Here is a 55,668-nt window from a genome sequence, read left to right as displayed (position 1 = left end):
GCCCAGCGCCACGCCGTGCAAGGCCGCGACCACGGGAAAGGGCGCCGCCTCGATACAGGCGATCATGTCCGGCAGTTCCGGCTGTTCCAGCGGACGGCCGAATTCGCGCAGGTCCGAGCCCGAGATGAACGTCCGGCCCGCGCCGATCAGGACCGCGCCCCGGGCGCCCGCCTCTTGCGCCGCCGCGATGCCGGCAACGACACCGAGGCGCACGCCCAGCGATCCAGCGTTTACCGGTGGATTGTCGATCGTCAGGACGGCAATCCCGTCCTGCATGACGAAAGCGACCCGGCCCCGCGCTGCCGCCGGGTGGTCGGATGTGACCATCGTATTCACGTCTTCTGCCCTTTCGTAGGTCTCAGTCAGGCGTCCCGGCGCGCAGGGCGAGAATCCAGGGCACCATGATTGCCGCCACTTCGGCGGGCTTTTCGTCGGGCAGCGCGTGGCTGGCCCCGTCCACGGTCACCAGTTCGACCCTAGGGGCGAACTCGTGCAGGTAGAATTCGCGCCCATCTGCCGGGCGAAACGGGTCCTGCAGGCCGACGACGTCCAGGATCGGCGCCCGGCCCGAGGGCCACCAGCTGTCGCGGTCGGTCGCCGCACGGGCGGCCCTCTGCGCGCGCACCAGCTCTCCGGACCATCCCGACAGCCAGGGGCGCGGGTCGTGCCCCTCGGCAAAAAAGCCCAGTTGCAGCGCGGCGAGCCTGTCGGCCTCTGGCGCCTCCGGGTCCATCGCAACCTCGATCGCGCGGGAGAGTTCCGGCGCCCATTTGCCGCCGCCCGCCGCCAGCAGCACGATCCCGTCAACCAGGTCCGGACGGTCCTGCGCCAAGGTCCGCGCGATCCAGCAACCGTAGGCATGACCGACGATCACCGCACCGCCCGGACCGGCCTCGGCCTGCAACGCGGCGCCGGCATCGGCGGCCAGGTCGTGAAAGTCGATGCCGGCCAGCGCACCCGTGCTGCCGCCCGTGCCACGCGGCCAGGGCAGGACAACGCGCAGACCGGCCTCGGCCAGATGCGCGGCCAGGTGGACAAAATCCTCTGGCCCGCGGCCCGTCGAGGCCACGAGGCAGAGCGTCACCGCCTCCGGGTCTTGCGACCCCGAGACCGCATAGGCGATACGCGCCTCTCCATTCGCAACCGTCTTGATCCGGCCCAGGACGTCCGTCGTCATCTCTGCCCTTTCCGTTCTGTCATTTCAGCGTCACGCGCAGGCGCGCGCTGTCGCCGCGATAGATCCCCTCGACCGCAAGGAACCGCTGTCCGGCCTCGTCGACCGCGACGCGCACGACCCGCGCCATAGGCTCTCCCAGTCGCACCGACAGTTCGTTTGCCACCGAGAGATCGGCTCCGGTCACGGTCAGTTCCTGTTCCGCCGCCGCAATCGCCCGCCCCGGCACCGCCGAGGCCATCTGCATCGCTGTCATGGACGCCAGAGCGCCTTCCGGCAGGGCAGCATAGGCGCCCGCCTCGACATAGAGATCCGCCACCAGGAAGGCCGCGCCCTGCCGCCAGTGGCGGCGACGGATGCGGCGATATCGCGGGGCACTGACACCGGGCCAGTCGCCCGCGCTCAGGAACGCGGGAGGCGGTGAGGGCACATCCTCCAGCACCTCGATCCGGCTGCTGTAGCGCGCGATCAGAAGGCCCGAGAAATCTGTGTTCACGGCGCACCAGGTGTCGCGTTCGGGGCGGCGTCGCACAAAGGTGCCCTTGGCGCGGAACCGCTCGATCAGCCCGTCCTCTTCGAGGATGTCCAGCGCCCGGCGCACCGTCACGGCGGCCACGCCGCAATCTGCGGCAAGTTCGGTGATCGTCGGGATGCGCTGATCCAGGGCCCATTCGCCCTGTTCGATCCGGCGGCGAAACATGCCCGCCAGTTGCAGATAGCGCGATACCGCGCTCTTGTTCAGGGCCTCGGCGGTCGGGGTGGCAAGGGGGCGCGGCGCGTTCATATCAGCGCGCGCAGCACCCTGCCCTCCAACCAGTTGGCCACGTTTTCCACCGCCTCGCGGTAGTAGACGCGATAATTCTCTTGCGTGACGTAGCCGATGTGCGGCGTGGCCAGCACGTTGGTCAGGCGTCGATAGGGGTGGTCGGCAGGCAGCGGCTCGTGGTCGAAGACATCCAGCACGGCCCCACCGATCCGCTGGCACTCCAGTGCCGCGATCAGCGCCGCCTCATCCACGATGGGGCCGCGCGAGGTGTTCACCAGAACCGCGTCGGGGCGCATCCGCCCCAACAGATCCGCGGACACCAGCCCCCGGGTGCCGTCCACCAGAGACAGCTGGATCGTGATGACATCGCTGGAGGCAAAGAGCCCGGGCAGGTCGACCGGCTCGATCCCCAGCGTTTCGGCCCGCGCCTCAAGGTCGCTGCGGGTCCAGCCGCAGACCTCCATCCCGAAGGCCTGGCCAAACCGCGCCATCTGGCGGCCCAGCTTGCCCAGCCCGACAATGCCCAGCCGCTTGTGCTGCAGCGACCGGCCCAGTCCGGTCTGCCAGGGGCCTCCGGCGCGGAAATTCGCGACTTCCTCGGGCAGTTGCCGCATGAAGGCCAACACCCCGCCCCAGGCCAGTTCCGCCGCAGGGTTCCCCGCGGCACCGGTACCGCAAACGGTGATGCCCAGGTCCGCCGCAGCCTGCAGGTCGATGCTGCGATTGCGCATGCCCGTCGTGACCAGCAGCTTGAGCCTCGGCAGCCGGCGCAGCAGGCTTGCCGGGAACGGCGTCCGTTCCCGCATCGCCACGATCACCGTGCAATCCGCCAATGCCCGCGCCACCGCGTCCTCGTCACCCAGGTGGGCATCGTAGCGGCGCAGGTTGATCCGTCCGTCCAGCGCGGACCAGTCGGCGCAGGCAAGGGCCGCGTCCTGATAGTCGTCGAGGATGGCACAGATGGGCAGGTCGGTCATGCTACACTCCGGGTTCTGGGTGGGCGGGCCGACCGGCAAGGGCCGGCCCGCGCGGGGTCACTTGCTGATGCCCTGGGAGACGGCCAGCGCCTTCCACTTGGTCAACTCCTCGTCGACCTGCTGGGCAAAGCCCTCGGGCGTGCTCTGGAACAGGGTCCAGTCCAGTGGGGTGACGGTGGCAACGAACTCGGGGGTCTGCAGGGCCTCGTTCACGTCGGCGTTGATCTTGGCAACGATGGCCGGATCGGTGCCGGCGGGGGCGAACATGCCCACCCACTGCTTGATCTCGAGATCGGGAAAGCCCAGTTCCGCCGTCGACGGCACGTCCGGCAATGCGTCGATGCGCTCGTTGCCGAGCACCGCCAGCGCCTTGACCTTGCCGGTCTTGAGGTTCTCACCGGCCGAGCTGATCGAGGAGCCGTAGATGTCGGTTTCCTTGGACAGGATCGACACGACTGCGGGGCCGCCGCCCTTGAAGTGCACCACGTCCACGTCGGCGCTACTGTCTGCGATGAACTTCTCGATGGCGAAATGCGTGGTCGTGCCCAGCCCCGCCGTGGCGGCGAATTTCGGCGCGTCCTTACTCTGGGCGATGAAGTCCTCAAGCGTGTCGAAGCTGGACTCCCCGTTGGTCACCAGGACGTAGGAGACGTGGCCAACGTTGGCGACAGGCGCAAATGCCTCACGGGAATCGAAGGGCAGAGAGGTCTGGATTGCAGGAGCAGTCACAAAGGCCGAGGTGGTCACCAGCAGCGTGTGACCGTCGGGCTCCGCCTGGGCGACGATCGCCGTGCCCACCATCGAGCCGCCGCCGGGGCGGTTGTCGATGACGATCGGCTGGCCCCATTTCTCTTCGAGATAGGGGGCAAGGTGGCGGGTGAACACGTCGGTGTTGCCCGAGGGCGAATAGGGAACGATGATCGTCACCGGTCCGGTGGGAAAGTCCTGTGCGGCCAGCGGCTGGGCCAGTCCCAGCGCCACGGCGGCTGCGGTCAGAATGGATTTCATGGGGTCTCCTCCTTGGTTGGATACGTTCGGGTCTTTGCGTCAAGTGCGCCTGTCTGTTGCCTCGGGGGTGTGATCCACCTCGCCCTCGGACAGCAGTTGACGCTTGCGGCTGCGTTCGGCGCTGACGACGCCCCAGATCAGCACGAGGCCGGTCAGCGCCATGATCGTCGCGCTGATGGGACGTTCGAAGAAGGTCATGAAGTCCCCCCGCGACAGTACCATCGCGCGGCGGAAATGCTCTTCCATCAGCGGCCCCAGGACAAAGCCCAGCAACAGCGGCGCACCCGGAAAGTGGAAGATCCGCATCAGGTAGCCCAGCACGCCGAAGGCAAAGACCATCCAGACGTTCAGCGGCGAAAAGCCCGAGGTGAAGGCGCCGATGCAGATGAAGGCCAGCACGGCGGGATAGAGGATGTGATAGGGGATCGTCAGCATCCGCACCCAGACCCCGATCAGCGGAATGTTGAGTAGAAGCAGGATCAGGTTGCCGACCCAGAAGCTCATGATGAGGCCCCAGAACAGCTCTGGCTGCGAGGAAATCAGGTTCGGCCCCGGCGCGACGCCGTGGATCATCAGCACCCCCAGCATCAGGGCCATCGTGGCACTGCCGGGCACGCCCAGGCTCAGCGTCGGGATGAAGGCGGTCTGGTCGGCGGCATTGTTTGCGGCCTCGGGCGCCATGATCCCCTCGATCGCGCCCTTGCCAAAGCGTTCCGGCGTGCGCGAAATCCGCTTTTCGATGGCATAGGACAGAAAGGCGGCAATCGACGGGCCGGTGCCCGGAAGCGTGCCAAAGAACGAGCCCATCGAGGACCCGCGCAGCATAGGGAACCAGGACCGGCGCATCTCGTCCCGGCTGGGCTTGATCGCCTTCAGCTTCAGGCTTTCGGGGTCGATGTCGGCGGTCTTGACCCGGCGCACCGACATGATGATCTCGGCCACACCGAAGACCCCCATCGCCAGCGCAATCAGGCTGACGCCCTCCAGCAGGCCCAGGATGCCAAAGCTGAAGCGGACCGTGGCGCTTTGCGTGTCCATGCCGACCAGGCCGATGATGATGCCCAAAACGACCATCGCCAGCCCCTTGATGGCCGAACCTTCGGAAATGGTCGAGGCTGCCACCAGCCCCATCAGCATCAGGGCGAAATATTCGGCCGATCCGAACTGTAGCGCGTATTCGGCGATGATCGGCGTGAACAGCGTCAGCAGGATGATCCCGAAGGACGCGCCAAAGAACGAGGCCACGGTGGTCATGAACAGGGCAACGCCGCCCCGCCCCTGTTTCGCCATCGGATAGCCGTCGAGGCAGGTCACGGCATTGGCGGGCGTGCCCGGCAGGTTCAGCAGGATCGAGGCGGTCGAACCGCCGTAGGTGGTGCCGTACCAGATACCGGCCAGCATGATCAGCGCCGTGGTCGGCTCGAGGTGGAAGGTCAGCGGGAACAGCATCGAGATCGCCGCCAGCACGCCCAGGCCCGGGATCACCCCCACCAGCGTGCCCAGGAGGGCACCGAGAAAGCAGTAGAAGATGTTGGTCAGGCTCAGTGCGACGCTGAAGCCCAGCCCGATATTGCTGAAGAAATCCATCAGAACGGCCACCGGATCAGAGGAATGGGCAGGCCGAGGCCGACGACGAAGACAAGCGGCGCCATCAGGCACAGCGCCAGGCAAAGCAGCGCAAGGCTGACAGGCCGGATGCGCAGTTCCGCCAGGGACGAGATCACCACGATCGAGACGATGGCCGGGATCAGGCCCGCTGGCGTGATCAGCAGCGCAAAGCTGGCGACGCCGGCCAGGACGAAGAGCGGCGAAAAGACCCTGATGTCCGGGCGTTTGCCGGTTCGGCGCAGCGCCTGCAGCGCCTGCAGGATGCCCAGCCCGCCCAGCACGACACCGAGGATCGCCGGGAACATGCCCGGCCCCATGCGCTGCAGGGTGCCCAGCGGGTAGTGCTGGATGGCGACCAGGCTGACGCCCACGCCCAGCGCAACCAGCAATAGCCCCCCGACCAGATCGGTGTAATCTATCCTGTACATCTGTCTCCCCTCCCGGCGACCGCCCCTCCGGCCGATCCATGCGGTTTGCCCCGGACTGCGCATGAGTAAGCGAATCCTGAACGCCCCAATAAAGATAGAAATATAGCTTTTTGTCAAATAGCGTTTTCAAGGAAGCTCTCGTCTGGGCGGCACTTCAGAAAAAATCCATCAATATCAATTTAATAACCCCACACTCAACAGCACATCGCCATCGGACGCCACTCATTCTCAACGCTTCCGACGTATCGCACTGACACCGCGTCTGCATGAAGGTTCGACACAAACACGGCCCCCATTGAATCATTTTTATAGCTCTTTATACTCCCAGCAAAGACAACACCCGTCACGCCCACCACCACGGGCGCCCCGTTCCATCTCTGGAGGAAAGCGATGCGCATCTCCCCGGCGCTGCCGGTGCTCTTTCTTGCCGCGACCGCCGCGGGCTACCTGATGTCCCTCCTCGGGGCACCGCTCCCCTGGATGATCGGCCCGCTTGTCCTGACGGCGGCTGCAACGGCATCGGGACTGTTCACCGAACGGGTGCCGACCCGGATCCGCCCCTTCGGACAGATCACCGTCGCCACTTTCGTCGGCGCGCATTTCACGCCCGAGGCGCTGCACGCGCTCCTGGCCACCGCGCCCCTGCTGATCGCCGTCAGCCTCTGGGTGCTGATGGCCGCGATGCTGGTCGCCCGGCTGCAACGGCGGCTCTTTGGCGGCAGCCTGGTGGCCAATTTCCTCGCCGTCGTGCCGACCTCGCCGGTCGAGGCCGTGGTCATGGCCGAACACCACGGGGTGCCGACTGCTCCGGTCATCCTGTCGCAAACCCTGCGCATCGCGCTGGTGGTCACGGTCATCCCGATCCTGCTGTACGCCGGGACGGACGGCCCTGCCCCGTCCCCGGAGGCATTGCGCCGGGACGGCCTGACCGGCACCGCGCTGACGCTGGCGGGCGCCCTGCTGGGACCAGTGCTCTTTCGCGCCATCCGCCTGGCCAACCCCTACTTCCTTGGCCCGCTCTTCATGGCGGCACTGATTTCCTCGCTGGACCTGCCCGCCTTCGACATGCCCGGACCGCTGCTGGCCGCCGCGCAGATCGTGCTGGGCACCTGGCTGGGCGGGGCCTTTCGGCGCGAGCTTCTGGGCGGCCCGCTTCTGGGGTCCGCGCTTTTGTCCTCGGGCCTGCTGCTGGCGACCTGCGGCCTGGGCGCCTGGGCGCTGTCGCGGGTCTTTGGCGCGCCCTTTGCCACGGTCATGCTGGGCATCGCGCCCGGGGGCGTGACCGAAATGGCCCTGACCGCCGGCATCCTGGCCCAGGACGTGGCGCTGGTCACGGCCATGCACCTCACCCGCATCTTCGTCATCATGCCCAACGCGGGCTGGATCGCGCGGCTTTCGAACCGCGCCGATGCCTCTGCCCACCGCGACGCCGGGCGCTGACCCGGAAAAGGAGACCCCAATGCCCCGAGCCTTTGACGGCCTGCGCGTCATCGACGCGACCCATGTGCTTGCCGGCCCCTTCGCCTCGTACCAACTGGCCGTGCTGGGCGCCGACGTCATCAAGATCGACCGTCCGGACGATCCCGACCAGGTGCGCATCCAGGGTCCCGACAGGGCGCTGAACGACGCGGGCATGGGCACAACCTACCTGGCACAAGGCGCCAACAAGCGATCCCTGGCGCTTGATCTCAAGTCAGAGGACGGGCGCGCAGCTCTGCGCGCCCTTCTGAAGACGGCGGATGTCTTCGTGCAGAACTACCGGCCCGGCGCGCTGGAGGCCCTGGGGCTGGGCTATGACGACATGGCGGCGCTGAATCCGCGGCTGGTCTACTGCTCTGTCTCGGCCTTCGGACACGATGGCCCACGGCGCGAGGAAACCGGCTATGACAACGTGTTCCAGGCGATTTCCGGCCTGATGGCCGCAACGGGCACACCCGAGGTCGCACCGCTCAAGACCGGGGCGCCGGTGGTGGACTATTCGACCGGCTACATGACCGCCTTTGCCATCTCCGCCGCCCTGTTCCAGCGCAGCCAGACCGGGGTTGGCCAGCATGTCGACCTGGCCATGTTCGACGCCACGCTGATGCTGATGAGCACCCATGTCACCGCCCTGACCGCCGCCGGCAAGGCGCCCCGCCCCGAGGGCAACCGCTATGCCGTGGCGGGCCTGGGCACCTATGATTGCGCCGAGGGCAAGCTGATGCTGGGCGCCGCCAACCTGCGACAGCAGAAACGCCTGTGGGAGGCATTGGGCCACCCCGAGATGGTCAAGCACTCGAACAACGAACGCTTTGACGACTACGACCGCGAAGAGGCGCTGCTGGCGCGCATCCTCGCCACGCGCAGCGCCGCCGAGTGGGAGGTATTCCTGCGCGACCATCGCGTTCCCGCAGGCCGCGTGCGCGGGCTGGACGAGGCCCTGGCCGATCCGCAGCTGGATCATCGCGGCGTTCTGCACGAGCTGGACGCCCCCGAGGGACGCGAGGGAACCTACAAAGTGCCGGTCGCGCCCTTCCTGATGTCTGCCGGAAATCCCGCCATCGACCGTGCCCCCCCGCGCATCGGAGAGCATTCCGCCGAAGTGCTGGCCGAGGCGGGCTTTGATGCCGCCGCGATCGCGCGGATGTTCGAAAGCGGAGCGGCGGCAAAACCCGGGTGACGGGAACAGCGCCCCCGGATTGCGCCCGGCCTGAACATGCTAAGGGGCGGCACCGGCCGCCCCGCTATTCTCATTTCTTCTTCATCGCCGCGAGCAGGGCATCGCCCAGAGCGCCCTGTCCCCCGGACTTGCCCCCGGATTGACCACCCGACTGGCCACCGCCTTGACGGCCGCCATGCTTGGGCGGGCGCCCCTTGCCACCGGCGCCGGCGGTCTTGCCCTTTGGCCCGGAGTCGCGACCGGAAGCCTGTCGATCCCCCCCGTCCTTGCGCATAGACAGGCCGATCCGCTTGCGCGGAATATCCACCTCCGTCACGCGTACGCGCACCACGTCCCCGGCCTTGACCACCTCGTGCGGGTCCTTGACGAAACGGTCTGCCAGTTGGCTGACATGCACCAGACCGTCCTGGTGCACGCCCACGTCGACAAAAGCGCCAAAGGCCGCGACGTTCGTCACCGTCCCTTCCAGCATCATGCCCGGCTTGAGGTCCTTGATGTCCTCGACCCCGTCGGCAAAGCTGGCGGTCTTGAACTCGGGGCGCGGGTCACGGCCCGGTTTTTCCAGTTCCGACAGGATGTCCCGCACGGTCGGCAGGCCAAAGGTGTCGTCGACGAAATCCTCGGCTCGCAAGCCACGCAGGGCGGTGGGTTGACCCATGATCGAACGGATGTCCCGCCCGCAGGCCGACACGATCCGGCGTGCCACGTCGTAGGCCTCGGGGTGGACCGAAGAGGCATCCAGCGGCTCTTCCCCTTCGCGGATGCGCAGGAAGCCCGCGCATTGTTCAAACGCCTTGGGGCCAAGGCCCGCGACCTTGAGCAGCGCTTTGCGCGAAGGGAATGCCCCTGTCGCGTCACGATGGGCCACGATGGCCTCTGCCAGGCGCGGACCCAGGCCGGCCACATGTGCCAGCAAGGGTGCCGAAGCGATGTTCAGATCGACCCCGACGGCGTTCACCGCGTCCTCGACCACCGCCTCCAGCGCCTGCGCCAGGCGGCGCTGGTCGACATCGTGCTGATACTGGCCCACGCCGATGCTTTCGGGCGTGATCTTGACCAGTTCGGCCAGCGGATCCTGCAGGCGCCGGGCGATGGACACCGCCCCGCGCAGGGAGACGTCCAGGTCGGGGAACTCTTTCGCGGCCAGTTCCGAGGCCGAGTAGACCGACGCGCCGGCCTCGGACACGACGACCTTTGTGGGCTTCGGCCCCTCGATCAGTTTCAGCGTGTCGGCCACCATGCGCTCGGTCTCGCGGCTGGCGGTGCCGTTGCCGATGGCGATCAGCTCGACCCCGTGCTTCTTGACCATGCGGGCAATCGCCTCCTGCGCGCCGCGCAGGTCCATCCGCGGCTGGAAAGGGTAGAGCGTCGCCGTCTCGACCAGCTTGCCGGTGGCATCGACCACGGCCGCCTTGACCCCCGTCCGGATGCCCGGGTCCAGGCCCAGCGTCGGGCGGTTGCCCGCGGGCGCGGCCAGCAGCAGGTCCTTGAGGTTGCGGGCAAAGACGCCAATCGCCTCTTCGTGCGCGCGGCGGCGCAGGTCGGTCAGCAGGTCGACATACATCGACAGCGACAGCTTGACCCGCCATGTCCAGCCCGCAGCCGCGCGCAGCCACTGGTCGCCCGGACCGTCGCCGGGAATGCCGATGGCGGTGCAGACGATGCCGACGGCGCGGGTCGCGCCCTCTTCGCCCTCGGGCGCGATCTCGATGGTCACCACTTCTTCCTTGGCCGCGCGCAGGATGGCCAGCGCCCGGTGACCGGGGATCTTGGCCCAGCTTTCGCGGTGGTCGAAGTAGTCGCTGAACTTGGCGCCGGCCTCTTCCTTGCCCGGCTGCACCCGCGCCGTGATGACCGCCTCGCGCATCATGTAGTCACGCAGCCGCCCCAGCAGGTCGGCATTCTCGGTCAGCTCTTCGGCCAGGATGTCGCGCACACCTTCCAGCGCGGCCTTGACCGTCTCGACCGCCTCGCCGGTATAGCCCTCGGCCAGCTCGGCCGGGTCCGCAGCGCGGTTTTCCTCGATCGCGCGCAACAGCGGCTCGAGCCCGTTTTCACGGGCGATCATCGCCTTGGTGCGCCGCTTGGGCTTGTAGGGCAGATAGATGTCTTCCAGCGTCGCCTTGGTGTCGGCCTGCGCAATGGCGCGGGCCAGGTCGTCGGTCAGCTTGCCCTGCCCCTTGATCGAATCGAGGATCGTTGCGCGCCGCGCCTCCATCTCGCGCAGATAGGTCAGGCGGTCGGCCAGGGTGCGCAGCTGGGTGTCGTCCAGGCCGCCGGTCACCTCCTTGCGGTAGCGGGCGACGAAGGGCACCGTCGCCCCTTCGTCCAGCAGCCCGACCGCTGCGGTGACCTGTGCCGCGCTGGCGGCGATCTCGGTGGCGATGGTGCGGGCGATGCGGTCGGCGGTGGTGCTCACGTGCGTCCTCCAGGTCTGCGGTACGCCGTCTTAGCCAAGCGCGCGGGCCTCGCCAAGGGTGATCGCCGCGCGCGGCCAAGATCGCGGATTTATGCCGGACCGGATCAGGGCGCCGTGAGGTAGTCGGCCGAGACATAGCCCGTGACCGCGGGCGCATCGGCAAGCGAGACCCGGCACCAAAGCTGCCCCAGTTCGGTCACGCAATCGCGGCGCACCAGCACGGTTCCGTCCGGCAGGCCCAGCTTGACCTTATAGCCCAACCCCGGCCCGTAGCGCAGTTTCAACAGCTCGTCCGGGCCTGCGCCTTTGACCACGGTGCGTCCGCCCGTCACGCCACTGCAACCGGCGGCCAGCAAAAGGGCGCCAAATATCGCGAGTTTCTGTCTGCTCATGTTCCGGCCTCTGTCGTTTCTTGTTGTTCCCTCCTTGCCGTGCCCGGCAGGGGGTCGCAACAGGATCACGCTTTTTCAGGCCGGGGTCGAGTCCCCCATGCCCTCGCCGGGCGGCGGCCTCAGGCGGCCGCCGCTTTTGCCTCCTTCCGGGCGCGCGCGTCAGCCTTTCGCGCGCGGGGGAAGAAGCTGTAGTAGAACACCGGCGCCGCGACCAGCGTCAGGACAGAGGCAAAGCCGAGGCCGCCCATGATCGTCACCGCCATCGAGGCAAAGAAGGCGTCCGACAGCAACGGAATCATGCCCAGGATCGTCGTCGCGGCGGCCAGGACCACCGGCCGCAGACGCGAGGTGGAGGCATCCAGGACCGCCTTGCGGAACGGCACGCCCTCGGCCCGGACCAGGTCGATCTCCTCGACCAGGACGATGCCGTTCTTGATCAGCATGCCCGACAAGCTGAGCAGGCCCAGAAGCGCGGTGAAGGAGAACGGCAGACCGGTGCCCAACAGGCCCAGCGCAACGCCGTTCACGCTCATCGGGACCAGCAGCCAGATGATGACCGGCTGGCGGATCGTTCCGAACAACAGGACGGAAATCAGCACCATGATGATCAGGGACAGCGGCAACTGCTTGCCCAGCGAGGACTGCGCCTCGGTCGAGCTTTCGTATTCCCCGCCCCACTCCAGGACATAGCCCTCTGGCAGTTCGATGGCCTCGACCGCACCACGGACCTGGGCAAAGACGCTGGAGGCGTTCACCCCCGCCGGCACACCCGCCTGGACAGAAATCGTCGGCACCCGGTCGCGCCGCACCAGGAAGGTGTTCTGCGCTTCCCAGGCGAAGCCATCGGTGATCTGCGCCACCGGGATATAGGTCCCTGCCGCCGCCGAATAGACCGGCAGGTCGACAAGGTGGCCCGCGCCTTCGCTCTGCGCCGTGTCGGTGCGCATGATGATGGGGATCAGGCGGTCCGCCTCGCGGTAATGGCCAACCTGCAGGCCGTCGGTGCCCAGCGTCAGCGCCTGTGCCAGGGCTTCGCGGGTGACGCCCGCCGCCTTGGCCCGTTCGTCGGCAAAGCGTGGCACGATCACCAGTTCCCGCTCACGCCAGTCCGTCCGCAGATCCTGCAACTGGTCGGATGCCCCAAGCAGCGCAGCCTCTGCCTGTTCCGCCAGTTGACGCAGCACCACCGGGTCCGGCCCCGAAAAGCGCGCCGCGATGGGCGCGCCGCCGCCGGGACCAAAGGCCAGCCGTTCGGTGCGGAACTCGCCCGAGGTCAGCGTGCTGCGGCCAAAGGTTTCCAGATCGGCCCGCAATTGCGGGATCTGCTCAAGGCTCTCGGCTCGGATGATCAAGTGGCCGTAGGTCGGCAGGGCCTCTTCGGGGGCATAAGTCAGCATGAAGCGCGTCGCGCCACCGCCGATGAAGGTCGCGACCGAGGTGACATCGTCACGTTCCGCCAGCCAGTTTTCCAGCAGGGTCATGTCGTCGGACACCTGGTGGATGCTCGATCCCTGCGGCAGCTTGTAATGGACGTAGAACAGCGGCGTGTTCGAGTCCGGGAAGAACTGTTGCTTTACTTGGCCAAAGCCGATGTAACACAGGACGGTCACACCGATCAGCGCCAGGATCACCAGGTGGCGCAGGGTCAGCGCCGCAGACAGAACCGCCCGGTAGGCCCGGAACAGCGGCCCGCCGTAGTGGTCCGCATCGTCCCCCGATCCGACCTTGAAGAAGTAATGCGCCAAGAGCGGCGTCGCCGTGATCGCCAGGATCCAGGACAGCAGCAGCGAAATCCCGATCACCGCAAACAGCGAGAACAGGAACTCCCCGGTCGCGTCCGGCGACAATCCGATCCCGGCAAAGGCCATGATGCCGATCACGGTCGCGCCCAGCAGAGGGGTCTGGGTCTTCTTGGCAACGTCCTCCGCGGCATCGCGGGCGGATTTGCCCTGCGCCATGTCGCCCTGCATGCCCTCGGCCACGACGATGGCGTTGTCCACCAGCATCCCCATCGCGATGATCAGCGCCCCCAGCGAAATCCGCTCCATCTCGATCCCGAAGATCGCCATCAGGAACACCGTCCCCACGACGGTCAACAGCAGCGTCGCGCCGACGACCACGGCCGCCCGCCATCCCATGAAAAGCGCCAGCACAATGACCACGATGGCCACCGACATCGCCAGGTTCAGCAGAAAGGCGTTCGAGGCCTCGTCGACCACGACATGCTGTTGATAGATCGGGTGCAGTTCGACCCCGGCGGGCACGTCGCGCATGATCTCGGCCAGCCGCGCGTCCACGCTTTTGCCGACTTCGACGATGTTCAGAGCGGCCTTGCCCGCGACACCCAGCGTAAAGGCTTCCTGTCCCTGGAAGCGGATGATCTCGTTGGGGTCGGTGACGCGCGACCGCGTGACCGTCGCGATGTCCAGGAGGTCGATCACGTCGCCGCCGACGCCGATGGTCAGGTTGGCGATATCCAGGACCGTGTCGCTGCCGCCGGGCGCCTGCAGGCGGACCTCCTGCGCCGGGTAGGACACGCTGCCCGCCGGGGTGCGGGTGTCGGTGCTGGACAATGCCGCGCCGATGCTGTCCGGCGCGATCCCCAGGTTGGTGACGATGGAGGTGCGCGCATCGACGTAGATCGCCTCGGACGGCAATCCGGCCACGGCCACGTCGGCCACCCCGTCCACCGCCAGCAGTTCGCGGCGCAGGTATTCCGAGATCTCATGCACTTCGGCATCGGTGAACCCCGGCGCCGTCACCGCGTAGAACACGCCGAACACGTCGCCGAAAGTGTCGTTGACGATAGGCTGCCCCGCTTCGGGCGGCAGGCTGCGCCGGGCATCCTCGACCCGGTTGCGCAGCTTGGTCCAGATGGCGGGCAGTTCGGTGCCGTCGTAGGTGGATTCAATATTGACCGAGATCCGGCTGACACCCGGCTTGTTGGACGAGGTGATGAAGTCGATCTCGCCCATCTTCTGGATCTCGGACTCGATGGGTTCCGAGACCTCGCGCGCCACCTGCTCGGCGGAGGCGCCGGGGTATTGCGTGATGATGATGGCGTTCTTGATCGTGAAGGCGGGATCTTCGAGACGGCCGATCGTGGAGAAGCCCCAGATGCCGCCCAGTAGACAGCCCAGCATGAGGATCCAGGTGATCAGCGCCTTGTCGATGGAGGCGCGCGCGATTGACATGGGCTTACTCTCCGATCCGGGTGAAGGGGCGCACGGACTGGCCGTCGCGCAACTGCGACGCGCCGGTCATGACGATCTTCGTCCCGTCGGCGGGTCCCTCCATCATGTAGAGCTTGCCGTCGTCATGCAGTTCGATCCTGACCGGGGTGCGCCGCACCATGCCATCCCGAAAGACCATGACAGAGGCCTTGCCAGCCGCATCGTAGACCAGCGCCGTGGCGGGCAGGATCACGCCGTCTGGCGCGGCACCTTCGAGCGTTGCAAAGACGGTAACGGATGCGCCTGGAAAGACGAAATCGCCGGGGCTTTCGGCAAAGCCGAGGGTGATACGGTAAGTCTGGCCAACACTGGATGTTTCCGTCTCGAACTCGCGCATTTCCAGCGGGTACATGGCGTTGTCCCCGGGGAATTGCGCAACAAAGGTCACGTCCGCCTTGTCACCTGCCTGACGAAACAGCACCTCCGGCACCTGGATGTCGACGCGCAGTTCCGAGACATCGTGCAGCCGGACCACAGGCGTTCCCGGAGAGACCGTCTGGAAATTCGCCACCAGCCGCCGCGCGACAAGCGCGTCGAACGGCGCCTTCAGGGTGGCATGTTCCAGGTCATCCTGAGCGCTTTCCAGCGCGATCTCGGCCAGGCGCAGCTGGGTTTCGGCATCGCGGACCTGGACGGCGGACACCGCCTGCCCGCTCAAGCTCTCAAAGCGTTCCGCGTCCCGCTGCGCCTTGTCGTAATTCACCTGCGCCTGCGCCACGGCCCGCTCGTAGCCGGATATATCCAGTTGCGCGACCAGCTCGCCTTTCGGCTTGGACGTGCCTTCTTCGGCTTCGAGGATCTCGAGCTGCCCCCCCACCTGAAAGGCAAGATCGACGGTCTGGCGCGCCGTCACCTGGCCAAAGAACTGGCGGCGTTGCACGACCGGGCGCGACGACAGCTCCATCAGCTTGACGGGTTTCGGCGTGTCGGGAACAGCCTGATCCTGGGCCGCAACGGCGATGGGAAGGATCAGGGCAACGAGGGCAAGAACGGAAACAAGTTGGCGCATGGTGCTTTTTTCTGTCGAAAGGATGGGCAGGCTGCCTGCAGGTAGGCGACAGGACCGAAAAAAGCAAACCGTTTAGTTCAGTTTTTGACAAAAGGAGGCGCGCGCCGCAGGAAAACGCGTAACCAAGATGCATTTTTCGGATTTCACCGGCCCGCGCAAAGCGCCCAGATCGAATCGACGGCGTGCAGCAGGCACGCGCACCGGGGCAGCAAGGGCTTGCCCGCCCCCTGCCCCGGTTCCGCTCGTTCAGTCGAGAAACGCTTTCTCGACTACGAAATGACGAGGTGCGGAATTGGCGCCTTCCTCCAGCCCATGCGCCTCGCACAGGCCGATGATGTCCTTGTTGAGGGCGAGGTTGCCGCAGATCATCACGCGATCCTCTTCCGGCGTCCAGGCCGGCAGGTCCAGCGCCGCAAAGACGCGTCCGTCGCGGATGTGATCGCTGATCCGGCCCTCGATGTCGGACCGATCGCGGGTGGTCGTGGGATAATACCGCAACTTGTCGCCAACCAGTTCCCCGATCAGCGGATCGTCCGGCAGGGCGGAAACGATTTCTGCGCCATAGGCCAGCTCGGCCCTCGTGCGACAGGTATGGGCAACGATCACCTGATCGTAGCTTTCCCAGGTCTCCGGATCGCGCAAAAGCGAGGCAAAAGGGGCAATCCCCGTCCCGGTGCAGATCATCCAAAGCCGCTTGCCCGGCAAGAGCGCGTCCAGCACCAGCGTCCCCACGGGCTTGGGCCGCAGGATGATCTGGTCGCCGCTCTCGATCTTTTGCAGGCGAGAGGTCAGCGGACCGTCGGGCACCTTGATCGAATAGAACTCCAGCTCGTCATCCCAAGAGGGTGAGGCGATGGAATAGGCGCGCAAGAGCGGCTTTTCCCGCCCGGTTTTCGCATCGGTCTGCATCAGGCCGATCATGACGAACTCACCCGAGCGAAAGCGCAGGCTGCGCGGGCGTGTGACGCGAAAGGAAAACAGCGTGTCACTCCAATGGGTGACCGTCGTCACCGTCTGCGCATCGGGCAGGATCTTTGCGGGGGTTGCGATGTTCATGGCGCGTCTCCTCAGGCGTCTTCGGTGGCGGGGTTTTCGGAAAACTGGCTGGCCAGCTTGTCGGGCTTGCCGTCCATCTCATCCGCGCTCGGCAGCGGCTCCTTCGCCTCAAGGATCACGGGCCAGAGCGCCGCGTACTTGGCGTTGAAAGCCACCCATTTCTCCATGTCGCCTTCGGTATCGGCGCGAATCGCATCGGCGGGACACTCGGGTTCGCAGACACCGCAGTCGATGCATTCCTCGGGGTCGATCACCAGCATGTTCTCGCCCTCGTAAAAGCAATCCACGGGGCAGACCTCGACGCAATCGGTGTATTTGCAGGCGATGCAATTGTCTGTGACGACATAGGTCATTGGGGGCGTTCCTCTCTGTTGCCCCTCTGGATTGCCGCAACGCAGCGCACCCGTCCGTCAACTAATTGCTATTTCCCGACCCCCCATTTCGGCAGCCTGTCCACAGCACGACAGGAGTGAAAAAATGATCGAACAGATGATGACGGATGCCGGCGGTACACGCCTGACGGTGACCTGGGAAGATGGCGGGCAAAGCCATCTCTCGGCCGAGACGCTGCGCGTAAACGCCCGGGATGCATGGACAAAACGGGAAATAATCGACACCGGCACCGTCACCTTGGCGCCCGGACTGACGATCACCGGCATTCACCCGGTAGGCGGCTATGGCGTGAACCTCTGGTTCTCTGACGGGCATGACAAGGCGATCTTCCCTTTCGTCTACCTGCGCGAACTTTCCGACACCCACGACAACTAATTGACATAACCCGCGCTGCACTGCGGCGCAGGCTGATCCCGACACAGAATTCAAGGAGCCCCTGGCATGGACGAGATTCTCGACGGTCTGACCCAGATCGAATGCGACATCCTGGTGATCGGCGGCGGCACCGCCGGACCGATGGCCGCGCTCAAGGCCAAGAAGAAGAACCCCAAGGCCAACGTAGTGCTGCTGGACAAGGCCAACGTGAAACGCTCGGGCGCGATCTCGATGGGCATGGACGGGCTGAACAACTCGGTCATCCCGGGCTATGCCACGCCAGAGCAGTACACCAAGGAAATCACCGTCGCCAATGACGGCATCTGCGACCAGGCGGCGGTCTATCGCTACGCGCAGGAGTGTTACGGCATCATCCAGGAACTGGATGACTTCGGCATTCGGTTCCAAAAGGACCAGAACGGCGAATACGACGTCAAGAAGGTGCACCATATCGGCACCTACGTCTTGCCGATGCCGAACGGCGACACGGTCAAGAAGGCGCTCTATCGCCAGTTGCGCAAGGCGCGCATCAACATCGTCAACCGCTACATGGCCACCCGCCTGCTGACCGGCGAGGGCCGCATCGCGGGCGCGGTCTGCGTCAACACGCGCACGGCGGAATTCCTCGTGGTGCGGGCCAAGGCCGTCATCATGGGGCTGGGCGCCGCCGGGCGGCTGGGCCTGCCGACCTCGGGCTATCTCTATGGCACCTATGAGAACGCGTCGAACTCTGGCGAGGGCTATGCGATGGCCTACCACGCGGGCGCCGGTCTGGCGAACCTGGAGTGTTACCAGATCAACCCGCTGATCAAGGATTACAACGGTCCGGCATGCGCCTACGTCGCCGGTCCGATGGGCGGCTACACCGCCAACGCGCAGGGCGAACGCTTTATCGAGTGCGACTACTGGTCGGGCCAGATGATGCAGGAGTTCTACGACGAACTGCAGGGCGGCAAGGGGCCGGTCTATCTCAAGCTCAACCACCTGGCGGAGGAAACCATCAGCGAGATCGAGCGCGTGCTGCACATCGTCGAACGCCCGACCCGCGGGCATTTCCACAAGGGCCGCGGCACCGACTACCGCAAGCAGATGATAGAGATGCACATCTCGGAAATCGGCTTCTGCTCGGGGCACTCCGCCTCCGGCGTCTTTGTCGACGAACACGCGCGGACGACGATCCCCGGCCTCTATGCGGCGGGTGACATGGCGAACGTGCCCCACAACTACATGCTGGGGGCCTTTACCAACGGGTCGTTCGCCGGTCTGGACGCGGCCGATTTCATCGCCGACGTGGACTTCGCCGCCTTCGACGAGGCCGAGGTGGAAGCAGAGCGCAGCCGCGTTCTGGCACCGACCAAGCGCGACGATGGTATCCCGCCCAATCAGATCGAATACAAGACCCGCCGCCTGGTGAACGACTACCTGCAACCGCCCAAGGTGACGGCCAAGATGGAACTGGCCCAGCAGCGTTTCGAAGAGGTCCGCGAGGACATGGAACAGGGCATGTACGTCCGCGACTCTCACGAGCTGATGCGCGCGCTCGAGGCCTCCTCGATCCTGGATTGCGCCGACATGGCGGCCAGCGCCTCTCTCTACCGCACCGAAAGCCGCTGGGGTCTTTACCACAACCGCGTGGAATACGACCGCGATGACGACAACTGGTTCTGCCACACGATCCTGACCAAGGGCGACGACGGCAAGCCGGCGCACCGCAAGCAGGAGGTGAAACCCTACATCGTCGAAATCGCCGAGGACGAGAAGGACGCCTACAACAACCAGCGCGTCGGTGCCTCGGTCGCGGCCGAATAACGAACAGAAGGAGACAGACAGATGCCTCTCGCCCAGACCGCGACCACCGTTCCCGTCACCGTGAATGCCGATCTCTGCATCGCCGACAAGGGCTGCACCGTCTGCGTGGATGTCTGCCCGCTCGACGTGCTGCGCATCGCCGAGACCGAGGACGGATCCAAGACGGCCTACATGAAATACGACGAGTGCTGGTACTGCATGCCCTGCGAGGCCGACTGCCCCACTGGCGCCGTCACCGTGAACCTTCCCTACCTGCTGAAGTGAGGACAAAGATGAGCGGACTTTTCGAAGATTTCGACGACATCGCGGACCTCGCCGAGGGGCTGGACGACCCGGTGCCCGGCGCGCGGATCATGGCGGTGATCGACCTGACCGACAGCGCCGATCCGGCGGCCATTCCCCACCTTGCCCGCGCCATCGCCGACGAGGACGCCGGCGTCCGCAAGCAGGCCGCCCAGGGGCTGACCGATTTCGACGGGCCCGAGGTCGCCGCGGCCCTGGTTTCGGCGCTGACCGATCCTGACCCGGCAGTCGTGGCCGCGGCCTCGGTGTCACTGACCGAACTCAAGGACCCGACGTCCGGGGATGCGATCCTGCCGCACCTGGGGGACGCGAACGAGGTCAAGCTGACCGCCTGCCTCGCCGGGATCAAGGAGTTGCGTCGGCCAGAGGCCATGACGCCCGCCGTCGCCGCGCTGAAACACGCTGCCCCCGGTGTGCGGGCGCAGGCGGTTGGCGTGATCGGCTGGCTGCAGGACGAAACCTCCCTGCCCGCGCTGCAGGATGCCGCGCATGATACGGATGTCAACGTGCGGCGCACGGCGCTGGCGGCAATGGGGTTCTCGCAGTCCGAGGCCGCGCAATCGGCCCTGATCGCGGCCCTGACAGATCCGGAATGGATCGTGCGCGAGGCTGCCGCGGAAACGCTGGCGAAGTCCGGCGGCCCGTCCTGCATCCCTGCCCTGCGCGGCGCCCTGGCCGACGACTATTGGCAGGTCCGGCTGAAGGCCGTGCGGTCCCTAGGAAAGCTGGGCGCGACCGAGGCGGCGATGGAAATCGCGCCGATGATGGACCTGCCCGTGCCCAACCTGCGCAAGGAATGCGCCGCAGTTCTGGGCGAACTCGCTGTGCCGGCGACGGCCTCGTACCTGAAGAAATATGCCGACGACAACGACCCGGATGTGCGCAAGAACGTGCGTTGGGCGCTGGAGCGCATGGCCGCCTGAACAGGCACGTTCCCACTGAAATCGCTGCATTTTTAATCCTCCCGGGCATCGCTCCCCCGGGGGGTATTCGCGCATCCGAATTGCAATTCAAGTTACTGAGATAAAACGATAATTTTATATGCGATTCGCAGATCGGCGGTCCGAATTGCGGCGCCTTAGCGGTCATCAGCCACAAATCAAGCACAAAAAGAGGGCAATCCGGAAATCCGGTCCGAAAGCACCCCCGCGACCTTTTACAGGGCGCATCGAAGGGCCGGATACTGCTGGAGGAACGATCGACGACTTCTCGGAAACTCACAGGAGAGACGTGATGAAGACCTTCCTCAAAACCACCCTTACGAGTACAGCCCTGGTCCCCCTCGCATTCGCGGCATGGGCCGAAGAGATCACGATTGCGATCGGGCACCAGTCGATGTGCACAGACACCTACACGGCGGGCATCGTCGTCAAGGAACTCGGCCTGCTGGAAAAATACCTACCCACGGATGGCGAATATGCCGACGCGGAATGGAACATCACCTGGTCCGACTATAGCTCTGGCGGGCCGATCACCAACCAGATGCTGGCCAACAAGCTGAACATCGGCGTCATGGGCGACTATCCCCTGATCGTGAACGGTGCCAAGTTCCAGGAAACCGACAGCCTGCGGTCGATCTATGTCGCGGGCACCGGCTATAACCTCAAGGGGTCGGGCAATGCCATCGTCGTGCCGGTCGAGAGCGACATCTATTCCATCGACCAGCTGCGCGGCAAATCCGTCTCGACGCCGGTCGGCTCCGCCGCCTGGGGCATGTTGCTGAAGGCGATGCAGGACAACGACATGCCCGCGGGCGAATACGTCCTGAAGAACCAGAGCCCCGCCGTGGGCGCGGCCAATATCGCGGCTGGCAAGATCGACGCGCACAGCGATTTCTGCCCCTGGTCCGAGATCATGGAATTCCGGGGCACGGGCCGCAAGATCTATGACGGCTCCGAGGCTGGCGTGCCCTACCTGCACGGCGTCGTCGTCCGCGAGGATTTTGCCGAAGAGTATCCCGAGGTCGTCGAGGCCTTCCTGAAGGCCGTGATCGAGGCGGGCGAGTGGATCCGCGAGGATCCGATGCGCGCCGTGACCGAGATGGAGACCTGGACCGGGGTCGAGAAAGAGGTTCTGTACCTCTACTTCTCCAAGGGCGGGCACCTGACGCTGGATCCGACGATCAAGGCCGAATGGGTCGATGCGCTGAAATTCGACCACGGTGTCCTGGTGCGCGAAAAGGCGATCCCGCCGCTGGATTTCGACGCCTGGATCACCGAGGACTACATCAAGGCCGCCTATGCCGACATGGGGCTGGACTACGAGGCCGACAAGGCGGCGACGGTCGATCCGAAAGAGGCCAACGCCGGCCTGCCAGCCGAGATCTGGCATGCGCGTGACGGCGTGTCGACCTATGAGACCATGCCCGAATTCCTTGCCGCCGTGGCCGCGATGCAGGGTACCGGGGCCAAGCTGAATGCCACCTATGTCTACGACAGCGAAACCGGGCTGAAGCTCTTTGGCAAGACCGCCTTCTGGGTCAAGGCCGGTGAGGACTACGCCACCTTCCTGCGCAAGGGCGAGGCCGAGACCTATGCCGCAAGCCATTCGGGCGAGGTCATCACCTTCGACGCCGCCATCGCGGATTTCACCTCCGAGGGCTGACCCCTTCCCCTCCAGAAAAGGCCCGGGGCGGACGTTCCGCCCCGGGTACGCAGCAAGCTCCACCGGAGGCAAGCCATGTCCCAAGCGCTGAAGACGACCGAAACCCCGCCCGTAAACGCCACGCCGGAACCGGCAGTTGTGGCCAGCCCAGCGCCGCCACCGGCCGGGCCAACCCTTCGCCTGCCACGGATCAGCGCCGCGCAACTGGGCAACCTGGGGCTGGTCGCGCTTTCGCTGACGCTGGGCGTGCTGGCCTGGCACCTGCTGACCGCCAACAACGTGGATTTCTACATCAACTTCCAGAATGTCCCCTCGCCCTGGCGCGTCTTCGACGCCTTCGTGACGCATGTGCAGACCGGGATCTTCTGGACCCATATCGGCGTCTCGATGCGCCGTATCCTGATCAGCTATTCGCTGGCCTGCGCCCTTGGCATCGGGATCGGCCTGGTGATGGGACGATCGCGCCTCGCCCGGGCGCTGATCATGCCCTACATCGAAGTTGTACGCCCCATTCCCGCCGTGGCCTGGATACCGCTGGCGATCCTGATGTGGCCGACCGAGGAAAGCTCGATCATCTACATCACCTTCCTTGGCGCGCTCTTTCCCATCGTGCTGAACACCCTGCACGGAGTCGAACAGACGCCCGAGGTGCTGGTGCGGGCCACGCAGTCGCTGGGTGCCTCGCGCTGGAACGTGTTCCGGCATGTGGTCATCCCGGCCGCCCTGCCCTCGATCGCGGCGGGTCTGGCCATCGGCATGGGGGTCAGCTGGTTCTCGCTTTTGGCCGGAGAGATCATCTCGGGGCAATACGGCATCGGCTATTTCACCTGGAACGCCTACAGCCTGATCAACTATCAGGACATCGTCGTCGGCATGCTGGTGATCGGGTTCCTTGGCACCGGCTCGACCGCGGCGGTCAAGTTGCTGACCGCGCCGATGCTGGCCTGGCAGAAACGGACGCGGTGATGGCCCTGCTCACCATCATCGCGGGCGAGATCCGCCAGCGCTGGCGACACCTGCTGCTCTGGGGCGTCCTCTTCGCCCTGCTGCACCAGGTCGCCATGTTCGCCGCGCTCCTGCTGCGGTTCCGCGCCTGGCCTAATTACGTCACCTTCTACGACTGGCTCGGCAACGTGCTGCACATCATCCGGTCCACGCCATCGGTGCGCGACATGGTCGGGATCATCCGCGAAGAGTGGCTGATCGAGATCGGGCGCATGAACTACGACTACGGCACCGGCATTTCCGAGTGGAGCCTGAACATCATGCCCTCGCGCCTGCTGGTGCTGTGCCTGCTGGGGGCGATGGTGGGGCTGGCCTTCTCGCTCTTGCACCGGACGGCCTGCGCCGCTCCGGCCCGCAATAGCCTCAGGGCGACAACCGGGATGGGCGCCTTTCTCGTGGCGCTGACCAACGTCACGATGAGCTGGGTTGTCTGCTGCGCCACGCCCTCGTGGGTTGTCGGCCTGGCGATGCTCGGCCTCGGCACCTCGACCTCATTGGCGCTGGAACGCTCCGGCCCGCTGCTGTCGGTCCTGGGCTTCGGCCTGCTGACGGCGCTGATCCTCTACCTCGCGTGGCGCAAATCGCGCCCCGCTCAACAGTCAAAGGGAGTCCCGGCCCATGCTTGATATCCTCAAATTCAAGGCCCCTCAGCAACGCGATGACATCGGCAAGGGCCGCATCGAGGTCAAGGACGTCTCGATCACCTTCGGGAAGGGCAAATCGGCATACCGCGCAACCGAGACCACCGACATCACCATCGAGGCGGGCGAATTCGTCTGCATCCTGGGGCCGTCCGGCTGCGGCAAGTCCACGCTCCTGAATGCCATCGCCGGCTACGTCGAACCCTCGACAGGCGCGGTCCTGGTCGACGGCAAGGAGGTGCGCAAACCCGGGCCGGACCGGGGCATGGTCTTTCAGCAGTATTCGCTGCTGCCCTGGAAGACGGTCTATGAAAACGTGGCTTTCGGCCCCCGCATGGCCGGGCATTCCCGGACCGAATCCGGATCGACCGCCAATACCTTCCTCGAACTCGTGGGGCTGAAGAAATTCGGTGACCGCTACCCGGCGGAACTGTCGGGCGGGATGCAGCAACGGGTCGGCATCGCGCGGGCGCTGGCGAATTACCCGTCTGTCCTGCTGATGGACGAACCCTTTGGCGCGCTCGACGCGCAAACACGCCTGATGATGCAGGAAAGCCTGCTGGATATCTGGCGCAAGTTCGGCACGACGGTTGTCTTTGTCACCCATGACGTCGACGAAGCGGTGTTCCTGGCCGACCGCGTCCTGATCATGAGCGCGGCCCCTGGGCGCATCATCGAGGACGTGCGCATCGACCTGCCCCGCCCACGCTCGACCGACATGGCCACCGAACCGGCCTACATGCAGGCGCGCCAGCACTGCCTGGCCACGATCAAGGCCGAAAGCCGCAAATCCTTCGAAAGCCAGAACGCATGAGACGCCTTGCCATTCTCCTGTCGCTCATTGCCGCGCCGCTGATGGCCCAGGTCCAGGGCGTCGAACTGGACGAGCCCGTGGCCCTGCCCGCCTTTCACCTGGAAAACGATCTGGGCGAGACCTTGGACAAGGACGCCCTAAACGGACACTGGACGCTGGTGATGTTCGGCTTTCTTTCCTGCCCCGATGTCTGCCCCTTCACCCTGGGCAACCTCGAGGCCGCCGTCTCCGAGACATCAATGCGGGTACGGCCGGACAATGTCCCGCAAGTGGTCTTTGTCTCGGTCGATCCGGCGCGAGATTCCGGGACCGTCAGTGACTACGCGCGCTATTTTCACCCGGATTTTCGCGGCTTCACCGGCACGCGCGACCAGATCGACACCCTGATCGAGGCGACAGACAGTTTCTATCGCCTGATGAAACCGGATGCCTCGGGCTATTACGAGGTGCAGCACAGTTCCGCGGTCTCGGTGATCGCCCCGGACGGGACTCTGCGGGCCAAGCTGCAGCCGCCGTTTGACCCCGGCGCCACCGCCGAATTCCTTGCCCGTCTGCAAATCGCCTACCGCAGGAGCCTGAACCAATGAAACGCCTTGCTGTCTTTTCCCTCTCGCTGATGATGCCCCTCGCCGCCTCCGCCGGCGGCCTGACCGTTTCGGACGCATTCGTGCCGATGGCCCCGCCGGGCGTCATGGCCCATGCCGCCTACTTCAACCTGACCAACGACGGCCCGGAAACGCACCGCCTGATCGGCGTCCGGGCCGAGGGATACGCGATGGCGCATCTGCACCGCTCCGAGGACATGGGGGACGTGGCGACGATGTCCGCGGTGGATGCCATCGACATCGCCGCCGGTCAGAGCATCGTCTTCACCCCCGGCGGGCTGCACGTCATGCTGATGCATCCTGCCGCGAAGCAGGCAGAGGGCGACACGGTCCTGCTCACCCTGACGTTTGCGAACGGGGAAACCCTGCCGGTGCAGGTTCCGGTCACACGGTTGCGGCATGGGTCCTAAAGCCGCCTTCATCGCCATTGCGCTGGCAATGGCGGCACCGGCCAGCGCCGATTTCGACGCCGAGGCCTTTCCACCCTACGAACGCTGCGCGCTCTGCCACGGACTGTTCGGGGTGTCAGCCAATGCCCGCTTTCCCAACCTCGCGGGACAAGAGCCGGTCTACATCGAAAACCAGGTCCGCGCCTTCCTGTCGGGAGATAGACACAACGACGGGGGGCAGATGAGCAGCATCGTGACCGAGCTGAAACCCGAGGAGATCGCGGTGGTGGTCGAGTGGTTCTCGACCCAGGATCCGCCCGCCCCGGCGCCTCAGGGGAATGCCGAGGGCCGCGCCCTCTACGAGGCGCGGAACTGTGGCACCTGCCATGACGCCGAGACCCCGTATCTGGGCGTGCCCCACCTTACCGCGCAGCACGCGGGTTACCTGGTCAAACAGATGCGGGACTTTCGCGATGGCACGCGCGGCACGCACCTGGGGTGCCTTCCCCACGGGCCGATGATGCCTGCCGACGACGGCGAGATCGCGGCCATCGCCGCCTACCTTGCCTCGGCGCCGCGCCCATGAGCGAAGAGACCGACATCGACAACACCGGCCCCGGCGCGATCTACCTGTCGGAGTATTTCCTCGAACTCAACGAGGGCGCCGGTTTCCTCGCCAGCCTGTCCCCGGATCAGCGCAAGAAAGTCCGCAAGCTTGGCACGCGCTGCAGCTTTGCCAAGGGGGAAGGCATCTTTCACCAGGGCGCGGCCCATACCGGCGTCTGGGTGATCGAGGAAGGCCGCGTGCGGACCTTCTACACCGGCCCTTCGGGGCGCGAGATCACCCTCGCCTACTGGAGCCCGGGCCATTTCGTCGGCGGGCCAGAGGTCTTTGGCCGCGGCCGACACGTCTGGTCAGCGGATGCGCTGGAGGACTGCCAACTGCTGTTCCTCTCCGGCACCAGCCTGCACCACCTGGTCCGGGAAGTGCCTGAGGTGGCGATCGCCGTGATCGACGGGCTGGTGGCCAAGGGCAAGAGCTATTCCGCACTGATCCAGATGCTGGGCACGCGCACCGTGTCCGAGAGGCTGCGACAGCTGCTTGTCATCCTCGCCGATGCGCATGGGCGCGAGGAAGGCCAGACCATCGTCGTGGATCGCACCCTGACCTATGAACAGATCGCCGCCATCGTGGGCGCCACCCGACAGTGGGTCACGCAATCGCTGGACAAGTTGAAATCCGCCGGCGTTCTCGAGATAACGCGCAGCGAGATCATCATCCACAACCTCGAAAGCCTGGAAGAATGAACCTAACGCGCGTCTCGCCGCCGCTGTCGATCCTCCGCGCCCGCGCCGAAGAGCACCTGCCCGGCGTCGCGGTGGCCGTGGTCATCAGCATCGCCGCCTTTGCCATCGCCGCACGCTATGACGCGCCGGTCATGCTGTTTGCGCTGTTGCTGGGCATGGCCATGTCCTTCCTGGCCGAAGATGAACGCACCGCAACCGGGATCCGGCTGGTGGCCTCGACCGGGCTGAAACTGGGGGTCGCCCTGATGGGGCTGCGTATCTCGTTCGAGCAGTTGTTTGACCTCGGCCCCGCGGTCTTCCTGCTCATCCTCCTGGGCAGCGCAAGCACGATCCTGCTGGGACTGGCCATCGGACGGGCGATGGGCTGGTCCGGGCCTGCCTCTCTGATCGCTTCCGGAGCCGTTGCGATCTGTGGCGCCTCGGCGGCTCTGGCGCTGGCCTCTGTCACCCGTGGGTTCCAGGGCAAGGATGATCACACCCTGCTGGTCATCATGACCGCGACGGCCCTGTCGACGGTGGCGATGATCTTCTACCCGGTTCTCCTCGGGCTGGCCGGGTTCGACTTTTTGCAAGAGGGCATCATCCTAGGCGCCTCCATCCACGATGTCGCGCAAGTGATCGGGGCCGGGTTCTCCGTGTCGGAAACCACCGGAGAGACCGCCACGCTGGCCAAGATGACGCGGGTCGCGATGCTGCCGGTCCTGCTCTTGCTGGTGACGACCGGGACAGAACAGGCACGTGGCGGTTTCCGCCTGCCCTGGTTCGTTGTCGCCTTCGTCGTCCTGATGATGCTCAACCAGGTGGTCGCCCTGCCCGCCGCTGTCATGGACGGCAGCAGGACGTTGTCCGGCGCGCTGTTGGTCACCGCCGTCGCCGCCTTGGGCCTGGGCAGTGCGCCCCGCAAACTGCTGCGCGCCAGCGGCGGGGCCTTTGCCCTGATGGCCGGCCTGTCGATCTGGCTGCTGGCGGTTGCTGCGCTGGGTGTCTGGCTCTGGGCCTGATTTCCCGCTCAACGCAGGACGGTGAGCAAGCCGGCCAGCAAGAGAACCATAGACAACAGAGGCTGCAACCGCCCCGGCGCCAGGGCCTGCGCCCAACGGGCCCCGGCGATGACGCCGACCACAACCGGCAAGACAAGCAGTGCCACAAGCTGCACGTCGATCACGTTCAGGACCGCAAAGCCGATACAGGCACAGCCAGTCACCGGCAGCTGGATCACCTGCGCCATACCGGTCACTTCGCGCGGGTCCTTCCCCAGCCAGAGCAGCGGTGGAACCAACAGCAGCGGGCCGCTTGTTCCCGACAGGGAAGAGCCCAGCCCCACCATGCCGAACAGCGCGCCGAACACCGAGCCGGACATGCCTTCGGACTTGGTTGGTCCGGCATCCCGGTTCCGGAGACTGCCGACGAAACCCAGCGCACAGACCGTCACCATGCCACATGTGATGACCCCGGGCGGCACGACGGGCAGCAGGACCGCCCCGATCATGGCCCCCAGCCCCGCTGGCACGAAAGACGCCAGCGCCGCCCGCCTGTCGACCCGGCCATGTCGGGCAAAGACACAGGACCCCGCAAGGCCCGAGCAGAGAGCGACCGTCATGCCCACAGGGATCGCCTGCGCAATCGGAACCTCGCAGATCAGGGCAATCATCGGAACAAGCAGCACACCCCCGACCGAGGTCGCCCCCATGAGCCCCCCGATCGCAAGCGCCGAGGCCGCCAGCGCGGCAAGCTGAAGAACAGAATAATCCATACCCGTTTCAACCAGATTCCGCAGGTTGCCGCAGGCAAGTTGTTGTCACCAAGCCTTTGAAATCGGGGAAACTCCCATGTTTTTTGGTGCCTGACCACAGCCGCCGCAGGATCTGTCACGCGATCGCCAGCCCCACCCATCCGCACTTCGCTGCAGGACATGCGGTCCCTCTTGCGAAAGACCGCTTCGGAGAGGCCAGATCGGCTCAGCCACTCCGCCGGAGTGACAGTGTCCTGTATCGACCACTGGCCAGGCTCCGCAGGGCCAGGGCCAATGTGACCAAGGCCAGCACCGCGGTGCCCGCGAAGGTCATCGAAAAGGCCCTTCCGACCTCCTCGGCCGTCGCTTGCGTGGCATCCCCGGTGCCCAGGAAGATGACAAAGACGGTCGACATCGCGGATGCGCCGGTCATCAGCCCAAGGTTTCGAGAAAGCCCCAGAAGCCCGGACAGCCGACCGCGTTGCGCCTGCGCGGCACCAGACATGACCGCAGTGTTGTTTGCCGCAAGGAACATCTGGAATGCCGGGGTCAAGGCCACCAGCGCGGCGACATATCCCCCAACCCCGAAGAGACGCGGCAGGTAGGCCAGGCAAAGCAGTCCAATGATGATCTGACCCAGCCCCAGGACCATCACCCGGCCTGCGCCCAGTCGGTCGGTCAACCAGCCCGACGGGATCCCGGACACCGCGGCAACCGCAGGCCCCACGGCGAGAACAAGACCGACTTGCGCTTCGCTCAACCCCAATGAAAAGGCCAGGAAGAATGGGCCGACCACCAGGGTGGACATCATGACCGTGCCTATGGCGAGGTTCATGGCAAAACCGATGCCCACGGCCCGATCTCGCAACAGGCCCATCGGCACAAGCGGCGCCGCCACGCGGCATTCCAAGAAAACAAACAGAAGAATCGCGATCAGTGCACCGGACATCAGCACAGGTGGCGACACCGGTACGCCAGAAACGCCCCCGCTCGTCGCGAGGGCATATGCCGCAAGGGCCACCACCAGCACAAGCGTTCCCGGCAGATCCAGTTCGCGGACGGAAACCGCATTTCGCCGGTGGTCTGACCTGATCGACCAGGCAACCAGGACCAGCGCCGCACAGGCAAACCCGGCGAGCAGCCAGAAGGCCAAGCGCCAGTCGCTCCAGGCCAGGAGCAAACCACCCAGCGACGGCCCGAGCGCCGTTCCAAAGGCAGATGTGGTCCCAAGAAGGCCCATCGCCATGCCAAGCCGCCCTTCCGGAACCAGGTCACGGGCCAGGGACATCGGCAGCGCGATCAGGATCGCCCCACCCAGTCCCTGCGCGGCGCGCCCCGCAACCAGAACACCAAGACCCGGTGCGGTTGCGCAAATGACCGAGGCGACAGCGAAAAGATTGAGCCCGCCGATCAGCACGCGGCGATGACCGAAGAGGTCGCCAATGCGACCGGCCGAGACGATGGCGATGGTCACCGAGACGAGATAGGCCAAAACGACCCACTGTACCTCGGTCACCGACACGGCAAAGCTGCGGGTCAACGTGGGCAACAGGACCGAGGCAACGCTGATCCCAAGCGATGCGGATAGGGTCGCCCCTGCCAATGCGATCAAGACAGGTATGGCGGTGCGGTTCTGCGATGCGGTGTTCATGGAGGGGGTCCTCTTGCCTTGAGTGCCAGTGGACAGCTACCCTGCCACTTCAAGTCAACTTTAGGTCAACCATGAATCTTCTCGACATCGGCGCGGTGTCCAGACACAGCGGCATCCCGCCCTCGACGCTTCGGTACTACGAGGAAATCGGCCTGATCCAATCGGTCGGCCGGCACGGGCTGCGTCGGCAGTTCGATACCCCGGTGCTGACGCAACTAGCTTTGATCTCGTTGGGGAAACTGGCCGGGTTCTCGCTTGACGACATCAAGGGGATGTTCGCCGGGGATGGGTCTCCGCAATTGCCGCGCCCCGAGCTGCACCAGCGCGCCGACATGCTCGATCAGCAGATCAAGGGGCTGACACGGCTGAGGGATGCCTTGCGCCATGTCGCCGATTGCCCGGCCGAGACCCACATGGACTGTCCGAAGTTCAAACGCCTGATGGAGTTTGCCAGCCGCACCGCAAACAGGCGCTAATGGAATGAGAGCGGACGGTGCGAGACGATATCCCAAGGCAGGACCAAGGACTGCGTGTCAATCGGCACAGACTATGGTCCCCTTATCGGCGTCCAAAGATGACCCCTTCCGGCGCCACGGAATCTGGCCCTATGCGGTGTGACCTCCACACAGCGCAGCCGCATCCGGCCAGCGGCGGTCTCGATACAAGCGGGCCTTGGAGCGGCAGATCTTGTTGCCGATTTCCACGATGTCGCAATGATGGTTCAGGCGGTCGGGTAAGCGCGGTAGAAGACCGCGCGCTTTCCCGATGCCCCTGTTGTCAAAGTTAAAGACGCGCAAGGGGCTTGAAGTTTGCTGGCGCAATCAACCTGTCAGGCCAATGCCCGTCAGCCGTGAAAACCATCGCCCCGATGGACCAACGACCTACCATGCACTAACACTCGACGCGGAACAATCAGGCGGGGCCGATCATCGTCCCTGCCCAACGCGAGGCAAAGGAGGAAGGTGCGTGACAACAGAACTGCCAGCCGATTTCGCCGGCAAACCGCTCATCGCCTGTCCGACTTGCGACACCTTGCATGTCGAGCCGAGTGTTCCGACAAATCATGCCGCATGCTGCCGGCGTTGCGGTCGGGTTCTGGCCGCTCCCCGAGAGAACGCAGTGCGCAATGTTCTTGCCTTGGCAGTGACGTCGACCATCCTGATGACCGGCGCGGTTTTCTTTCCGTTCATCGAATTGCAGGCGGCGGGCCTGCACAACCGCGCTTCCGTGCTGGACGCCGCAATGGCTTTTTCGCAGGGGATCATGGCGCCGCTCGCCATTGCCGTGGCCTTTCTCATCATCCTGATTCCAACCGCCCGCCTGGTCGCGATCATCTACACCCTCCTCCCCCTGGTCCAGAAGCGGCAGCCCTACCGGTTCGCAGCACATGCCTTCAGGCTGGCCGAACGCTTGCGCCCCTGGTCGATGGCAGAGATATTTGTTCTTGGTGTCGCCGTGGCGCTGGTCAAGGTCGCCGGGCTGGCCACGGTCAGCCTTGGTCCCGCGTTCTGGGCTTTTGCAGTTCTCGTTGTCGTCAACGTCCTTCAGGACAACACGATGTGCCGGTATACAATATGGAAATCCCTGGAAACGACGCGGCGCTGATCTCGGCGCAACGCGCGGGCCTGGTCGCCTGCAGCCATTGTGGCCGGGTCTATCCCCCGGGAACGGAGAGCTGTGGCCGCTGCGGCTCGGGACTGGACCCGGACGGGCGCCAGTCCCTGCAGGCCGTCTGGGCCTGGCTTGCAGCGGGGGTCCTTGTCTACATCCCCGCCAACATCTACCCTATGCTGAGGACAAACACGCTGCTCGAAAGCTCGGAAAGCACGATTGTCGGCGGCGCGATCGAGCTTTTCCACCACGGCGCCTATGCGGTGGCCGCCATCGTCTTCGTCGCCAGCATCCTGATCCCGATCGGAAAATTCCTTGCCATCGGCTACCTGGCCATGAGCCTGGGACGCCGCTCGCGGATGTCGGTCCATCATCGGCACATGCTTTTCGAAGTGGTCGAATTCATCGGCCGCTGGTCCATGATCGATGTTTTCGTGGTTGCGATCCTCTCTGCCCTTGTCCATCTGGGTTCGGTCGCTAACGTTAACCCTGGGATTGCGGCAGTCAGTTTCGCGCTTTCGGTAGCCTTTACGATGTTGTCTGCGCAAAGCCTCGACCCGAGGCTGATCTGGGACGCAGACGAGGAGGACCGATGACCGAACCTTCCCCGGCAGACCCTATCGTGCGCCCTGCTCGGCGCGGGCCGATGTCGCGGCTGTCGCCTGTCTGGCTGGTACCGATCCTTGCACTTGCGGTGTCTCTGGGCATCGCCTGGCAAAGCTACGCTGAAAGGGGCGTGCTGATCGAGATCGCCTTTCCAAGCGCCTCTGGCGTGGCCGCAGAGAAGACCGAGCTGAAATACCGCGAGGTTTCTGTAGGGCTCGTCGAAACAGTCAGCTTTTCCGACGACCTGTCCGAGGTCATCGTCGCGGTGCGGGTGGATCGCAAGCTTGCGCCTTACATGGACGAGGATGCGCGTTTCTGGGTCGTCCGGCCCGAGGTGTCCGCGCAGGGCATCAGCGGTCTGAACACCGTGCTGTCGGGCGTCTACATCGAGGGCAGCTGGGATTCCGAGGCCGGAACCGCGCAGACTGCTTTTACGGGGCTGGCACGCGCGCCATTGGCCGATCCGACGCGCAAGGGCACGGCGATACAGCTGTCCGCGCGCGATGGAAATTCGATCGTGGCCGGCGCGCCGATCCTCTATCGCGGCATCCCCGTGGGGGCGGTGGAGGCACCTGAACTGACCGATACCGGCGACGGCGTCATCATACGCGGTTTCGTCGAGGCCCCACATGACCGCAACCTCTCGACCAACACGCGCTTCTGGGACATCTCGGGCGTTTCGGTCTCTCTGGGGCCGGGTGGCGTGTCGCTGGATTTCTCGTCCGTCGCCTCGCTGGTGCAGGGTGGGATCAGCTTTGACACGATGGTCGCCGGCGGCGAGGCCGTGGAACAGGGGCAGGTCTTTCCGCTCTACGCCAATCAGGCCGCGGCGCGGGCCAGCCTGCTGGACGACCCGAGCCTCGACAGCCTCAAGGTGCTGGCCGTGTTCGACGGATCCATTGGCGGCCTGTCGGAAGGGGCGATCGTCCGGTTTCGCGGCGTGCAGGTGGGCGCGGTCGAAAACGTCGCCATGATCGCCTCGGACCAAAGCGGCCGCAAGGTCGTGCAACTGCATGCGACCCTTGCCATCAACCCGGCGCGGCTGGGCCTTGGCGAAGGGGCCGGACCGGAGGACGGGCTGAATTTCCTGCGCGACTACGTCGCCCAGGGTCTGCGCGTCCGGCTGGCGACGGCAAGCCTGCTGTCGGGCCAGTTGGTCGTCGACCTCGTGGAATTGCCGGAGGCAGAGGCCGCGGAAGTCACGATGACAGAGGACAAGCTGCCGCAACTGCCCACGGTCGAGGCCGACGTCGCCGATCTGAACGCAACGGCCGAAGGCGTGTTCCAGCGGATCAACAACCTGCCCGTCGAGGAGCTTCTTACGTCGCTGCAATCGTTGATCGACTCGGCGAATACCATCGTGGCGGCCGAGGAAACGCGCGCGCTTGTGCCCGGCATCAATGCCACGATGGCGGAATTGCAGACCCTGGTCCCGGATCTGAAGGCAACGCTTGCCAAGACCGAGGCGACACTGGAAGAGGCCCGCAAGATCACGGCTGGCCTGCGCGAAAGCGGGGCGACCGAGAACGTGAACAAGGTGTTTTCCTCGGCCGCCGCCGCGGCTGACGCGGTGGAAATTGCGGTGGCGGAACTGCCCAAGCTCACGGCGCGGCTCAATACGCTTGCCGCCCGGACCGAAAACGTGCTCAGTGCCTATGACGACAGCTCGCGCCTGATCACCAATGCCCTGTCGACGTTGCGCGATATCAGCGAGGCCGCAGACGCCTTGCGCACCTTGGCGCGGACGCTCCAAAGAAACCCGAACTCGCTGCTGATGGGACGGTGACATGACCTTCAAGACACTGGCTGCGGCCCTTGCCATATTTAGCCTGACCGCTTGCGGCACTGGTGGCCCACAGTACCTCGTGGAAAGCAAACCTTCCGACCTGCATGTGCGGGCCAGCGTCTCGACGCTGCTGGTCCGGACGGTCAGCCTGCCGACCTATGCGGCGGACGAAAAGATCGCGATCCAGGACGAGAAAGGCGTCGTGCGGGAGGCCGAGTTCGGCCTTTGGGCGGATGAGCCGGAACGCGCGACGACGCTTCAGGTGAGCCGGCAGTTGAACCAGATGACCTCTGCCAAAGTGGCACCCGAGCCCTGGCCGCTCCCGGAGCCGCCGCAGGGGGTGCTGGACATCAGGTTCGAGACCTTCATTGCCACAAATGAGAACGTGTTCCGCATGTCGGGGCAGTACTTCATGGGGTCCGAAACGCCGGACCCCATCGACGACCCGGATTTCGACAAGCCGCCGCGCCAAGTGCCTCCGCCGCTCCCATCCAAGGCGCGGCTTTTCGACATTGCCATCCCGCTTGCGAACAAGGGACCGGCCGCCATCGCCGCGGCACAAGCAGCGGCTCTCACATCCCTCACAGAAAGTATTGCCCGGGATCTGTCTCGCTGAAATGGAACGGCCAAACTGGGCTGGCCACTGCCCGCAGACCAGGTCCTACGTCCCACTGGGTGGTGTTTCAGTTCAAGATGGCGCCGATCCATCAGCGGCAGCGGGCGCAATGTTTGAACTGCTTCTCGGACCAACCACCGGTCGCGCAAATAATGATGGTAGCCCACGCGCTGTCTGACGTCAGCGCCATTGGGACAGTTTTGGGTGATTTGGACTCCTGGCACATCGTAGCCACCAAGGCGTAAATGCAAGACAGAAACCCGGGGCCGTCCGGGGCCTTCCAATCCTGCGCTTCGGAAACCCTGCCTCCAGACGCTGTGCCGCGACACCAAGCAAATCCCGCTTTTTTTAGCGGCCAATCCGCCTCCGGTGCGATGAGCCAATCCAGATCTCCACGTGCCAAGGCATTTGTCTGGCGCATCGTGCCCTAATGCGAGATCATGGAAATGAATTCAGCGCCCGGGCGCTCACTCGGCTTCCTCGGCCTTCCGCTCGCCTATGACCTCTTTCGAATCTGCGTCCCAGCGCGCCGGGCTGTTTTGCGACAGATGCGGCACCACTGCGACGGTAATGATCTTCACAGGCAGTTAATGGAACTCCTGGCCCGCGCTAACCTGAAGAGTTGCCGGTTGACCAGCTTGGCAATGGCGTGCAGCCCGGATTTGCTGGCCAGCACCAGCAGCGCGAGTTTCTCGCCCCCGAGATCTTTCGGCCATCAGCAGAGGTGCGGGGTTTGCGGCCCCTGTGCCGGTCTCGGCTTGGCACTTGTTCCAATAGGTCCTGCTTCGGTCAGATCGTTGAGGCAAGTCCTGGGGTCTCACTGACGAGAGGCCGTAAGAAGATCCGAGGCTTGCAACGCGCAAGCTGTTCCTGAATGACGCCGGAATTTCCTTTCAGAGCCTTTTTGCAAAGTTCCCAAGCAAGCCTGATAAACTCGGCCAATGCTTCGTTTGCGAGATATCGGTCGACAAAATGTCCACGAATCTTGAACTGCTTTACGACTCCTTCGATGCCCAAAAACGAGTAGTTACCAATGCCAGGAAGGATGCCTTCATCCAGATCGCGGGCTGCTCCCCCTGACTGCCATTCCTCGCCGTCGCCACCGCGGCAAAAGGACTCCAGCCCTCTGAGTCATTAACTTCGGGGGGACTCTCCTCCTGCCGCTCATATTGCAGTATATCATGGATAATTTCATCGATATCAGCCGCGACTCTGGCTGGCATAATGTGGAATTTCCGGGTGGCTCGCCTCAACAACCACGGTCGCGCCATGAACGTCAAAATGAAGCGTTTCTTGGCGTTAGCCCTCAACTCATCATATTGAAAAGTCTTCTGGTCTGTATGAATAAGAGCACCATCAAATTGCGAATAGAAATGAAGTGCATAGATAAATGGGATGAAAAATATGGCGAGGTAGATTGGCAGGATAAAGCATCGTGCTGTTTTTATCGTGAAGAATGTCTCCAGCTCCGCCCAGATTTGAGAGACGGAATGCCATAGAATGGTCAAAGCCGCGATGGCCAATACCCATGCAAGCAGCTTATTGACAGCAGCGCGCTCCAGATCGCGCTCCGAGACGACTGCAAGTAGCGCGATGAATGTGACAATAGGTGTCAGGATCAACTGGGTGGGCAGACTAAACGTCTTCGCAACATATATAAACTCGATCAAAGTCGTCCCGCTGAGAACGGCTGTGGCATATCCGCGAAAATGTTGTGTTCCCTCTTTGGCTTCGAATGCGCGTAACAACAATGGCAGGCCGCCGACAAAGTACCAGACAGCCGTCGGCGCGATTTGACTGGATGTCCAAAGCCCGATCCTGCTCCCAGACCATGCAAGAAAGCCGATCCAACCGGCAAACGATTCGAAGATAATCATAATCTTCTGTCCGCTATCGCTCGGACGACCCCTAACAGCGATTTGCGAACGTCTTTCTTTATCGACACAAGGCCAAGAATCAAAACGACCCAAGCGGCTCCCGCAATTTCACGGTTGTTGAAGTTCTGAGTGATCCACGGCCAGATTTCGTTCATTCCGGAGATCCGAGGTTTCCGCCGTCGGGAAGATACCGGTTCAACACAGCGAACACGCCTGCAGATTTCCAAAGCTGCCTATTGCCAATCACGTACAAGGAAGCTTTTGCGCGGGTAACGGCCACGTTGACCAAGTTTGGCCTTCCGCCAGCCCAGGCCCGCGCTCCGTTTTGCGAAGACATCTGCGCGCCCAGAACGAAGACCACGACCCCGGCTTCACGGCCCTGAACGGTGTGAACCGTCCCGACATGTTCCCACACCCAGGCGTTCGGGTTGTCCACCCATCCATCCAGTACACGGCTTTTCAGGATTTCCTGTCGCAGGTTGTCCTGCACGATCACGAATGGCCGTTCTGCGTTTGGACTTGCCCTTGGGTCGCTGCGGACGAGATGTAAGCGCAGGAAATTCGGCGCAGCGGCCGAAAAGACTCAACACACGCCAATGGTTCCGGCAACCCAGCCAAAGCAACGCATCAGAGCTTGCCTTCGAAAGGCCGAGCTACGACTTGTTTTATGTAAAGAAATACTCTACAAGGTGGTGAGCCAAATAGGCTTTGCCGCATAGCGCGGCGCAGTTCTCATGACATCTATGCGTACGGTGAGGATCCGGAAGAATCGGGTTCAGGCCGTATTCCTGCCGCCGCACGTGCGTCACACGACTGCCGTGCGTTTTTGCGTGCGGCAGTCGTTTGATGACCTGTTTCGGCATCACAAAGCGACGCGGCGCTTTCTCCGCGGGAGGATTTCAAATAACCACTCCCGATTGGTTAAAGCCGGGTATCTACGGTGCCCTGCTCGGCGCTGCGGCCCTTGCCATCGTCGGTTTTTCCTGGGGCGGCTGGGTAACTGGCGGCACGGCAAAGGACAGGGCCGAGGACTTATCCCAGCAAACTCTGACCACGGCGATGGTTCCGATCTGTCTCGACATGGCGCGCAACGATCCGCAACGCCTGGCAAAGATCGAGACGATCCGTACCGCGTCGCGCTATCAACAGCGTGATGCCCTGATGGAGGCGGGCTGGGCCACCGTGCCCGGCGCTGACGGGCCAGATCGCGATATCGCGCAGGCTTGCCTTGCCGCCATCGATCTCGCCGCGCCCGACACCGGCGAGGTCGACAAGGGATGATGCGCGGCTTGGCCCGTGTGTTTGGCCAAATCGTTGCCGTTGTCCCGTTGGCGGGGCCTGCGCTTGCACAGGTTGGCACCGGCCCGGTTCCGGCACATGCCACGACGCGCAGCTACGGCGATGGCTGGACCTGCGACCTTGGCTTTCAGCTGACCGACGGCGCCTGCGTCAAGCTGACCCTTCCTGCCAACGCCTACGCCACGGGCCGGTCTTATGGTCCGGGCTGGTCTTCTATGCGCGGCTACGCGCCCAGCGACACGGCCTTTATCGCGATCACACTGCCTGAGAATGCACATCTCGATCGCTCGGGAACTCGATGGCGCTGCGACAAGGAGTTTACCTCGAAGAATGGAGTTTGCGCCCTTGAGCGATGACCAGCGCTGGAGACCAGCCGCCACATACACGCCCAGACTGCGGATGCATATCGGCTGCCGCATCAGCCATACATTGACCCAGCCGACACCGATGATCGCGATCCTGAACGCGCACTACTCGCGCTTTGGCGATCTAGAGCGGGCGGACTACCTCGTGACCGAGCCAAGCGTGCCGCTGGAAAGCTATCGCGACGGGTTCGGCAACTGGTGTACGCGGCTGGTGGCGCCTGCGGGCGAGTTCACGTTGACGACTGACGGGGTCTTTCGCGATGCGGGGCTGCCAGATCCGTTCAAGCCGGATGCAAGACAACATGCGGTGCAGGACCTGCCCTTCGAGACGCTCGTCTTTCTGTTGGGCAGCCGGTATTGCGATACGGACCTGCTGTCGGAACGGGCCTGGGCGCTGTTTGAACACACGGCGCCCGGATGGGCGCGCGTGCAGGCGATCTGTGACTACGTCCACGCCACGATCACCTTCGACTACATGCGGGCGGATGCCACGCGGACGGCGGCCCAGACGCTTGCGGGCGGCTATGGCGTCTGCCGCGACTTCACCCATCTGGCCATCGCCTTTTGTCGGTGCATGAACATCCCGGCGCGCTACTGTACCGGATATATCAGCGAGATCGGAGAACCGTTGCCCCATGCGGACGATGATTTCGCCGCCTGGATGGAGGTGTTCCTGGACGGCCAATGGTGGGTTTTCGATCCGCGCAACAACACACGCCGCACCGGTCGTATCCTCGTGGCGCGCGGGCGTGACGCGGCAGACGTGCCGCTCACGCAAATCTTTGGGCCGGGCACGTTGTCGGGCTTCGAAGTCTGGACCCGCGATGTCCAAAGCGACGGCGAGGACAACCGGGCATAAACACCCGGCCAACTAACTTTGGCGACACGCTGGCAATACGCCATGCGACCCGCGCCGTAGACCTTCCGCAGCACGCGCCGGTCTGTCCAACGGGACAGGCCGTGTCGCGCGTGTTTCCTCAGAAATCAAGGAGTGTTTCCATGACACAACCGACCACCCCGACCTTCTTCTTTGACAACCCGTTCGATCTTCCCGGCTTTGATGAAAGCATCGGCACGGGCGGTTTCCAACCTGTCGCCTTTCTCGATCAGATGCTGGCCGACCCGATGATCCGCCTCGTCATGACGGCGGACGGCGTTTCGGAAGCCGATCTCCGCCATCTGTACTGGTCCCGCGCGGCGCAAATGGCGCAAACCATCCCGCAACGCGCGCCTGTCGACGATGGGTCTGGCCCCTGTCCGGGAAGTCCGCGACCGGGGATCGGCGAATGAGCGACGAGATCAACACACTTCAAGGCAATTCCCACCCACGCGCAAAGGCGGACATCGCAGCCGATCGTATCTGTCTCTGCTGCCGCAAGACCTTTCCGAGTGCAGGCTTTGGCGAGCGCATCTGTCCGCGCTGCAAGGGATCGATAGCCTGGCGCGGCTCGGTGCCGGAAGGCGTTTCGACAGGGCGCCGTCGTGGCGGGCGATCAGCGTAGCGAAGTCCATGACCCGCCTGTCGATCATCCACAAAACCCGCTACACGTTTTGTCGCGACATCACCTTGGGTCGGCATCAACTTATGCTGCGCCCACGCGAGACACGGGATCTCAGCCTTGTCTCTTTCGATCTCGGGATCCGGCCCGCGCCCGTCCTCGACTGGTCGCACGATGTGGCCGGCAATGCCGTCGCCACTGCGCTTTTCCGGTCGCCGGCGCGCGAACTTGACATCACGGCAAGGATGGTAGTCGAGTTGCATGCGCCGGTCTGGCCGGTTTTCCCGATCGCCGCCTCGGCCATGCAGTTTCCCTTCACCTATTCACCGGATGAGCTGACGGACCTTGGCCCTCTCGCACAACCGCAATACTGGGATCAGTTCAAGCGCCTGCGTGGCTGGGTCGACCCGTTTGTCGCGCCGCAACCTACAGATACGCTGGCTCTGCTGAAGGACATCAGCAATGCCATCGCCGCGCAGATCCGTTATCAAGGCCGCGAGACCGAGGGAACGCAGGGGCCGCTCGAAACCCTCGATCGGGGCTGGGGGACCTGCCGTGATATCGCCGTTCTGTTTGCCGAGGCCGTCCGGCTCTTGGGCTTCGGGGCAAGGCTGGTCTCGGGTTATCTGTACAACCCGTCCGCCGAAAAAGTCGGCACGACGGATGCAGGCGCCACTCACGCCTGGGTCGAAGTTTTTGTGCCCGGCGCTGGATGGATCGCCTTTGACCCGACGAACAGATCCGTCGGCTCGGCCAACCTGATTGCTGTCGCGGTGGCGCGCAACATCCATCAGATTTCGCCCGTGTCCGGCAGTTTTCACGGCACCTATGCGGATTTCCTTGGACTCGACGTCACCGTCGATGTGCGCAGCGATGCGGACAATTCGACTGAAATCTCTCGTGCCGGAACCGACCTGCTACAGAGCAGCGTTGCGCCAGAAGCCTGAGGCACATCTTTCTTTGCTCGCGACCAACACCACCCTTGTGCTTTGCCGTCGGACACCCCACTTATAACGGGCCAATGTTTCTTCTCTTCGAATGCTGTCGCCGCTGACCCGGTTCCGGTTGATCGACTTGGATCGACTTTGCCGGGCTGTCGCGATCATGCGGGCAGCATTTCAATAGGAGACCACGGATATGGCCAATGGCACCGTGAAATGGTTCAACACCACCAAAGGCTTCGGCTTCATTCAGCCGGAACAGGGCAGCAAGGACATCTTTCTGCACATCTCCGCCGTCGAGCGGGCCGGCATCAGCCGTATCGAAGACGGCCAAGCCGTGACGTTCGATATCGAAACCGGACGTGACGGTCGCGAATCCGCCAGCAACCTGGCGCTCGCATGAAGCCGACGCTGGAAGACCTGCTCGCGGGTGTTCCAGCTCGGGAAGGGAACGGTGGGACGCCTCTGGCCCCCAGCGTTTCCGCCTCCAAGGCAAAGACCGCCGAGCCGGTCACCCAAATCGACAAGACGACCGCGAACGCCAAGCGCGTTCTCGACGAAGAAGCTCAGGCCCGCGCTGACAAGACGGCCCAGCTCAAGGCTGCCCGCGAAGCCCGCGACGGCTCTGGCAAGACCTGATCGCGTCGGCCTCAGCGGCCGTGCGATGATCCCGACCCGTACAGCATTTTCCAAATGTCCCGGTGCGGGCAACCTGCATCGACATAAGGATATATACATGGGTTATTCCGTTCCCAAAAAGCAACTGGACCTCAAGGAATTCCTGAGCACGCCTGCCAAGAAGCGGCCTCTTGTCCGGAAATTCGGCAGCTTCAAGCCTCAAGTTCAGGCCCCACAAACGAGCGCGCCGCCGGTGGCCAAACCCGACGAAACCGCGGACTGACAATCCAGTTCTCTCTGCGCCGGTCAGCCTGACCCATATCATGGCTGCAAGGCTATCTGGCGCTATGCATACTGCCGGTTCTTCTCGGCTGTCGTACCCCTGATCTCTCTACACAGTCTTGGTTACGCGCCAGGCTGGCTATACGCGTCGCTGGAGGCGATCCTTCATGCTGTCCGCTATGGCCGAACGCGCGCTGGTGAGCGGCCTAAAGCTTGTGGCGCAACGCTATAGCTGAGCGAGTTTTTCTCTCACTTTCGCGCTGAAAAGTACTTGGATGGCAGGGCAAGGGCGTCGCAACGAGAGTTTTACTTAAGTCATTGATTTTGCTGTATCCGAGCTTTCGATTGATCCCCCCGCCCCTGCCGCGCGGAAGGGTTATGCAGGCCGTTTGCCCGTCTGCGCAGGGCAGAGGTAAGGCCGAGGGAAGGGTCAGGCAGGGTTGACGCAAGGATCGCGCAGGTAGCGGGCAGGCCCTACACCGGCAGCAAGACGAAAGCGGCAGGTTTGTTCTCCGGACAGTGCCGGCGCCCCGAGGCATCCTCTTTGAGGACCGGGGCAACCCTAGGACTTCGACGGGACCCAGGACCCACAGCCTTTTCCGGGCCCCAGAGGCGCGCCATTGCACTTATCTCTGCAAGCGGCATCCTTGATGCAACGTGTCACCGGCATAGTTCGAAGTCCTTCGCCCCCTCTGTTCGAATAGAGGGGGTGAAGGCTGTGCTCATCTATGGTGGCTTTCGGCGACCTCGGACGTATTACTCTCCGTAACGTTTTGACGAACAATCATTTTCGAACGATTTGATAGCATCGGATATTGCGTCATCTGCGGCTTTGATCCGCAAGCGATGCTCTACAACAGCCCCGCCTTTCAGTTCCAGAAAAGAAGAAACCAACGGCACTGCAGCAACATGTCGAACACTTTTTGGAACCATACTCATTCCTATAATGATCTTTTTTCACCAAATGGAGGCAAGTATTAGACAGGTATCAAGCGGCAACTTCGAACGGCACATCATGAAAGACACGGTCCAACCCATGAAGCTGCATCAGCGACTCGCGCAGGCCATCGTGGGTCACGGCGTGACCCATCTTTACGGTCTTGTCGGAGATGCGAACTTGTTCTTGGTGGATTCATATGTCGATGCCGGACTGGGCCGCTACGTGCCTTGCACGCACGAAGCGAACGCGGTTCTCGCCGCGATCGGTTTTGCCCAGACCACTGGGCGCACCGGGGTCGCCACGATCACCCACGGCCCGGCACTCACGAATGTATCCACCGCATTGGCCGAGGCTGCGCGCGGCGGCATTCCGCTCGTACTGCTCTGCGGCGACACTCCTCCGGGCGACCTGCAGCACCTGCAGAAGATAGATCAGCGTGAGGTCGTCGCAGCTACGGGAGCGATATTCGTCGAGATGCGCCGCCCCGAGACCGCAATACAGGACCTTGACCGCGCGTTTCGGATCGCAGCGCATCGCCGGTGTCCGGTCGTCTTCAACATGCGGGTAGACCTGCAGTGGGCAACCGTCCCGGGCGGGGAGAATGTGACACCAGTTCTCGATTTTGCCACCGCGCCTGCCTCGGGCGGGGCGTTGGAAGAAGCGGCCGGCATGCTGGCTTCCGCTCGCCGCCCTTTGATCCTGGCCGGCCGCGGCGCTATCGGGTCCGAGGCCCGTTCTGCCTTGCTGAGACTGGCCGCCCGGATCGAAGCTCCAGTGGCCACCACGCTGAAAGCCCAGGGGCTTTTCCGCGGAGAGCCATTCGACCTGGGCATCTGCGGTGGCCTGAGCCACCCGACCGCAACCGAGGTCATAATGCAGTCGGACTGCATAGTCGCCTTCGGCGCGAGCATGAGCAAGCACACCACGGAAGAACGTGCCTACACCAAGGGCAAGCGGGTTGTTCAAGTTCTTCCCGATGTCGAAGAGAACCCGCGTCTGGATGATCCGACATTGCGGCTGATCGGCGACATCGCCGGCACGGCCGATGCCATCACTGAGTTGCTCGACATGGCAGAGATCCCGGGATCGGGCGCATGTGACGCCGATCTCGCTGCGCGGCTGCAAGGCGAGGCCGAAAACTTTGCCCAGCTACCCGCGCCCTCTGTCACGACGAATGGCACCGTTGACATGGTTCCCGCCTTGCGCCGCCTGCACCAAGCATTGCCGCAGGACCGCGTTCTGGTGGCGGACCTCGGGCGCTTCGTCACCACCGCGTGGCGCAACATGCCGGTCACACGCCCGCAGGACCTTGTGTACACCTCGCACTTTGGTGCCATCGGCTGCGCCATGGGTCAGGCCATTGGGACCGCGACAGCAATAGATGACCGACCCACAGTTCTCGTTGCCGGCGACGGAGGCTTCGCGCTCTCCGGTCTCAGCGAGTTGATCACGGCGGTGCAGGAAAACGTCGACCTCGTCGCAATCATCTGCAACGACGGCAGCTATGGCGCAGAGCATGTCCAGTTCACCAACAGAAAGATGAAACCCGGCCTCTCGATGATCGCCAGGATAGACTTTGTGGCCGCCGCAACGGCCCTGGGGCTGAATGCGATCCGGGTCGAAGACATGCAAAGCCTGGATGCGGCCTGTGCCGCCATCGCGACACGGGACCGTCCCATGCTGATCGACCTGCGGCTCGACCCTGAGAAAATCGAGATGTAGCCGCCCACGAGATCCCGTCCTCACCAGGGGCGGGCCACAAGGGGCATGCTGGCTCCTCCCCCGGCATCCCCGCAATCGAAAATGAACGCCAACCCCAACAGGAGACCACGAATGACACTTTCCCGTCGAAACTTTCTAAAGACCTCCGCCGGTGCCGCCGCTCTCGGCGCCGTCGGCCTGCCCGCGTTTGCGCAGTCCGACACATTTATCGTCAACATGTTCGGCGGCCGCTGGGAACACGACTGGCGCCAGCATGTGATGCCGAAATTCGCAGAACAGATTGGCCGCGATTTCGACCTGGACATCGGGCTCGGCATGGCCTGGATCTCGAGCTTCCGCGCGGCCGGCCCGGAGAACCCGCCGTTCCCCGCCGTCATGCTGAACGAAAAATACACCGCGATGATCCGCAACGACGACTACTTCGCCGTGCTGACGCCGGAGAACGTGCCGAACATGGCCGACGTGATCGAACCCGCGATCCTGAAGGGCAACACTGCGGTCACCGGCATGCTGGCGCCGCTGGTCATCGCCTACCGCACCGACCTTGTGTCCGAGCCTCCGAAGGGCTGGGCCGACCTCTGGGATGACCGTTTCAAAGGGCAGTTGGGCCTGTACAAGATCACCAACTCCGCCGCGACCATGATGGCCATGTGGGCGGGCGAGCACTTCGGCTCGGGACGTGACGACGTCGAAACCGCCGTTGCGAAGTTCAAGGAACTCTCGCCGTTCCCGCAGATCGGTTACTCGGCGCAGCTGACCCCGCTTCTCACCCAAGGCCAAATCTCGGTTGCACCGATCGACCTGGGCGAAGTCAAGACCATGCAGGAACAGGGCGTGCCGATCGACTACGTCGTGCCCGAAGAAGGCATGTTGGTCTTCGATCACTCCTTCTCGGTCTTCAAGAACCACCCCGACAAACAACTGGGCTTCGACTACATCAACTTTGTCCTGTCTCCCGAAATCCAACTCTGGATGGCAGAGAACTGGCTCATTGCCCCGACGAACAAGACCGTGGAACTGCCCGAGGAACTGCAGAAATGGCCGCTGCAACCCGAAGTGGTCAGCCAGGCAATCCGGTTTGACTGGGACGAGACTCTTGCCATCATGCCGGGCTTGAACGACCTCTGGGAACGGACGATCTGAGTTATGGCGACGGTTGAAGTCAGGGATCTGCGCAAGCGGTACCACAATTTTCTTGCGCTCGACGGCGTGTCACTCAAGGCCGAATCCGGCCAGCTGGTGACGCTGCTTGGGCCTTCGGGATGCGGCAAGAGCACCACGCTTCGGTGTCTTGCGGGCTTCCTCGAACCCAACGGTGGGGAAATCACGGTAGCGGGAGAATCCATCCTCTCGACCCCTGCCAACCGTCGCGGATTTGGCGTGGTCTTTCAGAACTACGCCCTGTTTCCGCATATGACCGTAGCCGAGAATATCGGCTACGGGCTAAAACTCCAGAAGGTATCGAAGTCCGAACTGACCAGCCGCGTCAACGAAGTGATGGACCTCGTGCGCCTTGACGGTCTGGGTGACCGCCTCCCGCGGGAAATCTCGGGCGGACAACAGCAACGTGTGGCCTTGGCCCGCGCACTGGTACTCAAGCCCAAGTTGCTTTTGCTGGACGAACCGCTGGCAAACCTTGACGCCCGGTTGCGCGACGAGGTCCGCTGGCTGATCCGCGACCTGCAGCAACAATCCGGGATTACCGCATTCTACGTCACCCACGACCAATCCGAGGCTATGGCCATGTCGGACATGGTCGCGGTGATGAAGGCGGGCCGCGTTGCGCAGTTCGCCACCCCGCGCGAGATCTACCAGAAACCGACTGAACGCTACGTCGCCGATTTCACGGGCGAGGCGAATTTCCTCCCGTGCACCGATGTCACGCCACAAGGTGAAGGCCGCTATGCCATCGCCGTCGCCGGCACGACACTTGAACTGGGTGGCGTGCCTGGGATCGCCTCCGGCGCCCCGGCTGAACTGCTGCTGCGCCCCGAAGCCCTGGAGCTGACCATGCCGGAGTCCGGCACCTTCCGGGGCACGGTGACGAAATCGGCCTTTCTTGGGTCTGCGCTTCATTGCGAAATTACCTTGCCCGATGACAGCATCCTGAAACTGTCAGCCGAACCCAACACGCAAGTCACCACTGGCGATGCGGTCGGCATCGCAATCGACCGCAGCCACGCCTGGTTGATGCCCAAGGTCGCGCCATGAGACTGCCCAAACCCAGGCTGCTTCTGGCGGTCCCCGCCATCGCCCTGATCTTCGTGTTCATGATCCTTCCTATCACGAACATGGCCGAGATGAGTTTTCGCACAACCGGAACGTCCGAGCCTTTCGGCGAGGATTACACCCTGGCACATTACAGCCGTATCTTCGGCGATGCCTACTACTGGGGCGTCCTTGTGCGCTCGCTTTTGACCGCGGCCACGGTGACGGTACTCTGCCTTCTGGTCAGCTACCCGATCGCTTGGCACATGTCGAAAGCCAAGGGAATGAAAGCCGTCTTCCTCTACGCCTGCATCGCCTCCCCGCTGATGACCGGCGTGCTGGTCCGCAATTTCGGCTGGATGATCGTGGCCGCTCTCAATGGCCCGCTGAATGAGACACTGATGGCCCTGGGCATCATCGAGCGTCCACTGCGGCTGCTGTTCACCCAGGGGTTGGTAATTCTGGCCCTGGTCCACGTCTTCGTTCCCTTCATGGTGCTGCCGATCAACAATGCCTTGCGCAACATCTCGCCCACCCTGATCGAGGCATCGACCTCTATGGGCGCCAGCCGCCGCGACGTGTTTCGGGACATCATCCTGCCGCTCAGCTTTCCCGGAATCTATCCCGGGGTCATCCTCGTCTATGTCCTGGCCGTCGCCGCCTTTGTGACGCCTGCGCTGCTGGGTGGGCAGATGGTCAGCTACATGCCGACCCTCATCATTGGGGAACTGACGGGCACCTTCCAATGGCCCTTCGGCTCGGCCCTCGCGATCGTGCTCTCCCTCTCGACCGTCATTGTCGTGGCGATCTTCACCGCACTGACTGCGAAACTGATGGAAAGGTCCAAGGCATGAGTGACGCGACTTCCGCCTTCAGCCACCAGAGGCCCGTCAACATCGCCTTTGGCATCCTGATCATCTTGCTTTACGTCTTTCTGATGGCCCCGCTGGTCATGATCGTCGGCGCGTCCTTTACCGGCGGACTGCTGATCGACTTTCCGCCGCAGGGTCTGTCCCTGAAATGGTATTTCCAGTTTTTCGAGCGCCAGGACCTCGTCGACGGACTGCTGATGTCGCTGCGTATCGGCGCGATCACTGCGGTGGTCACCATGACCGTCGCCATGATGGCCGCGCTGGCGGGACAGGCGATCTCTGGCCGGTTGTCGGGCTGGTTCCAGCTGGGCATGACCCTGCCGCTGCTGGTGCCCGAACTGCTGACGGCTGTGGGCTTGCTGTTCTTCCTCTACAAGATCGAACTGGGCAAGACCGTGGTCGGCCTACAGATGGGCCATATCCTGATGTCCTTCCCTTATGCCTATGTCTCCATTGCCGCCGCCATGCGGCAGGTACCCGCGTCATTGGAAGAGGCCTCGGCCAGCCTGGGCGCGACGGGGTGGCAAACCTTCCGCCTGGTGATCCTGCCATTGGTGATGCCGGGACTGGCGATGGGCGGGATCTTTGCCTTCATCAACAGTTTCGATCTCTACACCATCTCGCTGCTTCTCAAGCCGCTGGGCGGGAACACGCTTCCGCTCGCACTGTTTGATTTCCTGACTTACGAGTTCAAGCCCACTGCGGCCGCAGCCGCCACCCTGTCGATCCTCTTGTCGATCCTGGGCGTAGCGATTGTTCAGAAACTCGTCGGCCTGCAACGCGCCTTCTGACCCGGTTTCAGTCGGCCACAACAGAAAGTTCTCCCGATGCCCGATCCGTCGGACAGCATACCCGCGCGCCCGCGCGTCCTGTTCCAGCTCGCCAGCCCGTTGCACCTGACCCGGGGACCCGAGGTCGTGGCGCGCAGGCTGCGGATGATGCAGGCGTGGGCGCCCTCGCTGCAGGTAGACATCGCCTCGCCCGAAACGGGACCGGCTGCGATCGAATCCGCCTCCGACGCTGCATTGGTCTTTCCGGCCCTGCGCGACTCCGCCGCCACATGGGCAGGTGCGGGTATCGAGGCGGTCCTGATCGGTTGCTTCAGCGATCCCGGCGTCGACGCGCTGTCCGAGGTCTCCGGCCTACCCGTCATCGGTCCGGGTGAGGCCGGCATTCTGGCCGCCGTGCAATTGGGCGAGCGTTTTTCCGTCCTGTCATCCGACCCGACCCCCCCCGGCCTGCGTCGCCGGATCCGCGGCATCGGCGTCGAGGGAAGTTTCGTCTCCGAGGTCACGGTGGGCTGCTCGGTGGCGGATCTCAACCGCGACCCCGAAAGCCACCTGCCCACCGTCATCGACCGCGCCCGTGCTTGCGTGGCCCAGGGCGCCGATGTGCTGGTGCTGGGCTGCTTTGCCCTTTCCTTCACCCCGGGCCTGCCGGAACGGCTCGCGCAAACCACCGGCGTTCCCGTCGTAAACCCCGTGATCGCCGGGCTGAAGGCCGCCGAAGCCGTGATCCAGTACCGCGCTGGCCTGCCCCGCGCAGAAACCTCTCAACTCCGGAGTGCAGAATGAACCAAACCACCCCTCCCGATGCGTTCCAGAGCCTTGTCGATGCCGCGCGTTTTCAGCGTCGCCGGCGGATACCCATCCCGGATTTCGCATACCCCGAAGGCGTCAAGATCGCCGTCAATTTCACGCTCGATTTCGACGCCATGCTGCTGCGGCGCTTGCTGAACGAACCCTGGGGCCAGAGGGCCAAGGGCGAGTTCGGCGGCCGGGTTGGTGTCTGGCGGATCATGGAGATGTTCGACGAGGAGGAGGTGAAGGTCACGCTCTTCACACCCGGGCGCATCTGCGAGCTTTACCCCGATGTGCTGCACCATGTCGTCGCGTGCGGCCACGAGTTAGCCGACCACATGTGGGAACACGAAGTCTATGCCGACCCGGCCATCGAAGACGCCCATCTGTCCCGCACGCTTGCCGCACTGTCCGCCATCGCCGGAAAACCTGTCACCGGCACCCGCTCCAGCCACACCCCGGGCCTGCTGAAATCCAAGGGCGTGGTCTACAATTCCTTCACCTCCGCCAGTTACATGCCCTTCTACGAATTGGACGCCGAGGGCAGGAACCCGATCCTGCAACTGCCTTTCCACTACGCGCTGGACGATGCGATGTTTTTCAGCTTCGGCTGGCTCGACACGCCGAACCAGGCACAGCGTGTCATGGACGTGGACGAGGTGTTCGAGATCTGGTGGGACGCCTTTGAACAGCAGTACAGGCAGGGCGGCTACGTCAACTTCCTGCTGCACCCATTCGTCTCGGGCCACGCCATGCGGGTCGACATGATCCAACGCCTGATCCAGCGGATGAAAACCCTGCCCGGTGTCTGGTTTCCCACGTGCGACGAACTCGCCCAGCACGTGCTTGCCCAGCACCCCCTGAAAGACCAGTCGGAGTAACCCATGCCCTGGAAAGACAACTACACCACCTCCGACGAAATCGGCATCCGCGATGGCGACGTGGTCTGGCCCCAAGGGCAACAGATGGCGCTTGGCCTGACGGTCAATCTGAATCCCGCCGGAACGGCCAAGGGCATCACCGCCAAGGACCTTGCCTATCCGACCTGGCACTTCGGTCTGAACGAGGGGCTGGACGCCTTTCTGGGGCTTTTCGCCGAACTGGGCATCCGCGCCACCTTCGCCGCCCCGGCCCTTGTGGCCGAGGCTTACCCCGACGTGATTGCGCGCATCCTGGATCAGGGCCATGAAATCGCAGCCCAGGGCCTTTTGGGCGAGGACCCTGCAACACTGGCGCCCGGTCAGGAAGCGGCGCACATGGAGCGCGCCACAGAGATCCTGACCCGCGTCTGCGCCGCCGCGCCAAAAGGCTGGTTCGCCCTATCGCGCCCCGATGATCGCGCCGCCACCGGATGTGCAACGGATGACACCGTCGCCCTGCTGAAGGCACAAGGCTACACCTATATCGGCAACGGGCTTGCGGACGATGCCCCCTATTACTGGGTCACCGATGCCGCAAAGGCCGAGGCGCTGCTCGCCCTGCCCTACTACTATCATTTCGACGACACCTTCTTCCTGATGTTCCCACGCGAGGGCACCGGGCTGGAACGGCCCGCGGCGCTGCTGCGCAACTGGCAGGCAGAGTTCCGCGCGCAATACCGGCGCGGACGCTATTTCAACCTGTGCGTCTCGCCCGCTCGGTCCGGCTGGGGCCACCGCTTTGAGAACCTCGCAAGCTTCCTGCGCGATGCTATGGCGCACCCCGGCGTCTGGGCAGTCACCGGCGCCGAAATCGCAGAGCACTGGGAGGCACACCACCCCGCCGCGACCCATCTCAGGCTCGTGCCTTCGATCTGGCAGGACTACGCGGACAGCCTGAGCTGAACGATGACACTGGATAGCGAAAACATCCTGAGCGGCCTGCTGCGCTGGGTCGAGATCGACACGCCCACCGGCTCGGTCGAAACCATATCGTCGCTCATCGACCTGATCGCCAGCGAGCTGGAGCCGCTTGGCTGCGAGATAGAGCGTATCCCCGGCCGCGATGGCATGGGTGACCACCTCGTTGCCCGTTTTTCCGGTGGCGACGGCCCCGGCGTTCTGGTGACCAGTCATATCGACACGGTTTGCGCCCCCGGCACATTAGAGATCCGACGCGACGGCGACCGGCAATACGGCCCGGGCATCGCCGACATGAAGGGGGGCGGGTATCTCGCACTTTGCGCGATGCGCGACATCGTGGAGAGCGGCACCGCCCTGCCCGGCCCGGTCACCCTGATCTACAATTCAGACGAGGAGATCGGCTCGCCCACCTCGCACGACCTGATCCAGGCCGAGGCCCGGAAACACGGCGCAGCGCTGATCCCGGAACCCGCGCGCGGCGACGAGGCGATTACCTTTCGCAAGGGACGCGCCAAGTACACGCTGGACTTTCACGGACGCGAAAGCCACGCGGGTTCCGCCTTTGCAGACGGGCGCTCGGCCATCCTGGAAATGGCCCGCACCATCGGCAGGCTGGAAAGCCTGACCGACCTCGAGACCGAAACCACGGTGAACGTGGGACGTGTGCGCGGCGGAACCGAGCCGAACGTGGTTGCGGGTCATGCCGCCTGCGACATCGACGTGCGCTTTGCCGATGACACGCTCGGGCAGGCAGTGGAGACGCGCTTGCGTGGGCTGACAGCGACCGACCCCGACGTGACGATCACTCTGTCGGGAGAGATCGAGAAGCCCTGCCTTGCCCGAACGCCGGCAACCCTTGCCATGTTCACACGGGCCGCCGAAATCAACGCAGGGCTCGGCGCGCCGATGATCGAGACCCGGTCCGGAGGCGGGAGCGACGGCAATTTCACCTGCGCCGTCGGCGTGCCCACGCTGGATGGCCTGGGCGCGGTCGGAAACGACTGGCATTCGCCGCAAGAACACATCCTCGTTTCACCTCTGGCACGCCGCAAAGCGCTGCTGCGCGACCTGATACTGACCTACGCGGCCATGCGCCCGACCGGAGAAACCCGATGACCCCCAACTTTGGCCAGACCCGTTCCGACATCCGTCGCAATCACGCCCTGCTCACCCCGGAAAGCCATGAATGGATTACCCAGCCGGATTGGCCGGGCGCCGAGCTTGCCTTTCTCATCAGTCCCGACATGGGCGCCAAGTTCGCGATGGCCCTTGTCCGCGCCGAGGCAGGGCTGACAGACATCGGGACCGCCACTGAGGGCGTAGCGCGCTTCGTCTTCGTACTGGAAGGTGCCCTGACCTTTGCCGATGGCAACACGTTGGGTCCGGAAGGCTTTGCCTTCCTCCCGCCGGCTTACGATGCCTTGCTGTCCGCATCTCCTGACACGCGCTTTGTCCTGTTCGAATGGCAGTTCCTGGCGCGGGGAGACATCCCTGCCCCCGTGTTCGGCTCTGTCGACGGGATCGAGGGCACAGCACTGCGCGGGGATGACTGGCTGATCGTGCAGAAGATGCTGCCCACCGACCCAGCCTTCGATGGCGAGTTCAACATCATGAACTTCCACCCTGGCGCCTCGCTCGCATATGTCGAGACGCATTTCATGGAACACGGCTTGCTCATGCTGGACGGGGGCGGCGTCTACCGGCTTGACGATCGCTGGTATCCCGTGGGGGCGGGCGACGCGATCTGGATGGGCCCGCATGTGCCCCAATGGTTCGGGGCACTGGGACGAGAGCCGTCGCGCTACCTGATCTACAAGAACTACAACCGCTCACCACTGGCCGAGCGATGACCGGATCACCCGCCGTATTGCGCGAAGACCGTCTTGATTGCCGCCGCAAAGGCCACCGAAGATGCCGTCGGAGTGCGCCCCGCCAAACGACAACACGACAGGGGCTTGCTGACGAACGACGGGTTCTCCAGCTCGATGAAGGCGATGTTCTCACGCTTGTACTGGAGGAAGCGTCCGATGACGATGCTGATCCCCATGCCGTCCTCGACCATCTGGCGGAGGAGAGTAAAGCTGTTGGTGTTCAGCACTTCCCGAACATCGACATTGTTGCGCACCAGGGCGTCCTGCAACATCTGGTGCAGCGCGATGGAGTGATGGGGAAAGATGAACCTTTCGCCAGAAATGTCTTCCAATCGGATTCTACGCATCCGCGCCATCGGGTGATCCATCGCGGTGATCACGTAGGTGCGCCTGTGCAAGGTCGCCAGCGTCTCGAGATCGGGGGAAGACGGGAAGTTGTAACCCAACGCGATGTCAATGTCGCCCTCGTGCATCCGCCTGAGGATTTCCGGAGTGTTCTCGACGAAAATCGTGAACATCAGGTTCGGATGATTTCGGTTCATGTCCCGCAAAATGCCGGGCAGGAGATCCGAGGCCAGCACCTCGTTGACCCCCAACCGCAGATGGCCGCGCTGCAACCCCTGCAACTGACCGATCTCGTCAGTCGCGATGCTGAGTTCGTTGAGCACGGAGGCACATCGATAAAGCAGGATTTCCCCGGCCTCTGTCAGTTCCAGCCCCTTACGCCCACGATCCCGGCTGAAAAGCTCCACTTCGAGGCTCAACTCGAGGTTCTTGATCTGCTTGCTGACCGCCGAAGGCGCCACATGCAGCTTTTCGGCCGCCGCCCGAAACGAGCCCAGCCGCGCGACCTCGACGAAATGACGAAGCCCGGGCAAGCGGCTGAGGATCTTGGTGGACGACATGGCGGGCACTCTGAATCCGGCAGGAATCTTACAAGGAGCGCATCATAGATGAAGAAGGCTGGCATACAACTCGACGCCGATTGCGCATCCGGTCTGACGGAACTTGCAGCGGCGCTCGGCACGAAGGCCGTTCTGACTGAACCGGCCGATTGCGACCGATACGCATCGGACCAGTCAGGTCTGATCGGGGCACGCCCCCTTGCAGTGCTGCGGCCAGCGAACACCGAAGAGGTGGCGCAGGCGCTGAGGATTTGTACGCGCCATCGCATCGCCGTGGTGCCTCAAGGCGGCCGAACCGGCCTGTCCGGCGGCGCCAGCAGCCCGGCAGGCGCCGTTGTTCTGTCGACAGAACGCATGACCGGGGTGATCGAACTTGACCGCCAGGGCATGACGATGACGGTTTGGGCCGGTACGCCACTGGAGACAGTTCAGACCACGGCCCGCGAAGCCGGGCTCGATTATCCGGTCGACATCGGCGCGCGGGGCACAGCCACGATCGGCGGGACGATCGCCACCAATGCGGGGGGCATCCGTGTGCTGCAGCACGGAATGACCCGGCAGAACGTGCTGGGGCTAGAAGCGGTGCTGGCGGATGGCACCATCCTTTCACGCCTTGGCAAGACGATGAAGGACAATTCCGGTCTCGATCTGAAACACCTCCTGATCGGGTCCGAAGGCACATTGGGCGTCGTGACACGCGCGGTGCTGCAATTGCGCCAGAACGTTCCCGACAGTGCGCTGGCACTGATCGCCGTTCCGGATCACGCCGCGGCGCTATCCTGCCTGGCCGTCGCCCGCAGGTGGTTCGGATCGCGGATCTGCGCCTTTGAAGGCATGTGGCCGGACTATTGGGATTTCGTGTGCCGGCAAACCAGTCTCGCCGAGGCAGCAATCAGCGGGCAACATGGTTTCTATGTGCTGATTGAAGTCGAAACCGATCATGCGAATGCAGAAGACGCCCTGGAGACCTTCTTCGCCGAACTGTTCGAAAACGGCTTTGCCGAAGACGGCGTACTTGCCAAGTCTCTGGCGGAAACTCAATCCTTGTGGAGGATCCGCGAGGCCGTCGGCGAAGTCGACCCGGACTTTGGCCCCCACATCAATTTCGATATCGCTGTTGCACCGTCAGACCTCGGGTCCTTTTGCGATGCCGCCGATAGTTTGCTTGAGGGCCTGCAGGACGCAACGGGCACACTGAAGGTCGGCCACGTCGCGGACGGAAATGTGCATCTACTGGTTGCCCATGACGGCAGTGCCGAAGCAGAGGAAAGGATCGAGACCGCCATTTACGAGCTGCTCAGTGACTGGAATGGCGCAGTGACCGCGGAACATGGAGTTGGCCGTCTGAAAGTGCGATGGATCACTCATAGCCGCAGCCGCGAAGAAATGGCGGTCATGCACACCCTGAAAAGGCAGCTTGATCCCTTTGGGATTCTGAACCCGGGTGCACTTTTCGGGGTGCCGGAGAGCTGAAGCTTTCCGTAGCCAGTGTTCCTCCGATTACACGTTGGCAATGACGTTCCATGGCAAGAGCTCTGCGATGCGGCTCTGTATGTGCCCTCCAGCGATAGCTGTCAGGATTCTTGTCAGCCAAGCGCCTGCTGTCGGCGCATCTCGTCCTGCAGCAAGCCGCCATACTTTTCGTCCAGTTGAAGTAGGTCGCCTAGCTGATCCCGGCCTTACGGCAGATCTCCGCAACCGGCGCGCCTTGCTCGCCCTGCTTCAGGATGAAGGCCTTCTGCGCTTTGACCTGCCCCCGCTGGTCCCTCACCGTAATGTAGGGTCTGCGCCAACACTGAAGGAGCAGACAATGCGAAAGAGCCGTTTCACCGAGGCGCAGATAATCGGGATGATCAAGGAACAGGAGGCTG

The 55,668-nt window shown here is 63.8% G+C and carries 59 protein-coding genes and 1 pseudogene (1 of these 60 only partly in view); 40 read left to right on the top strand and 20 right to left on the bottom strand.

The features are described 5' to 3' along the window. The 7 genes in view from G9Q80_RS02240 to G9Q80_RS02210 are tightly spaced (at most 57 nt apart) and all read right to left on the bottom strand, a layout consistent with a single transcriptional unit that may run on beyond the window. Positions 1-327: the 5' end (the start) of a 3-hydroxyacyl-CoA dehydrogenase NAD-binding domain-containing protein gene (locus tag G9Q80_RS02240; protein ID WP_168246322.1), read on the bottom strand. The gene continues 1,758 nt to the left of window position 1, outside the view; 327 of the gene's 2,085 nt are visible here — the first part of the coding sequence; its start codon is at positions 325-327; the stop codon falls past the left edge of the window. A gap of 31 nt (positions 328-358) precedes the next feature. Continuing rightward, positions 359-1,177, bottom strand: coding sequence for an alpha/beta fold hydrolase (locus G9Q80_RS02235; RefSeq protein WP_088716443.1), 819 nt, complete (start codon positions 1,175-1,177; stop codon positions 359-361). A gap of 19 nt (positions 1,178-1,196) precedes the next feature. Then, entirely contained in the window at positions 1,197-1,958 is a 762-nt protein-coding gene (locus G9Q80_RS02230; RefSeq protein WP_052244703.1) for a GntR family transcriptional regulator, read from the bottom strand. Further along, entirely contained in the window at positions 1,955-2,917 is a 963-nt protein-coding gene (locus G9Q80_RS02225; RefSeq protein WP_088672583.1) for a D-2-hydroxyacid dehydrogenase family protein, read from the bottom strand. The genes G9Q80_RS02230 and G9Q80_RS02225 overlap by 4 nt, the downstream gene beginning before the upstream one ends. 57 nt (positions 2,918-2,974) lie before the next feature. Next, a complete protein-coding gene (locus G9Q80_RS02220) occupies positions 2,975-3,925 on the bottom strand; it encodes a Bug family tripartite tricarboxylate transporter substrate binding protein (RefSeq protein WP_088716444.1) in 951 nt (316 codons plus the stop codon). 39 nt (positions 3,926-3,964) lie between these two features. Further along, positions 3,965-5,512, bottom strand: coding sequence for a tripartite tricarboxylate transporter permease (locus tag G9Q80_RS02215; protein ID WP_088670729.1), 1,548 nt, complete (start codon positions 5,510-5,512; stop codon positions 3,965-3,967). Further along, positions 5,512-5,961, bottom strand: a complete 450-nt coding sequence (locus G9Q80_RS02210) for a tripartite tricarboxylate transporter TctB family protein (protein ID WP_088716445.1) — start codon at positions 5,959-5,961, stop codon at positions 5,512-5,514. The genes G9Q80_RS02215 and G9Q80_RS02210 overlap by 1 nt, the downstream gene beginning before the upstream one ends. Before the next feature lie 390 nt (positions 5,962-6,351). Between G9Q80_RS02210 and G9Q80_RS02205 the strand changes: the two genes are divergently transcribed. Both G9Q80_RS02205 and G9Q80_RS02200 read left to right on the top strand, forming a co-directional pair. After that, a complete protein-coding gene (locus G9Q80_RS02205; RefSeq protein ID WP_088716446.1) occupies positions 6,352-7,401 on the top strand; it encodes an AbrB family transcriptional regulator in 1,050 nt (349 codons plus the stop codon). Positions 7,402-7,420: 19 nt separating this feature from the next. Further along, entirely contained in the window at positions 7,421-8,620 is a 1,200-nt protein-coding gene (locus tag G9Q80_RS02200; protein WP_088716447.1) for a CaiB/BaiF CoA transferase family protein, read from the top strand. 70 nt (positions 8,621-8,690) lie between these two features. Here G9Q80_RS02200 and G9Q80_RS02195 read toward each other — a convergent pair whose 3' ends face one another. The 6 genes from G9Q80_RS02195 to fdxA all read right to left on the bottom strand — a co-directional run bounded on the left by G9Q80_RS02195 (position 8,691) and on the right by fdxA (position 17,082). Next, a complete protein-coding gene (locus G9Q80_RS02195) occupies positions 8,691-11,039 on the bottom strand; it encodes a Tex family protein (protein WP_088716448.1) in 2,349 nt (782 codons plus the stop codon). 104 nt (positions 11,040-11,143) lie between these two features. Further along, positions 11,144-11,431 carry an SH3 domain-containing protein gene (locus G9Q80_RS02190; RefSeq protein ID WP_043144813.1) on the bottom strand — a complete coding sequence of 96 codons (288 nt, stop codon included), beginning with the start codon at positions 11,429-11,431 and terminating at the stop codon, positions 11,144-11,146. A 119-nt stretch (positions 11,432-11,550) separates the two neighbouring features. Next, positions 11,551-14,625: an efflux RND transporter permease subunit gene (locus G9Q80_RS02185; protein WP_088716449.1), complete on the bottom strand. Its 3,075-nt coding sequence runs from the start codon at positions 14,623-14,625 to the stop codon at positions 11,551-11,553. Positions 14,626-14,629: 4 nt separating this feature from the next. After that, a complete protein-coding gene (locus tag G9Q80_RS02180; RefSeq protein ID WP_088716450.1) occupies positions 14,630-15,673 on the bottom strand; it encodes an efflux RND transporter periplasmic adaptor subunit in 1,044 nt (347 codons plus the stop codon). Positions 15,674-15,919: 246 nt separating this feature from the next. Next, positions 15,920-16,729: a ferredoxin--NADP reductase gene (locus G9Q80_RS02175; RefSeq protein WP_043144810.1), complete on the bottom strand. Its 810-nt coding sequence runs from the start codon at positions 16,727-16,729 to the stop codon at positions 15,920-15,922. Positions 16,730-16,740: 11 nt separating this feature from the next. Beyond that, positions 16,741-17,082 carry a ferredoxin FdxA gene (gene fdxA / locus G9Q80_RS02170; protein WP_043144809.1) on the bottom strand — a complete coding sequence of 114 codons (342 nt, stop codon included), beginning with the start codon at positions 17,080-17,082 and terminating at the stop codon, positions 16,741-16,743. Between the two features lie 124 nt (positions 17,083-17,206). Between fdxA and G9Q80_RS02165 the strand changes: the two genes are divergently transcribed. The 13 genes from G9Q80_RS02165 to G9Q80_RS02105 all read left to right on the top strand — a co-directional run bounded on the left by G9Q80_RS02165 (position 17,207) and on the right by G9Q80_RS02105 (position 27,976). Beyond that, positions 17,207-17,497 (top strand): DUF971 domain-containing protein, encoded by a 291-nt coding sequence (locus G9Q80_RS02165; RefSeq protein WP_074622984.1) that lies wholly within the window; start codon positions 17,207-17,209, stop codon positions 17,495-17,497. A 66-nt stretch (positions 17,498-17,563) separates the two neighbouring features. Then, entirely contained in the window at positions 17,564-19,306 is a 1,743-nt protein-coding gene (locus G9Q80_RS02160; protein ID WP_088716451.1) for a fumarate reductase/succinate dehydrogenase flavoprotein subunit, read from the top strand. Between the two features lie 21 nt (positions 19,307-19,327). Beyond that, positions 19,328-19,570 carry a 4Fe-4S dicluster domain-containing protein gene (locus G9Q80_RS02155; protein WP_043144807.1) on the top strand — a complete coding sequence of 81 codons (243 nt, stop codon included), beginning with the start codon at positions 19,328-19,330 and terminating at the stop codon, positions 19,568-19,570. Between the two features lie 8 nt (positions 19,571-19,578). After that, positions 19,579-20,532, top strand: a complete 954-nt coding sequence (locus G9Q80_RS02150; protein ID WP_088716452.1) for a HEAT repeat domain-containing protein — start codon at positions 19,579-19,581, stop codon at positions 20,530-20,532. 310 nt (positions 20,533-20,842) lie between these two features. Continuing rightward, the gene (locus tag G9Q80_RS02145; RefSeq protein WP_074622981.1) at positions 20,843-22,213 is read left to right on the top strand and encodes an ABC transporter substrate-binding protein; all 1,371 of its coding nucleotides are present in this window, start codon (positions 20,843-20,845) and stop codon (positions 22,211-22,213) included. Positions 22,214-22,288: 75 nt separating this feature from the next. Next, positions 22,289-23,179, top strand: coding sequence for an ABC transporter permease (locus G9Q80_RS02140; protein WP_069086716.1), 891 nt, complete (start codon positions 22,289-22,291; stop codon positions 23,177-23,179). Then, the gene (locus tag G9Q80_RS02135) at positions 23,179-23,844 is read left to right on the top strand and encodes a hypothetical protein (protein WP_088716453.1); all 666 of its coding nucleotides are present in this window, start codon (positions 23,179-23,181) and stop codon (positions 23,842-23,844) included. Before G9Q80_RS02140 ends, G9Q80_RS02135 begins: the two co-directional genes overlap by 1 nt. Further along, a complete protein-coding gene (locus G9Q80_RS02130) occupies positions 23,837-24,673 on the top strand; it encodes an ABC transporter ATP-binding protein (RefSeq protein WP_083242211.1) in 837 nt (278 codons plus the stop codon). Before G9Q80_RS02135 ends, G9Q80_RS02130 begins: the two co-directional genes overlap by 8 nt. Then, entirely contained in the window at positions 24,670-25,260 is a 591-nt protein-coding gene (locus G9Q80_RS02125; protein ID WP_043144803.1) for an SCO family protein, read from the top strand. The genes G9Q80_RS02130 and G9Q80_RS02125 overlap by 4 nt, the downstream gene beginning before the upstream one ends. Then, positions 25,257-25,688 carry a copper chaperone PCu(A)C gene (locus tag G9Q80_RS02120; protein ID WP_088716454.1) on the top strand — a complete coding sequence of 144 codons (432 nt, stop codon included), beginning with the start codon at positions 25,257-25,259 and terminating at the stop codon, positions 25,686-25,688. Before G9Q80_RS02125 ends, G9Q80_RS02120 begins: the two co-directional genes overlap by 4 nt. After that, a complete protein-coding gene (locus G9Q80_RS02115; protein ID WP_088716455.1) occupies positions 25,678-26,253 on the top strand; it encodes a c-type cytochrome in 576 nt (191 codons plus the stop codon). The genes G9Q80_RS02120 and G9Q80_RS02115 overlap by 11 nt, the downstream gene beginning before the upstream one ends. Continuing rightward, on the top strand, positions 26,250-26,975 hold the full coding sequence (locus tag G9Q80_RS02110) for a Crp/Fnr family transcriptional regulator (RefSeq protein WP_052244698.1): 726 nt from the start codon (positions 26,250-26,252) through the stop codon (positions 26,973-26,975). Before G9Q80_RS02115 ends, G9Q80_RS02110 begins: the two co-directional genes overlap by 4 nt. Then, positions 26,972-27,976: a YeiH family protein gene (locus G9Q80_RS02105; RefSeq protein WP_088716456.1), complete on the top strand. Its 1,005-nt coding sequence runs from the start codon at positions 26,972-26,974 to the stop codon at positions 27,974-27,976. Before G9Q80_RS02110 ends, G9Q80_RS02105 begins: the two co-directional genes overlap by 4 nt. 8 nt (positions 27,977-27,984) lie before the next feature. Here G9Q80_RS02105 and G9Q80_RS02100 read toward each other — a convergent pair whose 3' ends face one another. Both G9Q80_RS02100 and G9Q80_RS02095 read right to left on the bottom strand, forming a co-directional pair. Continuing rightward, complete coding sequence (locus G9Q80_RS02100; protein WP_088716457.1) at positions 27,985-28,728, bottom strand: sulfite exporter TauE/SafE family protein; 744 nt, start codon at positions 28,726-28,728, stop codon at positions 27,985-27,987. Positions 28,729-28,933: 205 nt separating this feature from the next. Then, entirely contained in the window at positions 28,934-30,358 is a 1,425-nt protein-coding gene (locus tag G9Q80_RS02095; protein ID WP_088716458.1) for an MFS transporter, read from the bottom strand. A 71-nt stretch (positions 30,359-30,429) separates the two neighbouring features. Between G9Q80_RS02095 and G9Q80_RS02090 the strand changes: the two genes are divergently transcribed. The 5 genes from G9Q80_RS02090 (at position 30,430) to G9Q80_RS02070 (ending at position 34,977) form a co-directional block, all read left to right on the top strand. Further along, positions 30,430-30,834: a helix-turn-helix domain-containing protein gene (locus G9Q80_RS02090; RefSeq protein ID WP_069208600.1), complete on the top strand. Its 405-nt coding sequence runs from the start codon at positions 30,430-30,432 to the stop codon at positions 30,832-30,834. Between the two features lie 361 nt (positions 30,835-31,195). Continuing rightward, entirely contained in the window at positions 31,196-31,963 is a 768-nt protein-coding gene (locus G9Q80_RS02085; protein WP_088716459.1) for a paraquat-inducible protein A, read from the top strand. After that, entirely contained in the window at positions 31,933-32,565 is a 633-nt protein-coding gene (locus tag G9Q80_RS02080; RefSeq protein WP_043144800.1) for a paraquat-inducible protein A, read from the top strand. The genes G9Q80_RS02085 and G9Q80_RS02080 overlap by 31 nt, the downstream gene beginning before the upstream one ends. Next, positions 32,562-34,361: a PqiB family protein gene (locus tag G9Q80_RS02075; protein ID WP_232788296.1), complete on the top strand. Its 1,800-nt coding sequence runs from the start codon at positions 32,562-32,564 to the stop codon at positions 34,359-34,361. The genes G9Q80_RS02080 and G9Q80_RS02075 overlap by 4 nt, the downstream gene beginning before the upstream one ends. Before the next feature lies 1 nt (position 34,362). Then, complete coding sequence (locus G9Q80_RS02070) at positions 34,363-34,977, top strand: PqiC family protein (protein WP_052244694.1); 615 nt, start codon at positions 34,363-34,365, stop codon at positions 34,975-34,977. A gap of 995 nt (positions 34,978-35,972) precedes the next feature. Here the strand turns inward: G9Q80_RS02070 and G9Q80_RS02065 are convergent. Both G9Q80_RS02065 and G9Q80_RS27965 read right to left on the bottom strand, forming a co-directional pair. Continuing rightward, positions 35,973-36,854, bottom strand: a complete 882-nt coding sequence (locus tag G9Q80_RS02065; protein WP_088716462.1) for a hypothetical protein — start codon at positions 36,852-36,854, stop codon at positions 35,973-35,975. Positions 36,855-37,005: 151 nt separating this feature from the next. Further along, positions 37,006-37,350, bottom strand: coding sequence for an AAA domain-containing protein (locus tag G9Q80_RS27965; protein ID WP_232788297.1), 345 nt, complete (start codon positions 37,348-37,350; stop codon positions 37,006-37,008). A gap of 350 nt (positions 37,351-37,700) precedes the next feature. Here G9Q80_RS27965 and G9Q80_RS02055 point away from each other — a divergent pair, with 350 nt between their 5' ends. The 9 genes from G9Q80_RS02055 (at position 37,701) to G9Q80_RS02020 (ending at position 41,859) form a co-directional block, all read left to right on the top strand. Next, positions 37,701-38,135 carry a hypothetical protein gene (locus tag G9Q80_RS02055; RefSeq protein WP_210426134.1) on the top strand — a complete coding sequence of 145 codons (435 nt, stop codon included), beginning with the start codon at positions 37,701-37,703 and terminating at the stop codon, positions 38,133-38,135. Next, positions 38,132-38,509 carry a hypothetical protein gene (locus G9Q80_RS02050; RefSeq protein WP_133066449.1) on the top strand — a complete coding sequence of 126 codons (378 nt, stop codon included), beginning with the start codon at positions 38,132-38,134 and terminating at the stop codon, positions 38,507-38,509. Before G9Q80_RS02055 ends, G9Q80_RS02050 begins: the two co-directional genes overlap by 4 nt. Before the next feature lie 37 nt (positions 38,510-38,546). Next, positions 38,547-39,377 carry a transglutaminase-like domain-containing protein gene (locus G9Q80_RS02045; protein ID WP_390624895.1) on the top strand — a complete coding sequence of 277 codons (831 nt, stop codon included), beginning with the start codon at positions 38,547-38,549 and terminating at the stop codon, positions 39,375-39,377. Positions 39,378-39,517: 140 nt separating this feature from the next. Continuing rightward, positions 39,518-39,808 carry a hypothetical protein gene (locus G9Q80_RS02040; RefSeq protein WP_088716464.1) on the top strand — a complete coding sequence of 97 codons (291 nt, stop codon included), beginning with the start codon at positions 39,518-39,520 and terminating at the stop codon, positions 39,806-39,808. Further along, positions 39,805-40,020, top strand: a complete 216-nt coding sequence (locus G9Q80_RS27775; protein ID WP_043144793.1) for a hypothetical protein — start codon at positions 39,805-39,807, stop codon at positions 40,018-40,020. Before G9Q80_RS02040 ends, G9Q80_RS27775 begins: the two co-directional genes overlap by 4 nt. A gap of 8 nt (positions 40,021-40,028) precedes the next feature. Then, positions 40,029-40,964 carry a transglutaminase family protein gene (locus G9Q80_RS02035; protein WP_088716465.1) on the top strand — a complete coding sequence of 312 codons (936 nt, stop codon included), beginning with the start codon at positions 40,029-40,031 and terminating at the stop codon, positions 40,962-40,964. Positions 40,965-41,154: 190 nt separating this feature from the next. Continuing rightward, a complete protein-coding gene (locus G9Q80_RS02030; protein WP_043144792.1) occupies positions 41,155-41,361 on the top strand; it encodes a cold-shock protein in 207 nt (68 codons plus the stop codon). After that, entirely contained in the window at positions 41,358-41,597 is a 240-nt protein-coding gene (locus G9Q80_RS02025; RefSeq protein ID WP_088716466.1) for a hypothetical protein, read from the top strand. Before G9Q80_RS02030 ends, G9Q80_RS02025 begins: the two co-directional genes overlap by 4 nt. Positions 41,598-41,694: 97 nt before the next feature. Then, a complete protein-coding gene (locus G9Q80_RS02020) occupies positions 41,695-41,859 on the top strand; it encodes a hypothetical protein (protein ID WP_162846295.1) in 165 nt (54 codons plus the stop codon). Positions 41,860-42,614: 755 nt separating this feature from the next. Here G9Q80_RS02020 and G9Q80_RS02015 read toward each other — a convergent pair. Further along, a complete protein-coding gene (locus G9Q80_RS02015; RefSeq protein WP_133066450.1) occupies positions 42,615-42,797 on the bottom strand; it encodes a hypothetical protein in 183 nt (60 codons plus the stop codon). A 7-nt stretch (positions 42,798-42,804) separates the two neighbouring features. Between G9Q80_RS02015 and G9Q80_RS02010 the strand changes: the two genes are divergently transcribed. From G9Q80_RS02010 to allE, 10 genes are all read left to right on the top strand, one after another. Next, positions 42,805-44,520: a thiamine pyrophosphate-binding protein gene (locus tag G9Q80_RS02010; RefSeq protein ID WP_246870447.1), complete on the top strand. Its 1,716-nt coding sequence runs from the start codon at positions 42,805-42,807 to the stop codon at positions 44,518-44,520. Between the two features lie 111 nt (positions 44,521-44,631). Next, a complete protein-coding gene (locus G9Q80_RS02005; RefSeq protein WP_165775127.1) occupies positions 44,632-45,663 on the top strand; it encodes an ABC transporter substrate-binding protein in 1,032 nt (343 codons plus the stop codon). Positions 45,664-45,666: 3 nt separating this feature from the next. Next, complete coding sequence (locus G9Q80_RS02000; RefSeq protein WP_088716468.1) at positions 45,667-46,731, top strand: ABC transporter ATP-binding protein; 1,065 nt, start codon at positions 45,667-45,669, stop codon at positions 46,729-46,731. Next, the gene (locus tag G9Q80_RS01995) at positions 46,728-47,582 is read left to right on the top strand and encodes an ABC transporter permease (RefSeq protein WP_043144788.1); all 855 of its coding nucleotides are present in this window, start codon (positions 46,728-46,730) and stop codon (positions 47,580-47,582) included. The genes G9Q80_RS02000 and G9Q80_RS01995 overlap by 4 nt, the downstream gene beginning before the upstream one ends. Beyond that, positions 47,579-48,391: an ABC transporter permease gene (locus tag G9Q80_RS01990; RefSeq protein WP_088716469.1), complete on the top strand. Its 813-nt coding sequence runs from the start codon at positions 47,579-47,581 to the stop codon at positions 48,389-48,391. The genes G9Q80_RS01995 and G9Q80_RS01990 overlap by 4 nt, the downstream gene beginning before the upstream one ends. Before the next feature lie 36 nt (positions 48,392-48,427). Next, the gene (locus G9Q80_RS01985; protein ID WP_088716470.1) at positions 48,428-49,174 is read left to right on the top strand and encodes an aspartate/glutamate racemase family protein; all 747 of its coding nucleotides are present in this window, start codon (positions 48,428-48,430) and stop codon (positions 49,172-49,174) included. Continuing rightward, entirely contained in the window at positions 49,171-50,061 is an 891-nt protein-coding gene (locus tag G9Q80_RS01980; RefSeq protein WP_043144785.1) for a polysaccharide deacetylase family protein, read from the top strand. Before G9Q80_RS01985 ends, G9Q80_RS01980 begins: the two co-directional genes overlap by 4 nt. Before the next feature lie 3 nt (positions 50,062-50,064). Further along, on the top strand, positions 50,065-51,003 hold the full coding sequence (locus G9Q80_RS01975) for a polysaccharide deacetylase family protein (RefSeq protein WP_088716471.1): 939 nt from the start codon (positions 50,065-50,067) through the stop codon (positions 51,001-51,003). A 3-nt stretch (positions 51,004-51,006) separates the two neighbouring features. After that, entirely contained in the window at positions 51,007-52,137 is a 1,131-nt protein-coding gene (locus G9Q80_RS01970) for a M20 family metallopeptidase (protein WP_088716472.1), read from the top strand. Next, positions 52,134-52,871 carry a (S)-ureidoglycine aminohydrolase gene (gene allE / locus G9Q80_RS01965; RefSeq protein WP_088716473.1) on the top strand — a complete coding sequence of 246 codons (738 nt, stop codon included), beginning with the start codon at positions 52,134-52,136 and terminating at the stop codon, positions 52,869-52,871. Before G9Q80_RS01970 ends, allE begins: the two co-directional genes overlap by 4 nt. Positions 52,872-52,876: 5 nt before the next feature. Here allE and G9Q80_RS01960 read toward each other — a convergent pair whose 3' ends face one another. Further along, entirely contained in the window at positions 52,877-53,797 is a 921-nt protein-coding gene (locus tag G9Q80_RS01960) for a LysR family transcriptional regulator (RefSeq protein WP_043144781.1), read from the bottom strand. Positions 53,798-53,845: 48 nt separating this feature from the next. On the opposite strand from G9Q80_RS01960, the gene G9Q80_RS01955 reads away from it, so the two are divergent. Then, positions 53,846-55,270, top strand: a complete 1,425-nt coding sequence (locus tag G9Q80_RS01955) for an FAD-binding oxidoreductase (protein ID WP_088716474.1) — start codon at positions 53,846-53,848, stop codon at positions 55,268-55,270. Positions 55,271-55,389: 119 nt separating this feature from the next. Here the strand turns inward: G9Q80_RS01955 and G9Q80_RS28655 are convergent. Then, positions 55,390-55,568, bottom strand: a pseudogene (locus tag G9Q80_RS28655) (transposase); the annotation flags it as partial. Between the last annotated feature and the right edge of the window lie 100 nt (positions 55,569-55,668).

The organism is Mameliella sp. LZ-28 (assembly GCF_012274245.1).
GTDB classification, from domain to species: Bacteria; Pseudomonadota; Alphaproteobacteria; order Rhodobacterales; family Rhodobacteraceae; genus Antarctobacter; species Antarctobacter albus.
The sequence above is the reverse complement of the archived record's forward strand: the minus strand, read 5'-3'. Positions and strand labels throughout refer to the sequence as shown.

Coding starts and splice junctions, on each gene's coding strand:
- G9Q80_RS02235 (WP_088716443.1), bottom strand. CDS start 1,177: ATGACGACGGACGTCCTGGGCCGGATCAAGACGGTTGCGAATGGAGAG.
- G9Q80_RS02230 (WP_052244703.1), bottom strand. CDS start 1,958: ATGAACGCGCCGCGCCCCCTTGCCACCCCGACCGCCGAGGCCCTGAAC.
- G9Q80_RS02225 (WP_088672583.1), bottom strand. CDS start 2,917: ATGACCGACCTGCCCATCTGTGCCATCCTCGACGACTATCAGGACGCG.
- G9Q80_RS02220 (WP_088716444.1), bottom strand. CDS start 3,925: ATGAAATCCATTCTGACCGCAGCCGCCGTGGCGCTGGGACTGGCCCAG.
- G9Q80_RS02215 (WP_088670729.1), bottom strand. CDS start 5,512: ATGGATTTCTTCAGCAATATCGGGCTGGGCTTCAGCGTCGCACTGAGC.
- G9Q80_RS02210 (WP_088716445.1), bottom strand. CDS start 5,961: ATGTACAGGATAGATTACACCGATCTGGTCGGGGGGCTATTGCTGGTT.
- G9Q80_RS02205 (WP_088716446.1), top strand. CDS start 6,352: ATGCGCATCTCCCCGGCGCTGCCGGTGCTCTTTCTTGCCGCGACCGCC.
- G9Q80_RS02200 (WP_088716447.1), top strand. CDS start 7,421: ATGCCCCGAGCCTTTGACGGCCTGCGCGTCATCGACGCGACCCATGTG.
- G9Q80_RS02190 (WP_043144813.1), bottom strand. CDS start 11,431: ATGAGCAGACAGAAACTCGCGATATTTGGCGCCCTTTTGCTGGCCGCC.
- G9Q80_RS02185 (WP_088716449.1), bottom strand. CDS start 14,625: ATGTCAATCGCGCGCGCCTCCATCGACAAGGCGCTGATCACCTGGATC.
- G9Q80_RS02180 (WP_088716450.1), bottom strand. CDS start 15,673: ATGCGCCAACTTGTTTCCGTTCTTGCCCTCGTTGCCCTGATCCTTCCC.
- G9Q80_RS02175 (WP_043144810.1), bottom strand. CDS start 16,729: ATGAACATCGCAACCCCCGCAAAGATCCTGCCCGATGCGCAGACGGTG.
- fdxA (WP_043144809.1), bottom strand. CDS start 17,082: ATGACCTATGTCGTCACAGACAATTGCATCGCCTGCAAATACACCGAT.
- G9Q80_RS02165 (WP_074622984.1), top strand. CDS start 17,207: ATGATCGAACAGATGATGACGGATGCCGGCGGTACACGCCTGACGGTG.
- G9Q80_RS02160 (WP_088716451.1), top strand. CDS start 17,564: ATGGACGAGATTCTCGACGGTCTGACCCAGATCGAATGCGACATCCTG.
- G9Q80_RS02155 (WP_043144807.1), top strand. CDS start 19,328: ATGCCTCTCGCCCAGACCGCGACCACCGTTCCCGTCACCGTGAATGCC.
- G9Q80_RS02150 (WP_088716452.1), top strand. CDS start 19,579: ATGAGCGGACTTTTCGAAGATTTCGACGACATCGCGGACCTCGCCGAG.
- G9Q80_RS02145 (WP_074622981.1), top strand. CDS start 20,843: ATGAAGACCTTCCTCAAAACCACCCTTACGAGTACAGCCCTGGTCCCC.
- G9Q80_RS02140 (WP_069086716.1), top strand. CDS start 22,289: ATGTCCCAAGCGCTGAAGACGACCGAAACCCCGCCCGTAAACGCCACG.
- G9Q80_RS02135 (WP_088716453.1), top strand. CDS start 23,179: ATGGCCCTGCTCACCATCATCGCGGGCGAGATCCGCCAGCGCTGGCGA.
- G9Q80_RS02130 (WP_083242211.1), top strand. CDS start 23,837: ATGCTTGATATCCTCAAATTCAAGGCCCCTCAGCAACGCGATGACATC.
- G9Q80_RS02125 (WP_043144803.1), top strand. CDS start 24,670: ATGAGACGCCTTGCCATTCTCCTGTCGCTCATTGCCGCGCCGCTGATG.
- G9Q80_RS02120 (WP_088716454.1), top strand. CDS start 25,257: ATGAAACGCCTTGCTGTCTTTTCCCTCTCGCTGATGATGCCCCTCGCC.
- G9Q80_RS02115 (WP_088716455.1), top strand. CDS start 25,678: ATGGGTCCTAAAGCCGCCTTCATCGCCATTGCGCTGGCAATGGCGGCA.
- G9Q80_RS02110 (WP_052244698.1), top strand. CDS start 26,250: ATGAGCGAAGAGACCGACATCGACAACACCGGCCCCGGCGCGATCTAC.
- G9Q80_RS02105 (WP_088716456.1), top strand. CDS start 26,972: ATGAACCTAACGCGCGTCTCGCCGCCGCTGTCGATCCTCCGCGCCCGC.
- G9Q80_RS02100 (WP_088716457.1), bottom strand. CDS start 28,728: ATGGATTATTCTGTTCTTCAGCTTGCCGCGCTGGCGGCCTCGGCGCTT.
- G9Q80_RS02095 (WP_088716458.1), bottom strand. CDS start 30,358: ATGAACACCGCATCGCAGAACCGCACCGCCATACCTGTCTTGATCGCA.
- G9Q80_RS02090 (WP_069208600.1), top strand. CDS start 30,430: ATGAATCTTCTCGACATCGGCGCGGTGTCCAGACACAGCGGCATCCCG.
- G9Q80_RS02085 (WP_088716459.1), top strand. CDS start 31,196: ATGCCCGTCAGCCGTGAAAACCATCGCCCCGATGGACCAACGACCTAC.
- G9Q80_RS02080 (WP_043144800.1), top strand. CDS start 31,933: ATGGAAATCCCTGGAAACGACGCGGCGCTGATCTCGGCGCAACGCGCG.
- G9Q80_RS02075 (WP_232788296.1), top strand. CDS start 32,562: ATGACCGAACCTTCCCCGGCAGACCCTATCGTGCGCCCTGCTCGGCGC.
- G9Q80_RS02070 (WP_052244694.1), top strand. CDS start 34,363: ATGACCTTCAAGACACTGGCTGCGGCCCTTGCCATATTTAGCCTGACC.
- G9Q80_RS02065 (WP_088716462.1), bottom strand. CDS start 36,854: ATGATTATCTTCGAATCGTTTGCCGGTTGGATCGGCTTTCTTGCATGG.
- G9Q80_RS02055 (WP_210426134.1), top strand. CDS start 37,701: ATGACCTGTTTCGGCATCACAAAGCGACGCGGCGCTTTCTCCGCGGGA.
- G9Q80_RS02050 (WP_133066449.1), top strand. CDS start 38,132: ATGATGCGCGGCTTGGCCCGTGTGTTTGGCCAAATCGTTGCCGTTGTC.
- G9Q80_RS02040 (WP_088716464.1), top strand. CDS start 39,518: ATGACACAACCGACCACCCCGACCTTCTTCTTTGACAACCCGTTCGAT.
- G9Q80_RS27775 (WP_043144793.1), top strand. CDS start 39,805: ATGAGCGACGAGATCAACACACTTCAAGGCAATTCCCACCCACGCGCA.
- G9Q80_RS02035 (WP_088716465.1), top strand. CDS start 40,029: ATGACCCGCCTGTCGATCATCCACAAAACCCGCTACACGTTTTGTCGC.
- G9Q80_RS02030 (WP_043144792.1), top strand. CDS start 41,155: ATGGCCAATGGCACCGTGAAATGGTTCAACACCACCAAAGGCTTCGGC.
- G9Q80_RS02025 (WP_088716466.1), top strand. CDS start 41,358: ATGAAGCCGACGCTGGAAGACCTGCTCGCGGGTGTTCCAGCTCGGGAA.
- G9Q80_RS02020 (WP_162846295.1), top strand. CDS start 41,695: ATGGGTTATTCCGTTCCCAAAAAGCAACTGGACCTCAAGGAATTCCTG.
- G9Q80_RS02015 (WP_133066450.1), bottom strand. CDS start 42,797: ATGAGTATGGTTCCAAAAAGTGTTCGACATGTTGCTGCAGTGCCGTTG.
- G9Q80_RS02010 (WP_246870447.1), top strand. CDS start 42,805: ATGATCTTTTTTCACCAAATGGAGGCAAGTATTAGACAGGTATCAAGC.
- G9Q80_RS02005 (WP_165775127.1), top strand. CDS start 44,632: ATGACACTTTCCCGTCGAAACTTTCTAAAGACCTCCGCCGGTGCCGCC.
- G9Q80_RS02000 (WP_088716468.1), top strand. CDS start 45,667: ATGGCGACGGTTGAAGTCAGGGATCTGCGCAAGCGGTACCACAATTTT.
- G9Q80_RS01995 (WP_043144788.1), top strand. CDS start 46,728: ATGAGACTGCCCAAACCCAGGCTGCTTCTGGCGGTCCCCGCCATCGCC.
- G9Q80_RS01990 (WP_088716469.1), top strand. CDS start 47,579: ATGAGTGACGCGACTTCCGCCTTCAGCCACCAGAGGCCCGTCAACATC.
- G9Q80_RS01985 (WP_088716470.1), top strand. CDS start 48,428: ATGCCCGATCCGTCGGACAGCATACCCGCGCGCCCGCGCGTCCTGTTC.
- G9Q80_RS01980 (WP_043144785.1), top strand. CDS start 49,171: ATGAACCAAACCACCCCTCCCGATGCGTTCCAGAGCCTTGTCGATGCC.
- G9Q80_RS01975 (WP_088716471.1), top strand. CDS start 50,065: ATGCCCTGGAAAGACAACTACACCACCTCCGACGAAATCGGCATCCGC.
- G9Q80_RS01970 (WP_088716472.1), top strand. CDS start 51,007: ATGACACTGGATAGCGAAAACATCCTGAGCGGCCTGCTGCGCTGGGTC.
- allE (WP_088716473.1), top strand. CDS start 52,134: ATGACCCCCAACTTTGGCCAGACCCGTTCCGACATCCGTCGCAATCAC.
- G9Q80_RS01960 (WP_043144781.1), bottom strand. CDS start 53,797: ATGTCGTCCACCAAGATCCTCAGCCGCTTGCCCGGGCTTCGTCATTTC.
- G9Q80_RS01955 (WP_088716474.1), top strand. CDS start 53,846: ATGAAGAAGGCTGGCATACAACTCGACGCCGATTGCGCATCCGGTCTG.